The organism is Pseudomonas maumuensis (genome assembly GCF_019139675.1).
In the GTDB taxonomy this organism is placed as follows: domain Bacteria; phylum Pseudomonadota; class Gammaproteobacteria; order Pseudomonadales; family Pseudomonadaceae; genus Aquipseudomonas; species Aquipseudomonas maumuensis.
Window position 1 is genome coordinate 4,034,096 of record NZ_CP077077.1, and the last position, 57,671, is coordinate 4,091,766.

At 65.9% G+C, this 57,671-nt stretch carries 48 protein-coding genes and 4 tRNA genes (1 of these 52 cut by a window edge); 16 read left to right on the top strand and 36 right to left on the bottom strand.

All coding sequences use genetic code 11. From position 1 onward, the window contains the following. Positions 1-10 precede the first annotated feature (10 nt). The 12 genes from KSS90_RS17965 (at position 11) to KSS90_RS18020 (ending at position 16,573) form a co-directional block, all read left to right on the top strand. Positions 11-721, top strand: a complete 711-nt coding sequence (locus KSS90_RS17965; RefSeq protein ID WP_217866663.1) for a FadR/GntR family transcriptional regulator — start codon at positions 11-13, stop codon at positions 719-721. 102 nt (positions 722-823) lie between these two features. Further along, entirely contained in the window at positions 824-2,017 is a 1,194-nt protein-coding gene (gene lhgO / locus KSS90_RS17970; RefSeq protein ID WP_217866664.1) for an L-2-hydroxyglutarate oxidase, read from the top strand. A 46-nt stretch (positions 2,018-2,063) separates the two neighbouring features. Further along, on the top strand, positions 2,064-3,392 hold the full coding sequence (locus KSS90_RS17975; RefSeq protein ID WP_217866665.1) for an MFS transporter: 1,329 nt from the start codon (positions 2,064-2,066) through the stop codon (positions 3,390-3,392). A 501-nt stretch (positions 3,393-3,893) separates the two neighbouring features. Beyond that, positions 3,894-4,853 carry an AAA family ATPase gene (locus tag KSS90_RS17980; protein WP_011532987.1) on the top strand — a complete coding sequence of 320 codons (960 nt, stop codon included), beginning with the start codon at positions 3,894-3,896 and terminating at the stop codon, positions 4,851-4,853. A gap of 4 nt (positions 4,854-4,857) precedes the next feature. Beyond that, the gene (locus KSS90_RS17985; RefSeq protein ID WP_217866666.1) at positions 4,858-5,802 is read left to right on the top strand and encodes a DUF58 domain-containing protein; all 945 of its coding nucleotides are present in this window, start codon (positions 4,858-4,860) and stop codon (positions 5,800-5,802) included. Next, a complete protein-coding gene (locus tag KSS90_RS17990) occupies positions 5,799-6,293 on the top strand; it encodes a DUF4381 domain-containing protein (RefSeq protein WP_046854739.1) in 495 nt (164 codons plus the stop codon). Before KSS90_RS17985 ends, KSS90_RS17990 begins: the two co-directional genes overlap by 4 nt. Next, entirely contained in the window at positions 6,286-7,362 is a 1,077-nt protein-coding gene (locus KSS90_RS17995) for a vWA domain-containing protein (protein ID WP_217866667.1), read from the top strand. Before KSS90_RS17990 ends, KSS90_RS17995 begins: the two co-directional genes overlap by 8 nt. Then, positions 7,359-9,077, top strand: a complete 1,719-nt coding sequence (locus tag KSS90_RS18000; protein ID WP_217866668.1) for a vWA domain-containing protein — start codon at positions 7,359-7,361, stop codon at positions 9,075-9,077. The genes KSS90_RS17995 and KSS90_RS18000 overlap by 4 nt, the downstream gene beginning before the upstream one ends. Further along, complete coding sequence (locus KSS90_RS18005) at positions 9,074-10,699, top strand: BatD family protein (protein ID WP_217866669.1); 1,626 nt, start codon at positions 9,074-9,076, stop codon at positions 10,697-10,699. The genes KSS90_RS18000 and KSS90_RS18005 overlap by 4 nt, the downstream gene beginning before the upstream one ends. A gap of 404 nt (positions 10,700-11,103) precedes the next feature. Then, the gene (locus KSS90_RS18010) at positions 11,104-12,342 is read left to right on the top strand and encodes an exonuclease SbcCD subunit D C-terminal domain-containing protein (RefSeq protein ID WP_217866670.1); all 1,239 of its coding nucleotides are present in this window, start codon (positions 11,104-11,106) and stop codon (positions 12,340-12,342) included. Then, the gene (locus KSS90_RS18015) at positions 12,339-15,983 is read left to right on the top strand and encodes an AAA family ATPase (RefSeq protein WP_217866671.1); all 3,645 of its coding nucleotides are present in this window, start codon (positions 12,339-12,341) and stop codon (positions 15,981-15,983) included. Before KSS90_RS18010 ends, KSS90_RS18015 begins: the two co-directional genes overlap by 4 nt. Beyond that, positions 15,980-16,573 carry a glutathione S-transferase gene (locus KSS90_RS18020; protein ID WP_217866672.1) on the top strand — a complete coding sequence of 198 codons (594 nt, stop codon included), beginning with the start codon at positions 15,980-15,982 and terminating at the stop codon, positions 16,571-16,573. Before KSS90_RS18015 ends, KSS90_RS18020 begins: the two co-directional genes overlap by 4 nt. A gap of 157 nt (positions 16,574-16,730) precedes the next feature. Here the strand turns inward: KSS90_RS18020 and KSS90_RS18025 are convergent, their stop codons facing one another. The 11 genes from KSS90_RS18025 to KSS90_RS18075 all read right to left on the bottom strand — a co-directional run bounded on the left by KSS90_RS18025 (position 16,731) and on the right by KSS90_RS18075 (position 28,780). Further along, complete coding sequence (locus KSS90_RS18025; protein ID WP_217866673.1) at positions 16,731-16,907, bottom strand: hypothetical protein; 177 nt, start codon at positions 16,905-16,907, stop codon at positions 16,731-16,733. A gap of 194 nt (positions 16,908-17,101) precedes the next feature. Continuing rightward, entirely contained in the window at positions 17,102-18,232 is a 1,131-nt protein-coding gene (locus tag KSS90_RS18030) for a lactonase family protein (RefSeq protein ID WP_217866674.1), read from the bottom strand. Next, a complete protein-coding gene (locus KSS90_RS18035; protein ID WP_217866675.1) occupies positions 18,198-18,485 on the bottom strand; it encodes a DUF5629 family protein in 288 nt (95 codons plus the stop codon). The genes KSS90_RS18030 and KSS90_RS18035 overlap by 35 nt, the downstream gene beginning before the upstream one ends. A gap of 181 nt (positions 18,486-18,666) precedes the next feature. Then, positions 18,667-21,060 (bottom strand): efflux RND transporter permease subunit, encoded by a 2,394-nt coding sequence (locus tag KSS90_RS18040; protein ID WP_217866676.1) that lies wholly within the window; start codon positions 21,058-21,060, stop codon positions 18,667-18,669. After that, a complete protein-coding gene (locus tag KSS90_RS18045; protein WP_217866677.1) occupies positions 21,057-22,073 on the bottom strand; it encodes a WD40/YVTN/BNR-like repeat-containing protein in 1,017 nt (338 codons plus the stop codon). The genes KSS90_RS18040 and KSS90_RS18045 overlap by 4 nt, the downstream gene beginning before the upstream one ends. 192 nt (positions 22,074-22,265) lie before the next feature. Further along, entirely contained in the window at positions 22,266-24,923 is a 2,658-nt protein-coding gene (gene pepN / locus KSS90_RS18050) for an aminopeptidase N (RefSeq protein ID WP_217866678.1), read from the bottom strand. 13 nt (positions 24,924-24,936) lie between these two features. Further along, positions 24,937-25,767 (bottom strand): DUF2797 domain-containing protein, encoded by an 831-nt coding sequence (locus KSS90_RS18055; RefSeq protein ID WP_217866679.1) that lies wholly within the window; start codon positions 25,765-25,767, stop codon positions 24,937-24,939. Next, positions 25,764-26,024, bottom strand: coding sequence for a YeaC family protein (locus KSS90_RS18060; RefSeq protein WP_023630887.1), 261 nt, complete (start codon positions 26,022-26,024; stop codon positions 25,764-25,766). The genes KSS90_RS18055 and KSS90_RS18060 overlap by 4 nt, the downstream gene beginning before the upstream one ends. A gap of 13 nt (positions 26,025-26,037) precedes the next feature. Further along, complete coding sequence (locus KSS90_RS18065; protein WP_217866680.1) at positions 26,038-26,922, bottom strand: rhomboid family intramembrane serine protease; 885 nt, start codon at positions 26,920-26,922, stop codon at positions 26,038-26,040. Beyond that, the gene (locus KSS90_RS18070; protein ID WP_217866681.1) at positions 26,919-27,890 is read right to left on the bottom strand and encodes a metallophosphoesterase; all 972 of its coding nucleotides are present in this window, start codon (positions 27,888-27,890) and stop codon (positions 26,919-26,921) included. The genes KSS90_RS18065 and KSS90_RS18070 overlap by 4 nt, the downstream gene beginning before the upstream one ends. Further along, the gene (locus KSS90_RS18075; protein ID WP_011532967.1) at positions 27,890-28,780 is read right to left on the bottom strand and encodes an NAD(+) kinase; all 891 of its coding nucleotides are present in this window, start codon (positions 28,778-28,780) and stop codon (positions 27,890-27,892) included. Before KSS90_RS18075 ends, KSS90_RS18070 begins: the two co-directional genes overlap by 1 nt. A gap of 44 nt (positions 28,781-28,824) precedes the next feature. Between KSS90_RS18075 and KSS90_RS18080 the strand changes: the two genes are divergently transcribed. Both KSS90_RS18080 and KSS90_RS18085 read left to right on the top strand, forming a co-directional pair. Continuing rightward, entirely contained in the window at positions 28,825-29,817 is a 993-nt protein-coding gene (locus tag KSS90_RS18080; protein WP_217866682.1) for a DUF1853 family protein, read from the top strand. Between the two features lie 128 nt (positions 29,818-29,945). Beyond that, positions 29,946-30,491 carry a cytochrome b gene (locus KSS90_RS18085; RefSeq protein WP_217866683.1) on the top strand — a complete coding sequence of 182 codons (546 nt, stop codon included), beginning with the start codon at positions 29,946-29,948 and terminating at the stop codon, positions 30,489-30,491. Here the strand turns inward: KSS90_RS18085 and KSS90_RS18090 are convergent. Together KSS90_RS18090 and KSS90_RS18095 are read right to left on the bottom strand one after the other, a co-directional pair. Continuing rightward, positions 30,482-31,375 (bottom strand): 1-aminocyclopropane-1-carboxylate deaminase/D-cysteine desulfhydrase, encoded by an 894-nt coding sequence (locus KSS90_RS18090; RefSeq protein ID WP_217866684.1) that lies wholly within the window; start codon positions 31,373-31,375, stop codon positions 30,482-30,484. The genes KSS90_RS18085 and KSS90_RS18090 overlap by 10 nt on opposite strands. A 550-nt stretch (positions 31,376-31,925) precedes the next feature. Next, positions 31,926-33,962: an NADPH-dependent 2,4-dienoyl-CoA reductase gene (locus tag KSS90_RS18095; protein WP_217866685.1), complete on the bottom strand. Its 2,037-nt coding sequence runs from the start codon at positions 33,960-33,962 to the stop codon at positions 31,926-31,928. Positions 33,963-34,166: 204 nt separating this feature from the next. Here KSS90_RS18095 and KSS90_RS18100 point away from each other — a divergent pair, with 204 nt between their 5' ends. Both KSS90_RS18100 and KSS90_RS18105 read left to right on the top strand, forming a co-directional pair. Next, positions 34,167-35,285: a carbon-nitrogen hydrolase family protein gene (locus tag KSS90_RS18100; RefSeq protein ID WP_046857860.1), complete on the top strand. Its 1,119-nt coding sequence runs from the start codon at positions 34,167-34,169 to the stop codon at positions 35,283-35,285. A gap of 4 nt (positions 35,286-35,289) precedes the next feature. Beyond that, positions 35,290-36,330, top strand: coding sequence for an AraC family transcriptional regulator (locus KSS90_RS18105; RefSeq protein ID WP_217866686.1), 1,041 nt, complete (start codon positions 35,290-35,292; stop codon positions 36,328-36,330). 203 nt (positions 36,331-36,533) lie between these two features. Here KSS90_RS18105 and KSS90_RS18110 read toward each other — a convergent pair whose 3' ends face one another. The 23 genes from KSS90_RS18110 to KSS90_RS18220 form a co-directional block, all read right to left on the bottom strand. Continuing rightward, positions 36,534-37,421 (bottom strand): DUF2242 domain-containing protein, encoded by an 888-nt coding sequence (locus KSS90_RS18110; protein WP_217866687.1) that lies wholly within the window; start codon positions 37,419-37,421, stop codon positions 36,534-36,536. A gap of 197 nt (positions 37,422-37,618) precedes the next feature. Further along, positions 37,619-37,695, bottom strand: a tRNA-Asp gene (locus tag KSS90_RS18115). Positions 37,696-37,834: 139 nt separating this feature from the next. Then, a tRNA-Asp gene (locus KSS90_RS18120) sits at positions 37,835-37,911 on the bottom strand. Between the two features lie 83 nt (positions 37,912-37,994). Next, positions 37,995-38,071: transfer RNA gene (locus KSS90_RS18125), tRNA-Asp, on the bottom strand. 81 nt (positions 38,072-38,152) lie between these two features. Then, positions 38,153-38,228 (bottom strand) — tRNA-Val (locus KSS90_RS18130). Between the two features lie 210 nt (positions 38,229-38,438). Continuing rightward, entirely contained in the window at positions 38,439-39,212 is a 774-nt protein-coding gene (locus KSS90_RS18135) for an SDR family oxidoreductase (RefSeq protein ID WP_217866688.1), read from the bottom strand. Then, entirely contained in the window at positions 39,209-40,420 is a 1,212-nt protein-coding gene (locus KSS90_RS18140; protein WP_217866689.1) for an O-succinylhomoserine sulfhydrylase, read from the bottom strand. The genes KSS90_RS18135 and KSS90_RS18140 overlap by 4 nt, the downstream gene beginning before the upstream one ends. A gap of 15 nt (positions 40,421-40,435) precedes the next feature. Beyond that, positions 40,436-41,941, bottom strand: a complete 1,506-nt coding sequence (gene purF / locus KSS90_RS18145) for an amidophosphoribosyltransferase (RefSeq protein ID WP_023631895.1) — start codon at positions 41,939-41,941, stop codon at positions 40,436-40,438. Between the two features lie 42 nt (positions 41,942-41,983). Continuing rightward, complete coding sequence (locus KSS90_RS18150) at positions 41,984-42,538, bottom strand: CvpA family protein (RefSeq protein WP_038706536.1); 555 nt, start codon at positions 42,536-42,538, stop codon at positions 41,984-41,986. Between the two features lie 186 nt (positions 42,539-42,724). Next, positions 42,725-43,402, bottom strand: a complete 678-nt coding sequence (locus KSS90_RS18155) for an SPOR domain-containing protein (protein WP_217866690.1) — start codon at positions 43,400-43,402, stop codon at positions 42,725-42,727. Continuing rightward, positions 43,386-44,693 (bottom strand): bifunctional tetrahydrofolate synthase/dihydrofolate synthase, encoded by a 1,308-nt coding sequence (gene folC, locus KSS90_RS18160; RefSeq protein ID WP_217866691.1) that lies wholly within the window; start codon positions 44,691-44,693, stop codon positions 43,386-43,388. The genes KSS90_RS18155 and folC overlap by 17 nt, the downstream gene beginning before the upstream one ends. Next, positions 44,693-45,586, bottom strand: a complete 894-nt coding sequence (gene accD / locus KSS90_RS18165) for an acetyl-CoA carboxylase, carboxyltransferase subunit beta (RefSeq protein WP_028690439.1) — start codon at positions 45,584-45,586, stop codon at positions 44,693-44,695. Before accD ends, folC begins: the two co-directional genes overlap by 1 nt. 208 nt (positions 45,587-45,794) lie before the next feature. Continuing rightward, on the bottom strand, positions 45,795-46,415 hold the full coding sequence (locus KSS90_RS18170; protein ID WP_217866692.1) for a phosphoribosylanthranilate isomerase: 621 nt from the start codon (positions 46,413-46,415) through the stop codon (positions 45,795-45,797). Positions 46,416-46,474: 59 nt separating this feature from the next. After that, a complete protein-coding gene (truA, locus tag KSS90_RS18175; RefSeq protein WP_110739883.1) occupies positions 46,475-47,329 on the bottom strand; it encodes a tRNA pseudouridine(38-40) synthase TruA in 855 nt (284 codons plus the stop codon). A 135-nt stretch (positions 47,330-47,464) separates the two neighbouring features. Beyond that, positions 47,465-50,101 carry a FimV/HubP family polar landmark protein gene (locus tag KSS90_RS18180; RefSeq protein ID WP_217866693.1) on the bottom strand — a complete coding sequence of 879 codons (2,637 nt, stop codon included), beginning with the start codon at positions 50,099-50,101 and terminating at the stop codon, positions 47,465-47,467. Between the two features lie 71 nt (positions 50,102-50,172). Then, on the bottom strand, positions 50,173-51,180 hold the full coding sequence (locus KSS90_RS18185) for an aspartate-semialdehyde dehydrogenase (protein WP_217866694.1): 1,008 nt from the start codon (positions 51,178-51,180) through the stop codon (positions 50,173-50,175). 87 nt (positions 51,181-51,267) lie between these two features. Beyond that, on the bottom strand, positions 51,268-52,056 hold the full coding sequence (locus KSS90_RS18190; RefSeq protein ID WP_217866695.1) for a PhzF family phenazine biosynthesis protein: 789 nt from the start codon (positions 52,054-52,056) through the stop codon (positions 51,268-51,270). Between the two features lie 49 nt (positions 52,057-52,105). Next, positions 52,106-53,044, bottom strand: coding sequence for a 2-hydroxyacid dehydrogenase (locus KSS90_RS18195; RefSeq protein ID WP_217866696.1), 939 nt, complete (start codon positions 53,042-53,044; stop codon positions 52,106-52,108). Positions 53,045-53,097: 53 nt separating this feature from the next. Next, complete coding sequence (locus tag KSS90_RS18200) at positions 53,098-53,523, bottom strand: hypothetical protein (RefSeq protein ID WP_217866697.1); 426 nt, start codon at positions 53,521-53,523, stop codon at positions 53,098-53,100. Between the two features lie 13 nt (positions 53,524-53,536). Next, positions 53,537-54,724, bottom strand: coding sequence for a c-type cytochrome biogenesis protein CcmI (gene ccmI / locus KSS90_RS18205; protein WP_217866698.1), 1,188 nt, complete (start codon positions 54,722-54,724; stop codon positions 53,537-53,539). After that, positions 54,717-55,193 carry a cytochrome c-type biogenesis protein gene (locus tag KSS90_RS18210; RefSeq protein ID WP_217866699.1) on the bottom strand — a complete coding sequence of 159 codons (477 nt, stop codon included), beginning with the start codon at positions 55,191-55,193 and terminating at the stop codon, positions 54,717-54,719. The genes ccmI and KSS90_RS18210 overlap by 8 nt, the downstream gene beginning before the upstream one ends. Continuing rightward, positions 55,190-55,726 (bottom strand): DsbE family thiol:disulfide interchange protein, encoded by a 537-nt coding sequence (locus tag KSS90_RS18215; protein WP_217866700.1) that lies wholly within the window; start codon positions 55,724-55,726, stop codon positions 55,190-55,192. Before KSS90_RS18215 ends, KSS90_RS18210 begins: the two co-directional genes overlap by 4 nt. Then, on the bottom strand, positions 55,723-57,671 hold the 3' portion of the coding sequence (locus tag KSS90_RS18220) for a heme lyase CcmF/NrfE family subunit (protein WP_217869825.1). 25 nt of this gene lie beyond the right edge of the window; only the last 1,949 of its 1,974 coding nucleotides appear in the window; its start codon lies beyond the right edge, outside the window; it ends in the stop codon at positions 55,723-55,725. The genes KSS90_RS18215 and KSS90_RS18220 overlap by 4 nt, the downstream gene beginning before the upstream one ends.

The window sequence follows — 57,671 nt, forward strand, 5'->3', positions numbered from 1 at the left end:
CCGCACGTCCATGCTAGAGCTCCAGCGCCCCGACACCCTCGTTGAACGCGTCGTCAGCGCCATCCGCGCCGAGATCGATGCCGGCCGCCTGGCCGCCGAGTCGCGCCTGCCCACCGAACAGCAACTGGCCGAACAGCTCAATGTCAGTCGCTCGGTGGTGCGCGAGGCGGTGGCGCAGCTCAAGGCCGACGGCGTGCTGATCGCTCGCCGCGGGCTCGGTTCCTATATCTCGCAGACCCCCAACGGCACGGTGTTCCGCTTCCCCGGCAGCAACGGGCGCAAGCCGGACCTGGTGCAGATGTTCGAGATGCGCCTGTGGATCGAGACCCAGGCCGCCGCCATCGCCGCCCGCCGCCGCGACGGCGATGACCTGAATCGCATGGCTTTCGCCCTGGGCACCATGGAGAACCCGCGCAGCGACTTCGCCACCGCCGCTGCCGCCGACGTGGCCTTCCACCGAGCTATCGCCGAAGCCAGTAAGAACGACTATTTCGTCGCCTTCCACGATTTCCTCGGTGGCCAGCTGGCCGCCGCGCGCCGCACCGCCTGGGAAAACTCCGCCACCCCGGCGGTGGGCGGCTCGGCCGACGCCCTGCGCGAACATCGGGCGCTGTACCAGGCTATCTTCGACGGTGATCGCCATGCGGCCGCCGCTTGCGCCGAAGCCCACCTGCGCGCCTCGGCCAAGCGCCTTAAACTCGACCTCCCCGACCTCGACTGACCCCGGAGAACCCTATCGCGACCTGGCGAGGTTTTTACGCGCATTACTTAGTCTGACAACCTGATAAGCAGATTCACCGACAAGAATTCCAAGGTACCCTGCATGACCTACGACTACTGCATCATCGGCGGCGGCATCGTCGGCCTCGCCACTGCGATGGCCCTGCTCACCCGCCGCCCCGGCGCCTCATTGCTGATCCTGGAAAAGGAGGCCAGCCTCGGTCGCCACCAGACCGGCCACAACAGCGGCGTGATCCATGCCGGCATCTATTACGCTCCCGGCAGCCTCAAGGCCGACCTGTGCAAGCGCGGCGCCCAGGCCACCAAGGACTTCTGCACCGAGCACGGCATCGCCTTCGAGGTCTGCGGCAAGCTGCTGGTGGCCTCCAACGACCTCGAGGTGCAGCGCATGCAGGCGCTGTACGAGCGTTCGCAACAGAACGGACTGAAGGTCGAGCGCCTGGACGCAAGCGCCCTGCGTGAGCGGGAGCCGAACATCGTCGGCAAGGGCGCGCTGTTCCTCGATGCCACCGGTATCGTCGACTACCAGCAGGTATGCGACGCCATGGCCAAGGTGATTCGCCAGGCCGGTGGCGAGGTGCGCCTGTCCACCGCCGTGCGCGCCATCCAAGAGCATGCCGACCACGTCGCGGTCAGCGCCGACGGCAACACCTGGCGAGCACGCCAGCTGGTGGCCTGCGCCGGCCTGCAGTCCGACCGCCTGGCGCGCCTGGCCGGGGTAAGGATCGACCACCAGATCATCCCCTTCCGCGGCGAGTACTACCGCCTGCCGGCGAGCAAGAACCAGATCGTCAACCACCTGATCTACCCGATCCCCGATCCGGAGCTGCCATTCCTTGGCGTGCACCTGACGCGGATGATCGACGGCAGCGTCACTGTCGGTCCCAACGCGGTACTTGGTTTCGGTCGGGAGAACTACCGCAAGTTCTCGGTGAACTGGCGCGATGTCGCCGAGTACGCACGCTTCCCCGGCTTCTGGAAAACCGTCTGGACCAACCTCGGCTCCGGCACCGCCGAGATGAAGAACTCGCTGTTCAAGCGCGGCTACCTGGAGCAGTGCCGCAAGTATTGTCCGTCCCTCGAAGTCGAGGACCTGCTGCCCTATGAGGCCGGCATCCGCGCCCAGGCGGTGATGCGCGACGGCACCCTGGTGCATGACTTCCTGTTCGCCGAGACGCCGCGCATGGTGCATGTGTGCAACGCACCGTCGCCGGCCGCCACCTCGGCCATCCCCATCGGCCAGATGATCGCCGAAAAGATCCTCGAGGCCCGCTGAAACACCTGCTGCATCCACAACTACAAAGACAACAAGGAAACCTCAGATGTCGGTATACGAGGCGGCCTCGGCCGCGCCCGAAACCCCCGAACAGCAACGCAAGCGCCTGCGCAAGGTGGCGGCGGCGACCATCTTCGGCTCGATGTTGGAGTGGTATGACTTCTACCTGTACGCGACCATGGCGGCGATCGTCTTCTCGAAGATCTTCTTCGACCCGAGCAACCCAGCGGTGGCCTCGCTGCTGGCATTTTCCACCTTCGCCATCGGCTTCATCGCCCGCCCGTTCGGCGGCGTGCTGTTCGGCTACCTGGGCGACCGTTTCGGGCGCAAGCATGTGCTGGTGATCACCTTTTGCATGATGGGCTTATGCACCATGCTGATCGGCCTGATTCCCGGCTATGCCACGATCGGCATCTGGGCGCCGATCCTGCTGGTGATCATCCGCATCATCCAAGGCTTGGGCGCCGGTGCCGAGCTGTCCGGCGCGGCAGTGACCTCCTACGAGCACGCCAGCGAAGGCAAGCGCGGCAGCCAGGGTGCCTGGCCGGCGCTGGGGTTGAACCTGGGCCTGCTGCTGTCGTCGCTGACCGTGTACCTGCTGACCATGAACGGCAACGAGTTCCTGTTGGCCGGCGGCTGGCGCATCCCGTTCATCGCCAGTATCGCCCTGGTGGCGGTGGGCCTGTGGGTGCGCAAGAGCATCCCCGAGACCCCGGACTTCAAGGAGCTGGACAAGGCCGACGACAAGCCGCAGGTGTCGCCGCTGAAGCTGCTGTTCAGGAACGACCTCAAGGGCCTGGCCGTGGTGTTCTTCGTGGCGGTGGGCTACAACGCCCTGAGCTACATCTTCAAGACCTTCTCGCTGGCCTACCTGACCCAGTTCAAAGGCGTCGAGGCGCATGTCACCTCGCTGTCGGTGACCCTTGCCAGCCTGGTGGCGATCTTCGCCGTGCCGTTCTTTGGCTGGCTGTGCGACAAGTGGAGCAGCAAGACCGTGCTGATGCTCGGTGGCGTGCTGTCGGCGCTGTTCGCCTACCCGTTCCTGCAGTTGCTTTCCACTGGCGAGCCGATGCTGATCTACGTGGCCATCGCCATCGGCACCGGCATTCTGGCGCCGATGATGTTTGCCCCGCAGGGGTCGTTCCTCAGCCGGCAGTTCCCCACGCAGACGCGCTCGTCCGGGTTCGGCACCGGGCGAGAGGTCGGTACCGCGGTGGCCGGTGGCCTGGCGCCGCTGGGCGGGCTGGCGCTGGTGGCAGGTTCCGCGACTCATTCCACCGATGGCGTGGCGATGATTCTGGCGGTGGCTGGGGTGCTGGTGGTGTTGTTTGCGTTCTTTGACCAAGGGTGGCGGCATTCGAAGGCGAAGAACTAAACAAAGCCACGATCCGATCTTGATCTTGATCTTGATCTTGATCTTGATCGCAAGATTAACTGCGTAGTCCCTAGCGACAGCTGCGTTAGTTCAGGCGCCGCCCGTAACTTCGCGACTTCAGGAGGCCGAACGGAGGTCTTGCGGAGGGAGGTGACGGGCATGGATGCCCGTCAAGCGCTGCGCCCCAGGATGGGGCGTTCAGCGCGGTCCTCCCGGGAGCAAGGCCGGAGTGAGGGGACCCGGAGCGAAGCGGAGGGCCGAATGAAGTCGCAATTTGTGTCGCCTGAACTATCGCGCGCTTAGAAGCAAGAGCAAGGCAACGGCAAGAGCGGGATCGGGATCGGGATCGGGATCGGGACAGTCTTCCTCCAACCAACCCATCCTTTACACGTTTTTTGCAAACCCCCATTGGTCCCCGCCCCCCCGGATGGATTAAAGTATCCCCCCTCGCCCGGCATCCGCTCCCAGCGCGCCAGGGCCCATCCCCAGGAACCGTCAACGATGGAACACCGTGAGGCGCTGATCGCGCTGCGCACCTTTCTCTCTTCCCAGATCCTCGGCCAGGAAAAGTTGGTCGAGCGCCTGCTGATCGTGCTCCTGGCCGACGGCCACATGCTGGTCGAAGGCGCCCCAGGCCTGGCCAAGACCAAGGCCATCAAGGAGCTCGCCGAGGGTATCGAGGCCCAGTTCCATCGTATCCAGTTCACCCCCGACCTGCTGCCCGCCGACATCACCGGCACCGAGATCTACCGCCCGGAAACCGGCAGCTTCGTGTTCCAGCAAGGCCCGATCTTCCACAACCTGGTGCTGGCTGACGAAATCAACCGCGCCCCCGCCAAGGTGCAGTCGGCCCTGCTCGAGGCCATGGCCGAGCGCCAGGTCAGCGTCGGGCGCAGTACCTACGAACTGTCGCCGCTGTTCCTGGTGATGGCCACGCAGAACCCGATCGAGCAGGAAGGCACCTACCCGCTGCCCGAGGCCCAGCTCGACCGTTTCCTGATGCACGTGAAGATCGGTTTCCCCGATGCCGCCGTCGAGCGGCGCATCCTCCTGCAAGCGCGGGGCGAGGCCCTGGGCGGCGAGGTGAAGCCCGAGCGGCGGGTCAGCCAGCAGGCGATCTTCGCCGCGCGCAAGGAAATCCTCGGCCTGTACATGGCCGATGCCGTGGAGGAGTACCTGGTGCAACTGGTGATGGCCACCCGCACCCCGGCCAAGTTCGACAGCGAACTGGCCGACTGGATCGCCTACGGCGCCAGCCCCCGTGGCTCGATCGCCCTCGACCGCTGCGCCCGCGCCCACGCCTGGCTGGCCGGGCGCGACTTCGTCAGCCCCGAGGATATCCAGGCGGTGCTGTTCGACGTGCTGCGCCACCGCATCATCCTGTCGTTCGAGGCCGAGGCGGCGGGGGTCGACCAGGACCGCGTGGTCCAGCGCATCCTCGACGTCGTCGCCGTCGCCTGACCCCATGCCCACCACGCAGCTGGCCGAACCCGGCATCCGCATCGGCCTGGCCGACCTGATCGACATGCGCCATCGTGTGCGCGAGATCCAGCTGTTCTCCCGGCCCGGCCAGCGCAGCCCATTGGTGGGCCTGCACCACTCGAAACTGCGTGGCCGCGGGGTGGACTTCGACCAGGTGCGGGTCTACCAGGCCGGCGACGATGTGCGCAACATCGACTGGCGTGTCACCGCCCGTACCCAGGAGCCGCACACCAAGCTGTTCCATGAAGAGCGCGAACGGCCGATCTTCATCATGGTCGAGCAGAGCCAGCGGCTGTTCTTCGGCTCCGGGCTGATGTTCAAGTCGGTCCTGGCCGCCCAGGCCGCCGCTCTGTTCGGCTGGGCCGCGCTGGGCCACAACGACCGTATCGGCGGGCTGGTGTTCGGCGACAACGAGCACCATGAGGTCAAGCCCAGGCGCAGCAAGCAGAGCCTGCTGCAACTGCTCAACCGCCTGGCCAAGATCAACCAGGCCCTGCACACCGAAGCCCAACCCCAGGCCGACAGCCTCGGCCTTGCCCTGCGCCGGGCACGGGAGGTATTGCGCCCGGGCAGCCTGGCCATCGTCATCTGCGACGAACGCGCCCTCAGCGCCAGCGTCGAGCAGCACCTGGCCATGCTCTCGCGGCACTGCGACGTACTGTTGATGCCGGTCAGCGACCCGCTCGATCACGCCCTGCCCGCCGCCGGCCTGTTGCGCTTCGCCCAACGCGGCGCGCAACTGGAACTCGACACCCTCGATGCCAACCTGCGCCAGGCCTACCGCCAGCAAGCCGAGGCACGCATCGAGCGCTGGGAGCTGCTGGCGCAGAAACTGCGCGTGGTGCTGATGCCGCTGAGCACCCAGAGCGAGATGATCGAGCAGTTGCGTGAATACTTGAATGCACAGCGCCCTGGAGGCGTGAAATGAACCCGCTGGACCAGCTGCAGCCGCTGATCGCGCCCCCCGCCATCGGCCTGTGGCCGCCCGCGCCCGGCTGGTGGCTGCTGCTGGCCATGCTGCCCCTGCTCGGCTGGGGCGCCTGGCGCCTGCGCCACTGGCGCCCGGGCAAACGCAAGGTGGTGCGCGCCGAACTGCCGCTGGACCCGATCCGCGTCGAGGCCCTGGCCGAACTTGCGCGCCTGCCGCGTCCCTATGACGGCGCGCCCGCCGGGGCCTGGCTGCAGCAGATCAACGCCCTGCTCAAACGCCTGTGCCGTAATCACTACCCAGGGGCCAACAGCCATACCCTCAATGGCCGCCAGTGGCTGGCGTTTCTCGACAACCGCTGCCCGGCCGCCGGCCTGACCCGCTGGATGGTGCTGGTCGAAGGCGCCTACAAGCCCGAGTGCAAGCTCGATGACAAGGCCATCGCCGGGCTCGCCCAGGCGGTCGAAACCTGGATCCGCAAGCATGTTTGAACTGGCCTGGCCGTGGATCTTCCTGCTGCTGCCGCTGCCCTGGCTGGCGCGCCTGCTGCTGCCGGCCGCCGACAGCGGCGAACCGGTGCTCAAGGTCGGCTTCCTTGACGAACTCGAGGGCCTGGCCGGGCGCCGTGCCCGCCTGAACCTGCCGACCTGGCGCCAGCAGGCACCGTTCATCCTGATCTGGCTACTGCTGTTGCTGGCCGCCGCCCGCCCGCAGTGGCTGGGCGATCCGCTGCCGGTCTCGGCAAGTGGCCGCGACCTGCTGGTGGCGGTGGACGTATCGGGCTCCATGGACTTCCCCGACATGCAGTGGAAGGACGACGAGATCAGCCGCCTGGACCTGGTCAAGGCACTGATGGGCGACTTCCTCCAGGACCGCCAGGGCGACCGCGTCGGCCTGATCCTGTTCGGCAGCCAGGCCTACCTGCAGGCGCCGCTGACCTTCGACCGGCGCACCGTGCGCACCTTCCTCGACGAGGCGCAGATCGGCATCGCCGGCAAGAACACCGCCATCGGCGACGCCATTGGCCTGGCCGTCAAACGCCTGCGCCAGCGCCCGGCGCAGAGCCGGGTGCTGATCCTGATCACCGACGGCGCCAACAACGGCGGGCAGATCCACCCGCTGACCGCCGCGCGCCTGGCCGCCCAGGAAGGCGTGCGCATCTACACCATCGGCATCGGCGCCAACCCCGAGGCCAGCGGCACGCCGGGGCTGCTGGGCCTGAATCCGAGCCTGGACCTGGACGAGGCCGCGCTCAAGGAGATCGCCGAAATCACCCATGGCAGCTACTTCCGCGCCCACGACGGCGCCGAACTGGACGCCATCGGCGACACCCTCGACCAACTGGAACCGGTGGCCCAGCAGCCGACCCAGGCGCGCACCGCCCATGCGCTGTACGCCTGGCCACTGGCACTGGCGCTGCTGCTCAGCGTGCTGCTGGTGGTGGCCGTGCAGTGGCCGGACAACCTGCTGCAACGCCTGCTGCGCAAACCGCGCTTCCTGCAGCCCCACCCGGAATGGCGCCAGCGCCTCAAGCGCCTGCGCCTGAGGAGGCGGCGATGATCGAACTCTGGCCGCAATGGCTGCGCCCGCTCTGGCTGCTGGTACTGCCGCTGCTTGGCTGGCTGCTGTTCAAGCTCTGGCACCGGCGCAAGCGCGCCGGACGCTGGCAGTTGATCCTGCCGCAGCCGTTCCATGCGGTACTGCTCGGCGGCGGCAGCGGCAGCACCAGCAAGTTGCCGTGGATTGCCCTGGGCCTGGCCTGGATGCTGATCGTCCTGGCACTGCTCGGCCCCAGCTGGCAACGCCTCGAGGAAACCCGCCAGCGCCCGGCCGACCCGCTGGTGATCCTGCTCGAGCTGACGCCGCAGATGCTCGCCGAGGACAGCGCACCGAACCGCCTGGAGCAGGCCCGACGCAAGGTGCTCGACCTGCTCGAGCATCGTCGCGACAGCCAGACCGCACTGATCGTCTATGCCGGCAGCGCCCACACCCTGGTGCCGTTGTCGGATGACCTGGGCACCACGCGCAACCTGCTCGAGGCCGTCGATCCATCGATCATGCCGCAGCCCGGCCAGCGCGCCGACCTGGCCGTGCGCAAGGGCCTGGCGCTGCTGGCGCAGAGCGGCCTGGGCCAGGGTCGCCTGCTGTTGATCGGTTCGTCGCTGAGCGAGCTTGAACGCGAAGGCATACGCCAGGCCCTGGGCCGTCAGGGCCCGAGCCTGCTGATGCTGGGTGTCGGCAGCGCCGAGGGCGCGCCGGTGCGCCAGGCCAATGGCGAGTACCTCAAGGACGACCAGGGTGGCATCCTCCTGCCACGCCTGGACAGCGCCTCGCTGAAGACCTTCATCGGCTCGACCGGCGGCCGCTATCGCCATGCCCGCATCGACGACCTCGACCTGCGTGGCCTGGGCCTGTTCGACAACCCGCGCCTGCTGCACAACGATGGCCAGACCCTGCAACTGGACAGCTGGGCCGACCAGGGCTATTGGCTGCTGCTGCCCCTGCTGCTGCTCGCCGCCTGCGCCGGCCGGCGTGGCTGGCTGTTCTGCCTGCCCCTGCTGCTGGCCCTGCCGCAGCCGAGCCAGGCCTTCGAGTTCAACGACCTGTGGCTGCGCCCCGACCAGCAGGGCCAGCGCCTGCTGGAACGGCAACGCCCCGCCGAGGCCGCCCGGCACTTCGCCGACAGCCAGTGGCGCGGCATGGCCCTGTACCAGGCCGGCGACTTCGAAGGCGCCGCCGCCGCGTTCGCCCAGGCCGGCACGGCTGCCGCCCACTACAATCGTGGTAACGCCCTGGCCCGCGCCGGCGAACTGGAAGCGGCGCTGGACGCCTACGAACAGGCACTGGAGCGCCAACCCGACCTGAAAGCCGCACTGGACAACCAGGCCCTGGTCCAGCAGCTGTTGCAACAGCGCCAGGCCAAGGCCGAGGAACAGCCGAACAACGCCGATGCCCAGGACACGCCCGGCAACGACAACGAAGGCAACAGCAGCTCGACCAGCAGCCAGGCCCAGGGCACGCCGGACAGCGACAACCCGGCACAAGGCCAGCAGAACGGTGACAGCCAGGGCAACTCCCAGGCCCCGTCCGGCACTGCCGGAGGCGATGACGACAGCATCACCCAGCCGCCCCAGCGGCCACTCTCCACCAACCTCGACGCCGAGCAGCGCCAGGCCCTGGAACAGTGGCTGCGGGAGATCCCCGACAATCCGGCGGAACTGCTGCGGCGCAAATTCTGGTATGAACAGCAATTGCATCAGGAAACCCCACGATGAGTCGCCTCGGCGTCTTTCTCCTAGGCCTGCTGTGGAGCCTCGCGGCCCAGGCCGAACCGACCCTGCAGGCCAGCGTCGACCGCACGCGCCTCGAGGCTGGCGAAACCCTGGAGCTCACCCTCGAGAGCCAGGACGTGACCCAGTTCGGCAAGCCCGACCTGCGCACCCTCGAGCCCGACTTCGAGGTCCGCGGCACGCGCCAGCTCAACAGCCTGCACACCCTCGACGGCGAGACCCGCGCCAGCACCCGCTGGATCATCACCCTGCTGCCGCGGCGCAGCGGCAGCTTGCGCATCCCCGAGCTGCAACTGGGCCAGTCGCGCAGCCAGGCCATCGAGCTGCAGGTGCAGCAGGCCGACAGCCAGCGTCCGGACGCAGCCTCGCAAGTGTTCGTCGAGGCTACCCTGGACAGCAGCGCAGTCTATGTCCAGGCCCAGGCCGTGCTGACCCTGCGCATCTACCATTCGGTGGCGCTGTATGACGACAGCAACCTCAGCCCGCTGCAACTGGAGAACGCCAAGGTCGACCCGCTGGGCGAGTCGCGCACCTACGAGAAAGAAATCAACGGCGTGCGCCATGGGGTGATCGAGACCCGCTACGCGATCTATCCGCAGCAAAGCGGTAGCCTTGAAGTGCCACCGCTGCGCTTTACCGCTACCGCCGCCGACAATGGCGAACAACCCGCCGGCACGCCACGGGTCGGCCGCCAGGTGCAAGTCAGTTCGTTGCCCCTGCGCCTGACCGTCAAGCCGATCCCGGCCGGCTACCCCGCCGACCGCCCCTGGCTGCCGGCACGTAGCCTGACCCTGGAAGAGCACTGGAACCCCGACCCGGACAGCCAGCAGACACAGATCGGCGACTCGCTGACGCGCAACATCAGCGTGCGCGCCGAGGGCCTTTCGAGCACCCAGCTGCCGCCGCTGCCGGCCACCGAGGCCGTCGGCTTGCGCCGTTACCCCGACCAGCCGTTGCTGCGCAACGAGATCGGCGAGCGCGGCATGGTCGCCAACCGTGAGGAGCGCGAGGCGCTGGTGCCGACCCACGCCGGCGAGCTGGCCCTGCCGGCGCTGGAGGTGACCTGGTGGAACACCCGCGAGGACCACCTCGAGCACAGCAGCCTGCCGGCACGCACCCTGAACGTGCAGGACAATCCGGCGCTCAGCGCCGACACCCCGGTCGGCGACAGCAACATGGCCCCCAGCCTGCTCTGGCCCTGGCAGCTGGCTACGCTGGTGCTGGCGCTGACCACCCTGCTCGGTTTCACCCTGTGGTGGCGGGCCCGTTCGCAACCGGCGGTACTGCGCGCGGCACAGACTGGCCCGAGCCCGCGCACGCTACTCGACGACCTCAAGCGCGCCTGCCAGGCCAACGATCCGCAGGCCACCCGCCAGGCGCTGGACGCCTGGGCGCGGCAGCAGCCGGAAACCCTGGCCGAGATGGCGGCGCGCTTCGTGCCGTTGTCCGATGCGCTGGATGGGTTGAACGGCGCGTTGTACAGCGAGAGCGGCCAATACTGGCATGGCGACGAGCTGTGGCGGGCGATCGGCGCCATACCGCCGGCCGAGCAAGTGCTGGCGCCGACGGGCGAGGCCAGTAGCCTGCCACCGCTGTATCCCAAGTAGTCAAGCATGCCTTGAGCCTTGAAGCGTTTTCGAGATCGAGCGCCGCCCGCGCGGCGCATCGCGGATGAATCCGCTCCTACATCTGTTGCAACGTGGCCAAGCCTGATAGGCCATGGTTGTAAACCTTGTGCGCTCGACGCGATTTTTCGATGGGCATTGCCGGCGCCCCACCTGTCTTGCGCCCTGCGCCAAGGCTGGCAACCATGGCCTGACAGGTTCGGTACGTTGCAACGAATGTAGGAGCGGATTCATCCGCGATGCGCCGCGCGGGCGGCGCTCGATCTCACAGGCGCTGCAACTCTTTCGCCAGACCCAGGTGGGACGACACTCGGTGCTTACCTCGCGATGAGTTACCATACCGCCCAAATCCAAACGCCCCCTGCCGCTCACCCTACGGATCTTCCATGCGTCTGTTTCACACCTCCGACTGGCACCTGGGCCAGAGCCTGCATGGCCAGGAACGCGACTTCGAACACGCCTGCTTCCTCGACTGGCTGCTCGGCCAACTGCGCCTGCGCCAGCCCGATGCGCTGCTGATCGCCGGCGACATCTTCGACACCGTCAATCCGCCGGTCAAAGCCCAGGAGCGCCTCTACGACTTCATCGTCCAGGCCCACGAGCAACAGCCCAAGCTGGACATCGTGATGATCGCCGGCAACCACGACTCCGGCTCGCGCATCGAGCTGCCGGCGCCATTGATGCGCCGCCTGCGCACCCACGCCCTGGGCCGCGTACATTGGCTCGACGAGGGCCAGCTGGACGCCGAACGCCTGCTGATCCCGCTGACCAACACCCGCGGCAAGGTCGCCGCCTGGTGCCTGGCGCTGCCCTTCCTGCGTCCCGCCGAAGTCACCGGGCCGGCGCTGGGTGACGACTACCTGCAGGGCATCACCCAGGTCCACGAGCAGTTGATCGCGGCGGCACAGAAGAAACGCAAGAAGGACCAGGCGCTGGTCGCCATCAGCCATGCGCACATGGCCGGCGGCAGCATCTCGGAAGACTCCGAACGCAGCCTGATCATCGGCAATGCCGAGGCGCTGCCGGCGCGGCTGTTCGACAAGGCCATCGGCTATGTCGCCCTGGGCCATCTGCACAAGCCGCAGAAGGTCAACCGCGAGGATCGCATCCGCTACAGCGGCGCGCCGATCCCGCTGTCCTTCGCTGAAATCAACTACCCGCACCAGGTGCTGGAAGTGGAGCTGGAGGGCGCCGAACTGGTCAGCGTCGAGCCGCGCCCGGTGCCGCGTGCCGTGGCCCTGCAGCGGGTCGGCCCGGCACCGCTGGGCGAGTTGCTCGAACAACTGGGCCAGTTGCCGGTGATCGACCTGCTCGAAGACCCCAACCGCCAACCCTGGCTGGAGGTGCGGGTGCGCCTGGACGAGCCGCAGCCCGACCTGCGCCAGCAGATCGAGACCGCCCTGCAAGGCAAGGCTGTGCGCCTGGTGCGCATCAGCGCCGAGTATGCCGGCGCCGGGCGCCAGGAGGAGGATGAACAAGCCTTTGTCGAACTGGCGCAACTGACCCCGCAGGACCTGTTCGGCCGTGCCTGGCAGCAACAGTACGGCAACCCCGCCGACGAACAGGCCCTGGCCGACTTTGCCGAGCTGCTGCAGGACGTGCTGCAAGAAGAGGAACGACCATGAAGATTCTCGCCATCCGCCTGAAGAACCTGGCCTCCCTTGCCGGCCCCATCGACATCGACTTCACCGCCGAGCCCCTGGCCAGCGCCGGCCTGTTCGCCATCACCGGGCCGACCGGGGCCGGCAAGAGCACGCTGCTCGACGCCTTGTGCCTGGCCCTGTTCGGCAGCGTGCCACGCCTGAACGATATCGCCCGGGAAGCCAAGGTGCCGGATGCCGACGGCGAGATCCCCACCTCCGACCCACGCAACCTACTGCGCCGTGGCACTGGCAGTGGTTTCGCCGAAGTGGACTTCGTCGGCATCGACGGCTGCCGCTACCGTGCCCGCTGGGAAGCCAACCGCGCCCGCGAAAAAGCCACCGGTAAGCTGCAGAACAGCCGCCAGAGTCTCTACGACCTGGACAGCGAACAACTGCTCGGCAGCGGCAAGAACGAGTACAAGCAACTGGTCGAGGCCCGCCTCGGCCTGAACTTCGAGCAGTTCACCCGCGCGGTGATGCTGGCCCAGAGCGAGTTCGGCGCCTTCCTCAAGGCCGACGACCGTGAGCGCAGCGAGTTGCTGGAAAAGCTCACCAACACGGCGATCTACACCCGCCTCGGCCAGCGTGCGTTCAGCAAGGCTCGGGAAACCGGCGAGGCTCACAACGACCTGAAGAAACAGGCCGAGCACCTGCTACCGATGGACGCCGAAACCCGCGCCGCCCTCGACCAGGAACTGGAACTGGCCCAGCAACAGCTCAAGGCCGACCAGTCGCGCCAGCGCCTGCTCGAACAACAGCACACCTGGTTCGAAGAACAGCAGCGCCTGCAGGCCCAGCACCATGAGGCCGGCGCTGCCCTGCAAGCTGCCGAGCAGGCGTGGCAGCAACTGGCCGAGCAGCGCGTCGACCTGCAACGCCTGGAGCGCCTGGCGCCCCAGCGCCACCAATTCCATCGCCAACAGCACCTGGCCGCGCAACTGGCCCCGGTGCAGGCGGATATCGACCAGCAACAACGCCAACAAAGCGATCTGCAGCAACATATCGATGCCCTGCAGCAGTCCCTCGAGGCCGCCCGCCAGCATCTGGGCCAGCAGCAGGCCCTGCAAGGCGAAAACGCTCCACGCCTGCGCCAGGCCTTCGCCGCTCAAGGCGACATCGCACGCCTGGACAAGGACCTGGCCGAACAACGCGAAGCCTGTAACCAGGCCGAGCAGGAGGCCAGCGCGAGCCAGCAGCAGCTGCAACAGCTGGAAGACCATCAACAACGCAGCCAACAGCAGCTGTCGCAGATCGATGCCGCTCTGGCCGAAAGCCAGCACCTGGGCGGCCTCGCCGACGCCTGGCAGGCCTATCTGCCACAACTCAAGCAGGTCATGCTGATCGGCGGCCGCCTGGCCAAGGGCCGCGAAGAGCTGCCCGGGCTGCAGGCCCAGGCCAGCCAGGCCAACGCCCAACTGCAAGGGCAACGCGAGCATTTCGAGCTGCTGTTCCGCGAGGCCGGTGCCGAACCCCATGCGTTGGCCGAGCAGGTCGATCTGCTCGGCGCCATGCTTCAGGACAACCGCAAGCAACAGCGCGCCGTCGAAGAGCTGAGCCGCCTGCATGGTCGCGAGCAGGAACTGCGCCAGGCCCTCGCCGCCCTGCGAGAACGCCAGCAGCAAGCCATGCAGCGGCGCCAGCAACTGATCGGCGAAGGCACCGCGGCCAAGGCCGAGCTGGAAAGCGCCGAGCAAGCGCTGACCCTCACCCGTCAATTGCTCGAGCGCCAGCGCCTGGCGCGCAACACCAGCGTCGAGGAGCTGCGCGCGCAACTGCGCGACGGCGAGCCTTGCCCGGTCTGCGGTAGCGCCGAACACCCGTTCCACCAGCCCGAAGCGTTGCTGCACAGCCTTGGTCGGCACGACCAGGCCGAGGAAGCGGCGGCGCACAAGCAAGTCGAACAGCTCAATGGCAAGCTGGTGGAACTGCGCACCGAACTGGGCGTGGTCAATGCCCAGCTCAAGGATTACCAGCAACAACAGCAGCAGCTCGGCGAGCAGTTGCAGCCTGTGACCGAACAGCTCCAGGCCCATGCCCTGTGGCCGGCGCTTGCCCCGCAGGACGACGCGGCCCGCGGCAAGTGGCTCGACGGCCAGTTACGCCGCCTCGGCGAGGAGATCGACCGCGACGAGAAGCGCCAAAGCGCCCTGCTCACCCTACAGAAGGATGCCGCTCGCCTTACCCAGCAATTGCAGGCCGCGGGCGAAGCCCAGCAACAGGCGCAGCGTCACCTCGAGCAGCAGCACCAGGCCCTGGCCGCCGACGCCCAGCAACTGCAGCAAAGCCTCGACGACCTGGGCAGCGTGCTGCCCCAGGACATTCTCCAGGCCCTGCGCGACGACCCGGCCAACGCCTTCCTCGGCCTCGACCAGCAGATCGCCCAGCGCCGCCAACAACTCGACCTGCGCAAGGACGAGCAGGAAGAGCAACAGGCCCGCCAAGTCCAGCTCGACAAGCTGCGCGACCAGCAACAGACACGCCTGCAAGGGCAGCAGCAACTGCAACAGAAACTCGCCGCGCTCGACGAGCAACACCAGCAGGCCCGCGCCACCCTGAGCGAGCTGCTCGGTGAACAGCCCAGCGCCGAAGCCTGGCAACAGCACATGGACACCCAGCTGGAACAGGCGCGTAGCGCCGAAGCCGACTGCGTCCAGAAGCTGCAAGCGCTGCACACCCAAAGCGTGCAGCTGGCCGCCGACCTCAAGGCCAACCAGCAGCGCCAACAGGCCCTGGAACAGGAGCATCAGCAGTTGCAGGGCGAGATCGCCCACTGGCGCAGCGCGCACCCTGAGCTGGACGATGCCGGCCTTGACCGACTGCTGGCCGTCGATGATGCCCAGCTCGGTGAATTGCGTCAGCGCCTGCAAAGCGCGGAGAAGGCCATCGAACAGGGCCGCGTGCTGCTTCAGGAACGTGAACAACGCCTGCAGCAACATGCCAGCCAGGCCCACGGCGAATTGCCGGCGGAAGAACTGGAACAAGCACTCAGCGAGCTCCAGCAGCAGCTGGCCGCTCAAGAACAAGGCTGCGCCGAACTACGCGCGCGCCAGGCCGACGACCAGCGCCGTCAGCAGGCCAGCCAGGCCCTGGCCGAGCAGATCGAGCAGGCCTACCAGCAATGGCAGCGCTGGGCGCGCCTGAATGCGCTGATCGGCTCGGCCTCGGGCGATGTGTTCCGCAAGATCGCCCAGGGCTACAACCTCGACCTGCTGCTGCACCACGCCAACAGCCAGTTGCGCCAGTTGGCCAAACGCTACCGCCTCAAGCGTGGCGGCAGCGCGCTGGGCCTGCTGGTGCTGGACACCGAGATGGGCGACGAGCTGCGCTCGGTGCACTCGCTGTCGGGCGGCGAAACCTTCCTGGTCTCCCTGGCACTGGCCCTGGGCCTGGCGTCGATGGCCTCCAGCACCCTGCGCATCGAGTCGCTGTTCATCGACGAAGGCTTCGGCAGCCTCGACCCCGAGTCGCTGCAACTGGCCATGGACGCCCTCGACGGCCTGCAGGCCCAGGGCCGCAAGGTGGCGGTGATCTCCCACGTGCAGGAGATGCACGAACGCATCCCGGTGCAGATCCAGGTGCGCCGCCAGGGCAATGGCCTGAGCGATGTCGAGGTGTGCGGGTGATCCTCTACTCGTTCCGCCGCTGCCCCTGGGCCATGCGCGCACGCCTGGCGCTGCGCTACGCCGGGTGCGAGGTGCGAGTGGTCGAGGTGAAGATGAAGGAGAAACCGGCCGAGCTGCTGGCACTGTCGCCCAAGGGCACGGTGCCGGTGCTGGATACCGGGAATGGCGTGCTGGAGGAAAGCCTCGACATCATGCGCTGGGCGCTCGACCGGCACGACCCCGAGGACTGGCGCCTGCTGGCCGACCCGGCGGCGGCGCGCCAGGCCGCCGCGCTGATAGCCCGCAACGACAGCACATTCAAGGCGCAGGTGAATCTGTACAAGTATGCCGAGCGCTATCCGGAGCATTCCCGGGCCCACTACCGCGCCCAGGCCGAGCCCTGGCTGGCCGAACTGGAAAGCCTGCTCGAAGGCCGGCCTTGGCTATTGGCCGACCACCCGAGTCTGGCCGACGCCGCCGTGCTGCCCTTGATGCGCCAGTTTGCCGGGGTCGAACCCGAATGGTTCGCCGAGGCGGCTTATCCGCGGCTGCGGAGCTGGTTGCAGGGCTGGCTGGAATCGGCGCTGTTCAAGGCCGTGATGGCCAAGTGAGACAGCGTGTCGCTCAGAGCGCCAGAATCGGCGCGGACATCAACAACAGCACTACCGCCGTGATACGCCACATCATGCTCTGCCCCTTTGGCGAGTCAAAAATTTAGCGTCAAATTAAATCACATGGCTTTGTGCTATTACCAATGCCTTTACACACTCAATTGGAGTGCTTGCTCAAGGCGGCATGAAAATGCGCGCTCTGTTGCAGGTATTTCTGGGTGTAGCTGTGGGTGCTCGACGGCTTGGCGCCCTGCTCTGCCTGGGCGTGGGCGGGCAGTACGACGGAGGCGGAGATGGCGGAGGCGGCGATGAGTGGGAAGAGATTGAAATTCATGCTGGCAGACCTCGACTTCGGTGGTTGACGTTGGCCCGTCGGGGGCCTTGGGTCAAAACTTACGCCGTTGGGTCCGCCTGTAAAAATTCATTGCGGCAGTAGCGATTATCACGGCCATCGATAATCGAGGCGTGAGGACAGCAACGCGGGAGCGGACAAGTCCGCTCCCGCGCCTGAGGCTTCAGCCACTGGCATCATTCGAGGAACTTAAGGTCCGACGGCGCTGGCTGCTCGTGTTTCTGCACCGTGTCGCCCAATGTTCCCTTACGCGGATCGCGGCGCATGACCACGATCTGGTTGCTCTTCTGGTTCGCCACCAGCAGGTAGTTGCCACTGGGGTCGAGGGCGAACTCGCGGGGATGGTCGCCCTCTACCGAGCGGCGCTGCAGCAGTTTCAGCTGGCCGTCATCCTTGCCGACCGCATACACCACGATCTCGTTGGCGGTACCGCGATTGCTGACATAGAGGAAGCGGCCATCGGCCGACAGGTGCAGCCCGCCCGCGGCCTTGGCCGCCGCGTCCTTGCTGTCGGTCAGCGGCAAGCGCTGGCGCTCGGTCAGGCCAGCGTCTTGCACATCGAACACCACCACCTCGGCGCTCATCTCCAGCGTCAGGTAGGCATGCCGGCCCTTGGCGTCGAACAGCAGGTGGCGTGGTCCGCTACCCGGCGGCAACGCCACCGACGGCGGGATCGCCGGGCTCAACGGATGCTCGGGGCTGGCGCCGTCGTAGCGGTAGATGAACACCTTGTCCGCGCCCAGGTCGCTGGCATACAGGTGGCGGCCATCGGGCGACAGCACCAGCGAATGCACATGGGCACCGGCCTGGCGCTCGGGGTTGACCTTGCTTGGCGTGTGCCGGGCCTGCTGTACCACCGGCTTGAGCTTGCCGTCCCGGGCTACTGGGATCACCACCAGGCTGCCACCGGGATCGGGAGCGACGGCGTAGTTGGCGACGAACAGGTAGCGCTGGTCATGGCTCAGGCTGGCGTGGGTCGGCTCGTCGCCCTGGCTGGACACCTGGTTCAGCAGCTTGATCTCGCCCTTGCTGCTCAGCGAGAAGCTGCTGACATTGCCCTTGGGCGTTTCATTGACCGCGAACAGCTGGCGCTGGTCGGCAGACAGCACCAGCCACGAAGGGCTGACGCTCTTGACCACTTGCCGGGGTTTGGCGTCGATCTGACCAGTGCGAGCGTTGAACTCGTAGCGGTAGATCCCTTCGCTGCCGTTGTCGGTGTAGCTGCCCACCAGCAACGTGGCGGCCTGGGCGTGAACTGACACAGCCATGAGGCTAGCGGTTAGCAGGTGTGTCCATTTCCTGTTCATCGTCTTCTTCATCCGGGGCACGAAAAGCACTCATACAGACTAGACGATGCTCGCCTTCATCAGTGTTCAGGCTCCAGTCGTCGCCCGCGCCGGTGGCGGCAGCGATCTGCTCGGGGGTGAAGGACCAGCGGCGCAGTTGGCGGCCGTCCATGCATTCGATGGTGAGGCCGGATTCGTCGAGGGTGAAGTCGAAGGCGTGCAGGCCGTCGATCAGGAGCATGTCGCAGGCTGCGAGGGCGGTGGCGAGGGTCATGGGGACATCCGGAAAATTGGGTGGCCATTATAGCCATGGGGCTGCTCCGCAGCCCAATCGCCGGCAAGCCGGCTCCCACAGGTATGCGCTGGCCTTGAAGCTGGCGCGATCTCTGTGGGAGCCGCGGTTCGCCGCTGCGACTTGCCGGCGATTGGGCCGCGCAGCGGCCCCTTGCTGAGGATCAATGGGCGAAGATCGAGCCGCCCTCCTTGCCCGCCAATTTCTCTGGCTTGATCAGAAAGCGCGCCAGTGCCGGCAGCAGCCACAGGGCGCCGAACATGTTCCACAGCAGCATGAAGGTCAGCATCAGGCCCATGTCGGCCTGGAACTTGATCGCCGAGAAGATCCAGGTGCATACGCCGATGGCCAGGCACAGGCCGGTGAACAGCACCGCCTTGCCGGTGGAGCGCAGGGTCTCGTAGTAGGCCTCCTGCAACGGCAGGCCGGCGCGCAGGAAGCTTTCCAGGCGGCTGTAGATGTAGATGCCGTAATCCACGCCAATACCCACGCCCAGCGCCACCACCGGCAGCGTAGCGACCTTGACGCCGATACCCATGAAAGCCATCAGCGCGTTGCCCAGTACCGAGGTCAGCACCAGCGGTAGGACGATGCACAGGGTCGCGGCGAAGGAGCGGAAGGTGATCATGCACATCACCGCCACGCAGATGTAGACCAGGATGAGGATGGTCAGCTCCGCCGACTTGATCACCTCGTTGGTGGCCGCCTCGATGCCGGCATTACCCGCCGCCAGGAGGAACTGCAGGCCTTCCTTGTTGTGGCTGTCGGCGAAGGCTTTAGCCGCGGCGGTGACCCGCTCCAGCGTCTCGGCCTTGTGGTCGTTGAGGAACACCAGCACCGGAGCCAGCGAACAGTCGGCGTTGTACAGGCCGTCGGCACGGGCGATGGAGTTGTTGAGGATGTCCGGGTTGCGCGACAGCGTCTCCCACTTCAGGCTGCCCTCGTTCATGCCCTTGATGACCTGCTTGGACACGGTCACCAGGGAGATGGTCGACTGCACCCCGGGGGTGTTGTCCATGGTCCACATCAGCTCGTCGATCGGCGCCATGGTCGAGTGGATCGAGCAGCTCTCGGCCGGAGTCTTGACCATGATCACCAGCACATCGGAACTGGTCGAGTAATTGCTGATGATGAAGCTGTTGTCCTGGTTGTAGCGCGAGTCCGGGCGCAGCTCCGGCGCGCCCTGGTCGAGGTCGCCGATCTTCAGGTTCTGGCTGTACCAGAGGCCGCCGCCGAAGGCCAGCAGCGCCAGCACCACCGATACCGGCGCCACCTTGGGGCTGGCGAAGTTGGACAGCAGGCGCCAGAACGGATGCTCGCGGGTCGCATCCTTCTTGCTGCGGGCGATGGCCTTCTGGCTGATGCCGACGTAGCTGATCGCCACCGGCAGCAGGATCAAGTTGGTGAACACGATCACCGCCACACCGATCGAGGCGCCGATGGCCAGCTCGCGGATTACGCCGATGTCGATGATCAGCAGGGTGATGAAGCCCACGGCATCGGCGAGGATGGCGATCATCCCCGGCAGGAACAGCTGGCGGAAGGTGCGCCGGGCCGCGGTCAGGGCGTTGTCGGCGTCACTGGATTGCAGGGCGATGCCGTTGATCTTCTGCACCCCGTGGGAAATGCCGATGGCGAAGATCAGGAACGGCACCAGCATCGAGTACGGGTCCAGGCCGAAGCCCACCGCATGCATCAGCCCGAGCTGCCAAACCACCGCCACCAGCGTGGTGATGAGCACGGCGATGGTGCTACGGATGCACCAGGTGAACCAGTACAGCAGCGCCCAGGTGATCACCAGCGCCACGCCGAAGAACATCGCCACCATCACCAGGCCATCGATCAGATCACCGACCTTCTTGGCGAAGCCGACGATGTGGATCTTCACGTTGGGGTTCTGCGCCTGGAACTTGTCGCGGATCTTCTCCTCCAGCTGGTGGGAGAACTGCTGGTAGTCGAGCTTGACCTGGCGCCCCGGATCCTGCGGGTCGGGATGGTTCTCCAGCAACGGGATGTCGATGATGCTGGACTTGAAGTTGTTGGCCACCAGGCGCCCCACCTGGCCTGACTTGAGCACGTTGTCGCGCAGGGTGTCGAGGCTGTCCTGGGAGCCATTGTAGGTATTGGGGATCACTTCGCCGCCGGAGAAGCCCTCTTCGGTGACCTCGCTCCAGCGCACGCTCGGGCTCCACAGCGATTTCAGCCCGGCGCGGTCGACGCCGGGGATGTAGAACACCTCGTCATGGATCTGACGCAGCGTCTCCATGTAGTCCTTGTCGAAGATGTCGCCGTTGACCGCCTCCACCGAGACGCGCACGGTGTTGCCGAGGTTGGCCAGGTCGTTGCGGTGCTCCATCATCTGCTCGATGAACGGATGCTGCAGCGGGATCATCTTTTCGAAACTGGTGGATGGGCGGATCTGCGTGGCTTGCCAGAACAGGAACACGCTCACCAGCAGGCAGATGGCGATGACCATGGGGCGGTTGTTGAAGATCAGGCGTTCCAGCAGGGTAGCCTTGTCCTTGTGCTGCATGTCGAAGCTCTCCCGACTGGTCATGGACGCACCTCCTGGGTACCGTCGGCCGAGGCCAGATGCACGCCCCCTTGCCCGACCAGCAACAGGCCGCCACCGCCCAGGCCGCTGACACCCGACAGGGCGATGCGGTCGGCACGGTTGCGCACGCTGAAGGTCTGCCCGTCGTCATGGCTGCGCAGCACGCTGCCGCCATTGCCAACCAGCACCAGGCTGCCGTCCTCGAGAAGCGTAGCGCTTGCCAGGCCGAATTCGAGCGGGCCACGTTCGGCCTTGAGCTCGATGGGCTGCCAGCTGTCGCCGAAATCGGTGGAGCGGAACAGGTTGCCGCGCAGGCCGTAGGCCAGCAGGGTATTGGGCTGGGCGGTGCCGATCACACCGAACAGCGAGCCCTCGTAGGGGCCCTGCACCGTCGTCCAGCTCTGGCCGGCATCGCTGGAGCGGAACATGCTGCCCTGCTCGCCGACGATGAACAGGCCGGCGTCCTTCACCTGGGTGATGGCGTTGAGGTGGAGCTGGTCGGGGTTGTCCAGGCGCTCGGCGACGTCCTGCCAGTGCTGGCCGCCATCGGTGGTCTCCAGCAGCGCGCCATAGGCGCCGACGGCAAAGCCATGTTGAGCATCGACGAAACGCACGTCGAGCAAAGGAGCTTCGCGGGACAGGTCTTCGAACTGCTTGCTCCAGGTCGCGCCGCCGTCGTTGCTGGCGAGGATCTGGGCGTCATGGCCGACCGCCCAGCCGCGCTTGTCGTCGAGGAAGAACACCGCGGTAAGCAGTTGCCGGGTGGGCACCCGGGCCTGGGTCCAGGTCTTGCCCTGGTCGTCGGAGAACAGGATATGGCCGCGATCGCCGACCACCACCAGACGCTGGCCGGCGTGGGTAGCGCCGATCAACAGGCTCTGGCTGGCCTTGGCCGACTCCACCGAGTATTCCTCGGCGGCCACCGCCGCCTCGGCATTGCCGGCGCCGATGCCCAGCACCAGTGCCAGCATCGCGCCTGCCGCCAGCCTGCGGCGTGGCGTAATCCGCTCTCTCATGACTGCCCCCTGTTGTGTTCTTGTGGTGGGTCAATCTATTGCCAGGTGCCGAGAAACCCTGTTCCAGAGCCCTGGAATAGCTTTGGGCAATCCTATCGGGGTCATCCGACAGAAAACAACGAGCGGGACGTTATGTTTTGTTAACCACTGAAAATGACTGGGGCCGCTTTGCGGCCCCAAACTTCGCCCGACTTACGCCAGGCTCTTGCTCACCACCTCGTACACATCGCTGGACAGCGCCCCAGACGCAAGAATCCGCTCCAGCTCGCCCTTCATCAGCGCCTGACGCTGGTCGTCATACTTGCGCCAGCGGGTCAGAGGCGCCAATTGGCGCGAGGCGATCTGCGGGTTCAGCGCATTGAGCTCGATCACCAGGTCCGCCAGGAAGCGATACCCCGAACCGTCAGCGGCATGGAAGTTGACCAGGTTCTGCCCGGCGAAACCACCGATCAGCGCACGCACCTTGTTCGGGTTCTTCAGGGTGAAGGCCGGGTGCTGCATCAATGCCTTGACCCGCGCCAGGCCGCCCGGCAGGGTGCTGGCCGCCTGCACGCTGAACCACTGGTCCATGACCAGCGGGTTGTCCTTGAAGTGCTCGGCGAAGGCTTCCAGGGCCTTGGCGCGCTCGGCCTCGAACGGCGAGTTGACCAGCACTGCCAGGGCGGTGAGACGCTCGGTCATGTTGTCGCAGTGCTCGTACTGCTCCAGGGTCGCCTCGAGCACCTGCGGCTTGCCGCTGAGCATCAGGTACGACAAGGCGATGTTCTGCAGGCCCCGGCGGGCGAAGTGCTCGGCCGAGGCCACGTAGGCGGTCTTGCGCGAGACCTCGCGGTTGGCCTGGTAACGCGCCCACAGGGCATCGAACAGCTGCTCGGCGATCTGCCGGCGGGCGAACTCGCGGGCGGCGTGGATAGCGTCCACATCGGCCACCTGGCTGATCTCGGTGAGGTAGGCCTCACCCGGCAGCGAGAGCATCTCGGCGACCATGGCCGGGTCCAGCGACTCATTGCCAACCACAGTGCCCAGTGCGGTGATCAGCCGCTGGTCGAGGGACAGTGCTTCGCCATGCTGGTGCTGGCCGATCAGCTCCTGGAGCACCTGCACGGCCAACTGCTGCCCCGCTTCCCAGCGGTTGAAGCCGTCGCTGTCGTGCTGCATGAGGAACATCAGTTGGTCGCGGTCGTAGGGGAAGCTCAGCTTGACCGGTGCGCTGAAGCCGCGCAGCAGCGACGGCAGGGGCTGGCTGGCAATACCTTCGAAGGTGAAGGTCTGCTCGGCTTCGGTCACCGACAGCACGCGGCTGGTGCCAGCGGCGGCGCTTTCGCCGGCCAGGCGCAACGGCAGGTCGTTGCCTTGGGCGTCCAGCAGGCCCAGCGCCACCGGGATCACGAACGGCAGTTTCTCAACCTGCCCCGGTGTCGGCGGGCAGCTCTGGCGGAAGGTCAGGCTGTAGCGCTGCGCGGCAGCGTCATAGGCCTCGCTGACCTCCAGGCGCGGGGTGCCGGCCTGGCTGTACCAGCGCTTGAACTGGGTCAGGTCGACGCCGTTGGCGTCTTCCATGGCCTTGATGAAGTCGTCGGTGGTAACCGCCTGGCCATCATGGCGCTCGAAGTACAGGTCGCTACCCTTGCGGAAGCCCTCCGCCCCGAGCAGGGTGTGGACCATGCCGACCACCTCGGCACCCTTCTCGTATACCGTCAGGGTGTAGAAGTTGGAGATCTCGATGAAGCTGTCCGGGCGGATCGGGTGGGCCATGGGGCCGGCGTCTTCGGCGAACTGGTGGGTACGCAGGTAGGCGACATCCTCGATGCGCTTGACCGTGCGCGAGTTCATGTCGGCGCTGAACTCGGCATCGCGGAACACCGTGAAGCCTTCCTTGAGCGACAGCTGGAACCAGTCGCGGCAGGTCACGCGGTTGCCCGACCAGTTGTGGAAGTACTCGTGGGCCACCACGCCCTCGACCCGCTGGTGGGCGGCGTCGGTGGCGGTCTCGGCGCGGGCCAGCACGCAGCTCGAGTTGAAGATGTTCAGGCCCTTGTTTTCCATGGCGCCCATGTTGAAGTCGTTGACCGCGACGATCATGAAGATGTCCAGGTCATATTCACGACCGTAGACTTCCTCGTCCCAGCGCATGGACTTCTTCAGGCTGACCATGGCGTGGTCGCACTTGTCGAGGTTTTCTTCCTCGACATAGATACGCAGGGTCACGTCGCGGCCGGACTGGCGGGTGAACTCGCTCTCGACGCACCACAGGTCACCGGCTACCAGGGCAAACAGGTAGGCCGGCTTCTTGAACGGGTCTTCCCAGGTCGCCCAGTGCCGGCCATCATCCGCCGGGCCGCTGCCCGTGGGGTTGCCGTTGGACAGCAGCACCGGATAGCGGTGCTGCTCGGCGATCACCGTGGTGGTGAACGTGCTCATCACGTCCGGGCGGTCGAGGTAGTAGGTGATCTTGCGGAAGCCCTCGGCCTCGCACTGGGTGCAGAACATCTTGCCGGACTTGTACAGGCCTTCCAGCGCGGTGTTGCTTTCCGGGTGGATCTTCACGCTGGTATCCAGGGTGAAGCGTTCGGCCTTGGGATGCACGGTGAGGCTGTCGTCATCGAGCTGGTAGTCGCCGGCGGCCAGCGCCTGGTCGTCCAGTTGCACGCTGAGCAGCTCCAGGTGCTGGCCATCGAGCACCAGCGGCGGCAGGCCGGCGCCGCGCTCGGGGTTGCGGCGCATGACCAGCTGCGCATGGACCAGGCTGTGGTCCTCGAACAGTTCGAAGGTCAGGTGGGTCTCGTCGATCAGGTACTCGGGGGCCTGATAGTCCTTGAGGTAGATCACTTGCGGTTGTTCGGTACGCATGGTGACGATCCTTTTACTGGAGCACGGCCAGCTGGTAGGCCGTGTACTTGCGAATGTTGATCACGCCGGTGTCGAAGATCAGGTACTGGCCCTTGATGCCCAGCAGCGTGCCTTCCACGACGGGATCCTTGTCGAGGTTGAAGCTGACGATCTTTTTCGGATAGGCCTCGACCGGGTAGCGCATCTGCACCACCTCGGCGTCGGGCAACGGCTGGATGGCCTGCAGGCCGAAGCGCTCCTGCAAGGCGCGGATGCCGTCGGCGCAGGCGTCGAAGATCTGTTCGCGGATGGCCGGCAGGTCGAGCACCTCGGCGTCGCCCTTGAGCAGCGCGCGCCAGTTGGTGCGGTCCGGTACCTGGCTGCGCAGCACGTCTTCGACCAGCCCGGATTGCTGGCGGGTGGCCACGCGCATGATCGGCAGCGCCTGGCTGGCGCCCTGGTCGAGCCAGCGGGTGGGCAGCTGGGTGGCGCGGGTGATGCCGACCTTGATGCCCGACGAGTTGGCCAGGTACACCACGTGGTCGGTCATGCAGAACTGCTCGCCCCACGACGGCTCGCGGCAGGTACCGGCGTCGTAGTGGCAGCGTTCCGGGGCCATGATGCACACATCGCACTGGGCCAGCTTGGTCATGCACGGGTAGCAGTAACCCTGGCTGAAGCTGGTCTTGGTGCGTTTGCCGCAATGGCTGCAGTGGATCGCGCCGAGGTACTCGAGGCGGATCGACTGGCCGATCAGCGGGTTTACCGGCACCTCGGCGTCATCCAGGCGGAAACTGTATTGAACGACCGGTGCGTCCAGGCGCACCGCCATCTTGCTCAGAGAGCCACGAGCGAGTTCGATCAATGTACCGAGTCCGACTTGAACAGAATGTTGGCGATCGGCGCCGACTTCGAGGCGCATTCCTGCGGCCCCATGTAGCCGGTGCGCTGCTCTTCGGGGAGGTTCTTGATCTCCCAGGCGATCACCGCCTGCAGCGACAGCTCCTTCTGTTCGGCGGTCAGCTTGCGGCCGTCGGACCATTTGCCGATTTCAACGGCCGTCTTCAGGCTCTCGTAGATCTCGGGGGTGATATTTTCGATCATTTGCGCGAATGTGGACATGCTGTCTCCTCAGTCAGGCCGTCAGTTTACGCCTCGCCAGCGCGCCACCCAAGAGCCCCGTCAGGCATCCGATGAGCAACCCACCGACATGGGCGGCGTTGGCGATCTGGCCGAAGCCGAGCTGGCCGACCACGCCGCTCAGGCAGATCACCAGCCAGATCAGCATCATCACCAACACGCCCTTGGGCAGGTTGAACTGCGGGTTCGGCGCCAGCCACTGGTAAAGCCAGACATGCCCGAGCAAGCCGTAGAGCACGCCGGACAGCCCGCCGAACAGGCTCGGGCCGCTGGTGAAATGCTGGGCCAGGTTGGACACCAGGCTGAACAACAGCGTCAGCCCCAGCAACATCCACGGGCCCTGGCGCAGCTCGATGCGCTTGCCCAGCTCCCAATACCACAGGCCGTTCATGGCCAGGTGCAATACGCCGAAGTGCAGCAGCATCGGCGAAACCAGCCGCCACCACTGGCCTTCGGCGAGGCCCTGGAGCAAGGGGGTGAAGTACAGGTAGTCGCCCTGCACCTTGAACGACAGGAAGGTGAACCAGCCGATGGTCGAGAGATTGTCACCCAGGCCGGTCACCCCGGCGACCACCAGGCTCAGGAGCAGTACCGCGGCGGTGACCTTGCAGGCCCTGGCCTGCTCCTTCAGCGAAGGCGCCGCCGGGGCGGTCGGCATGCCAGCGTCCACAGGTTCGGGCATCGCTTCAAGGTCGGCATTGCCCTCAGGGAAGCGCCGATAGAGTTCCAGTACTTCGTGGGCCATGGCCGGCGGCGCCCAGAGCACCTGTTCCTCGCCCTCCTCCACCACCCGGTGCGGCACCTGCAGACGGCGCAGCAGGGCGACGAAACCGCTGAGATCGACCGCCAGCGGCAGGCGCAGCACCTCGATCACGTTCATTGGCTGGCCTGCGGGCGGTCGACATCGACCCAGACGAACTTGTGCGGGTCGATGCGGGTCTCGTCGTCCAGGCGGTAGGCCGCGAGCTTGCCATAGAGCACGGCGCTGTAGTCCAGACAGGCCAGGTTGTCGCGGATCGGTGCCGGCCGGCCACTGCGCCAGTAATGGCCGACGAACAGCAACGGTTCGTCCTCGGCATAGCGCAGCAGGGCGTTCTTCTGGCTGTGACTGAGCGGCGTGCGGGCCACTTCGTCGGGCAGCGCGTCGGGCTGGAAGACGATGTCGCCGTAGGTCTGCGGATCCTCCTCCCAGAACTTGGTGCGGAAGAAGGCGCGGGTCAGGCCGTCGCCGCCGGTCAGGGTCAGACCGTCCGGCAGGCGCATGTCGGTGCCGCGCAGCAGGCGGTTGCACACTGTCGAGGCGAAGCTGCCAGACACTGCCGAGGCCTGCACGAAGTGCTCGTCGATGCAGCCCGTGGGGTATTGCTGGCGCAACGGCTCGATCAGCCGTGGGTCCCAGCAGGCATGCACCAGGCGGAAGCGCCTGGCGTCGATGAACAACGGCAGCTGGTAGAACCACTGGATGAAATCGTGCCAGTCGCCGGGGTGCTGGGCGAACTGGGTGAGGGTCTCGTCGATCAGCCGGGCATGGCGTGGGGTGTGCTCGCGCACATGGGCCTTGCCACTGCCCGGCAACGCCGGGGTGACCCAGCCCAGGGCGTTGTATTCATGGTTGCCCATGATGCAGAACGCCTGGCCGGCCTCGACCATGTCATGAACGATGTGCAGCGCCTCGCGGATGCGCGGGCCGCGGTCGACGATGTCGCCCAGGAACAACGCCTGGCGCCGCGGATGCCGCCACACCCCGCCGATGCGCTTGTAGCCGAGGGCGTCGAGCAAGCGTTCGAGGGTGAGCGCGCAACCATGCACGTCACCGATGATGTCGAAACTGCGCGCCGGATCGAGCATCAGTCGTCCCTGCCGCCCAGGCGGCTGCCCCAGCCGAGCTTGGTGCGGCAGACCTCGTAGTAGTTATGATCCAGCGGATGGATCAGGCGCAGTTTCTGCGGCTTCTTGCTCACCGTGATGGTGTCGCCTGGGGCGCAGGTGAAATGGTTCTGGCCGTCGCAGGAGACCTGCGGGTAGATCTGCAGGTCCTTGGATACGACGATCTTCAGCTCGCTGTTGCCGTCTACCACGATCGGCCGGCCGGACAAGGTATGCGGGTACATCGGCACGATGACGATGGCGTCCAGCTTGGGATGCATGATCGGGCCGCCAGCGGACAGCGCGTAGGCGGTGGAGCCGGTCGGGGTGGCGACGATCAGGCCGTCGGCCTTCTGGCTGCAGACGAACTGGCCGTCGATGTAGATCTCGAACTCGATCATCCGCGTCGACTTGCCCGGGTGCAGCACCACGTCGTTGAGCGCATCGCCCTGGCCGATAGCCTCGTTGTGACGGCGCACCTCGGCCTGCAGCAGGAAGCGGTTCTCCACCAGGTAATGGCCGTCGAGCACCTCGGCGACCTTCTCCTCCAGCTCGTCAGGGCGGATATCGGTGAGGAAACCCAGGTTGCCGCGGTTGATCCCCAGCACCGGGATGTTGTGCCGGGCCAGGGCGCGGGCGGCGCCGAGCAGGCTGCCGTCGCCACCGACCACTATGACCAGGTCGCAGACCTCGCCCAGCAGTTTGCGTGTCGAGGTCTGCAGGCCGTGGCCCGGCAGGACTTCGGCGATGGTGTCCTCGAGGATCACGTGCAGGTGGCGCTCGAGGAGGAATTTTTTCAGTCGGCGAATGGTGTCGAGCACCTGGGAGCTGCCAAGGCGTCCGATGATACCGATATTGCGAAATTGCTCCATGGTGCTCCTGCAAGGCTCTGCGGCGGGGTGACAATGCCGGGATTATGGGCGAAAGGACCGGCCAGCGGCAAACCGGCTATGCTCGCAGGATGATGCCCTTCGCCGAACTCGAGCACCTGCCCCGCCAGCTGCGTCACCCCGCCGTGCGCGACCTGGCCTGGGCGCTGCTGTCACCGCCGCTGCTGGCCCAGGCCGGCTGCCCTCAGCGTCATCCGCTGCAGGGTAGCGCCTGGGTCGATGACCCACAGCGCCTGGGCCACTGGCTGGCAACGCTCGACCAGGCGCCCGCGCCGCTATCGAGCTGGCTGGCACGCCTGAACAGCCGACGGCTGGGCCTGTACTACGAAAGCCTGTGGCAGTTCGCCCTGCACCAGGCACCGGGCGTCGAGCTACTGGCGGCCAACCTGGCGATCCGCGACGGCGGACGCACTCTGGGCGAGCTGGACATCCTGCTGCGCGACCGCGAAGGCGATCATCACCTGGAGCTGGCGATCAAACTCTACCTCGGCCCGCCTGCCGGCAACGGGCAGGATCCGGCGCAATGGCTCGGCCCCGGCTGCCATGACCGCCTCGGGACCAAGTTGGCGCACCTGGCCGGACATCAGCTGACCATCTCCGGCCAGCCCCATAGCCGCGTTGCGCTGGCCGGCCTGGGAATCGCCGAAGTCGAGGCACAGCTATGGCTCGGCGGATATCTGTTCTACCCATGGCCCGGGCATGCCGAAGCGCCTGCCGGCGCCCATCCGGCGCATTTACGCGGGCACTGGCTGCATCGACGGGACTGGGTGGATTACCTCGAGCACTGCCCACCCGGGCGCTGGCAGCCGCTGCCCCGGCATGGGTGGCTGGCCCCGGCGCGGGTCCAAGCAGGCGGTAGCTGGACGGTTGAACAGTTCGACAGCTGGTTGCAAGCACTGGATGAGGTTGCCCCGGCGCAGTTGCTGGTCAGGCTTGAAGAGGATGAGGACGGCGCCTGGCAGGAAGCCGAGCGGGTGTTTCTGGTGGCAGACAGCTGGCCGCAGCTTCCGGGGGGATGACGGAGCAGACCAGCCTGCACGGGACGTTCTTGCCTGCCCATATCAACACAATTTTTACAGCGCACCCTTACGATCACAGCCAGGCGCCAGCAAGAGCGCCCTTTCCGACCTGATGACGAGGATCCACCATGGTTTCATCCACTCCCGCGGCCCACTATGCGCGGCTGTCGATCGCCCTGCACTGGCTGATGCTGGTACTGCTGGCCGCCGTCTACGCCTGCATCGAACTGCGCGGCATGTTCCCCAAGGGCAGCGCCGAGCGTGACCTGATGAAAGACCTGCACTTCATGCTCGGGCTGACGGTGTTCGTGCTGGTCTGGCTGCGCCTGGCCATGCGCCTGTCGCGCCCCACTCCGCCGATCGTCCCCAGGCCACCGGCCTGGCAGACGGGCCTGGCACACCTGGTACACCTGCTGCTGTACCTGATGATGATCGGCCTACCGCTGGCCGGCTGGGCGATCCTCAGCGCCGCCGACAAGCCGATCCCGTTCTATGGCCTGGAGCTGCCGGCCATCGTCGCCCCCGACCCGGACCTGAGCAAGTTCATCAAGGGCTGGCATGAACGTATCGGCAGCTGGGGGTACTGGCTGATCGGCCTGCACGCGCTGGCCGGGCTTTATCACCACTATGTGCGGCGCGACAACACGCTGTTGCGCATGCTGCCCTACAAGTAACCGCGTCGTCCCTGCAGGCCTCCGGTGTGCAGGAATACCAGCCGGGTGCCGGGGGCAAAACACCCGGCCTCGACCTGGTCGCGCAGGGCCAGCAGGGCCTTACCGGTGTAGAGCGCCTCCAGCGGCATGCCGGTTTGCCGTTCGGTGTCGGCGATAAACGCCAGCAGTGTGTCGTCGATACGGGCAAAGCCGCCACGGCTGGCGTCGTGCAGCTGATAGCCGTGCGCACCCGCCAGCGCCGTGACGGTTTCCGGTACACCGTGGTCGAGGGGCACGGCCAGGGCGCCATGGACCACATGCCTGCCCGCCTCCTCTAGCACCATTCCGGCCAAGGTCGTGCCGGTGCCTGCCGCCAGCCACCAGGCGTCGTAGTCCGTCCAGCCGAGCGTTGCCAATTGCGCTCGGCATTGCGCGACGATCAAACCGCAGCCCTGCGCGCCAGCATGGCCGCCACCGCCTTCAGGGATGCAGTGCCAACCTGGGTAGCGGGCCTGCCAGGGCTCCCAGAAGCCGGGCTCATGGCGGTTGCGGTAGCCGCCGAAACCGAGCCAGTGCAGGTCCATGCCCAGGGCTCGCAGATCCTGTACCGTCGGTGTTTCCTGGGGGTGGCCACGCAATAGCCCGGCGGTAGCAAAGCCGAAGCGCTTGCCGGCGGCGGCCAGGGCGTGGAGATGGTTGGAATGGTTGCCGCCTAGGCTGATCAGGCCCGGGGCATCGGCCTTGCGGGCCTGGAGCAGGTGATGGCGCAGCTTGAACCATTTGTTGCCGCTGATCAGCGGGTCGATCAGGTCCAGGCGCAGGACCGCAGCTTCGATTCCCGCGTGGCGTAACCAAGATAGGTCGAGGCGTTGCAGGGGGGCTTGGGGAAGAGAAAAATCAGACATGGAGGCAGTTTATCTGATTGCCCAGATGCGGATGTGTTGCTCGTTGCCGTGACAGATTCAAGAGTCTAGTGCCATACCCAGCTAGCGATAGCTGCGTCAGCCCAGGCGCCGCCCGTAACTTCAGGACTTCAGGAGGCTGGAGAACGGAGCGCATGTAAGTGAGGCGTACCACCATCCCTTTCAAGATCTTTGGGTGGGAGGCCATTGACCGAGTGAAGGCCTCCAGGTGTCCACCGCTCCACTTGCAGCGCCTATCAGATCGAGCGCCGCCCGCGCGGCGCATCGCGGATGAATCCGCTCCTACAATCTGTTGCAACGTGGCCATGCCTGATAGGCCATGGTTGTAAGCCTCGTCCGCTCGACGCGATGTTTCGACGGGCATTGCCGCCGTCTCACCTGTCTTGAGCCCTGCGCCAGGGCTGGCAACCATGGCCTGACAGGTTCGGTACGTTGCAACAAATGTAGGAGCGGATTCATCCGCGATGCGCCGCGCGGGCGGCGCTCGATCCCACGGGCACTGCAACTCTAAAGTCAAACGCGCTTCAAACAATCACAGCTCCGCCGCCAATCTCGACCCTTGGTTAATCGCCCGCTTGGCATCAAGCTCAGCCGCCACGTCAGCGCCACCGATCAAATGCACCGATTGCCCGGCAGCTACCAGGCCGTCATGCAACTCGCGCAGCGGCTCCTGCCCCGCGCAGACAACGATGTTGTCCACCGCCAGCACCTGCGGCTCGCCCTCGCCGATACGCACATGCAGGCCGGCATCGTCCACGCCGAGGTACTCGACGCTGTTGAGCATCTGCACCTGCTTGTTCTTCAGCCCCGTGCGATGAATCCAGCCGGTGGTCTTGCCCAGGCCGTCGCCAACCTTGGTCTTCTTGCGCTGCAGCAGGTACACCTGGCGCGCCGGCGCATGAGGCTCTGCCTTGACCCCGGCCACACCACCACGGGCCTCCAGCTGCGTATCGATGCCCCACTCCTTCCAGAACGCCTCACGGTCCTGGCTGGTGGCCACGCCCTTATGCACCAGGTACTCGGACACATCGAAACCGATACCACCGGCACCGATCACCGCCACCCGCTCGCCCACCGGCTTGCGCTCGAGCAGTACGTCCAGGTAGTTCAGCACCTTGGCATTGTCGATGCCGGGAATGGCCGGCGTACGCGGCGCGATACCGGTGGCCAGGATGACTTCGTCGTATTCGCCGGCCACCAGTGCGGCTACGTCGACACGGGTATTCAGACGCAGTTCGACCCCCGTGGACTTCACCTTGTTACGGAAGTAGCGCAGGGTCTCGTAGAACTCCTCCTTGCCCGGCACCCGCTTGGCCACATTGAATTGCCCGCCGATCTCGCCGGCAGCATCGAACAGCGTCACTGCATGGCCGCGCTCGGCAGCCACGGTGGCGGCCGCCAGGCCCGCCGGTCCGGCGCCGACCACGGCGATGCGCTTGACCGCCTGCACAGGCAGGTAGTTGAGCTCCGTCTCGTGGCAGGCACGCGGGTTGACCAGGCAACTGGTCAGCTTGCCGCCGAAAGTGTGATCCAGGCATGCCTGGTTGCAGCCGATACAGGTGTTGATCTCGTCGCCACGGCCTTCGGCGGCCTTGTTGACGAAATCGGGGTCGGCCAGGAACGGCCGGGCCATGGAGACCATGTCGGCATCGCCCTCGGCCAGCACCGCCTCGGCCACTTCCGGGGTATTGATGCGGTTGGTGGTGATCAACGGGATCTTCACCACGCCACGCAGCTTGGCGGTAACCTTGCTGAACGCCGCGCGCGGCACCTTGGTGGCGATGGTCGGGATGCGCGCCTCGTGCCAACCGATACCAGTGTTGATCAGCGTGGCGCCGGCCTGCTCGATGGCCTTGGCCAGCAGCTCGATCTCGTCCCAAGTGCTGCCGCCCTCGACCAGGTCGAGCATCGACAGGCGGAAGATGATGATGAAGTTCGGCCCCACCGCCTCGCGCACCCGCTGCACGATTTCCACGGCCAGGCGCATGCGGTTCTCATAGCTGCCACCCCAGCGGTCGGTGCGGTGGTTGGTGTGGGCGGCGAGGAACTGGTTGATGAAGTAGCCTTCCGAACCCATGATCTCGACGCCGTCATAGCCGGCGCACTGGGCCAGGCTTGCGCAGGTGACGAAGTCGCGGATCTGCTTCTCGATGCCTTCCTCGTCCAACTCCTTGGGCTTGAACGGGTTGATCGGTGCCTGGATGGCGCTGGGCGCCACTTGCTTCGGGCTGTAGGCATAGCGCCCGGCGTGGAGGATCTGCAGGCAGATCTTGCCACCGGCGGCATGCACCGCCTCGGTGACGACCCGGTGCTTGGCGGCCTCTTCCTCGGTGCTGAGCTTGGCCGCGCCGGAGTACACGCCGCCTTCGTCGTTGGGCGCGATGCCACCGGTGACCATCAGGCCGACGCCACCACGGGCACGCTCGGCGAAGTATGCGGCCATGCGTTCGAAGCCGCCGGGGCGCTCTTCGAGGCCTGTGTGCATCGAACCCATCAGGGTGCGGTTGCGCAAGGTGGTGAAGCCCAGGTCGAGGGGGGCCAGCAGGTGCGGGTAACGGTCGGTAGCCATGGATGGACTCCACAGTTGGCATGATCACGGAATGCGGGCGCCTCTGCCGCTGGCTACACCAGCTCGCGGGGCCCGTCGGTTATCTGAGGCCGACATTAAACAGGCGTTTGAACACGCTCAATGATCGAAACTGACAACTTATTGATCCTGCTGCACAGCAGGTCTACCCTAAGGCACCTCTACCGCACAACGCTGGACCGTTCCATGCGCAAATTGCTAGCCGGCGCCCTGGCGCTGGTCACTCTCGCCGCCCTCTGTGGCTACGGCTTCTGGACCCTGCAGCGTCCGGAAGGCCATTACCTGTCCGACCTGCGCATCGAGCTGGCCCTCAACCAGGGCGTGCCAGGCGAGCACGGCAACCTGCTGGGGGTCGAGCCGCTGTTGTATCCGGGCGACTACCAGAACCTGACGCGCCTGCACCGCAAGCTCTCGGCCTACCTGGAGCAGGCCCGTGCCCAGGGGTTGGTCAACTCGCGCACCGTGGTGGTACTGCCCGAGCATATCGGCACCTGGCTGTGGGCCCGTGGCGAAAAGCGCGAGCTGTACCAGGTGACCCAGCGCAGCGAGGCCTGGCAGTGGCTGGAGTTGAGCAACCCGCTGCGCTACGGCTTGGCGATGCTCGCTGCCAGCGGCGACGACCGCCGCTCGGACGCCCACCTGCGCATGAAGGCCGCACAGATGGCCGCCGACTACCAGCAGCTGTTCGGCAACCTGGCCCGCGAGTTCGGCGTCACCCTGGTCGCGGGCTCCATCGTCCTGCCCGCGCCCTACGTCGAGAACGGCGTACTGCGCACCGGCAACGGCCCGCTTTACAACAGCAGCCTGGTGTTCGCCAGCGACGGCTCGGTGCTCGGCCAGCCTCAGCACCAGCAGTACCCCGACAGCGAAAGCCGGCGCTACATCCAGGGCGGCCAGCAACACCCCCTGCAAGTGCTGGAGACCCCCGCCGGGCGCCTGGGCGTACTGATCGGCAGCGACAGCTGGTACCCGGCCAACCACCGGCAACTGGCCGCGCAGTCGGTGCAGCTGATTGCCAACCCGGTGTTCCTCAGCGGCAAACAGAGCTGGCAGGCGCCCTGGCGCGGCAACCGCCATCAGGCACAGGCCGCCGACCTGCCGCTGCAACGCGGCGAGGTCAGTGAGCAGCGTGCCTGGCAGCAACTACCCTTGGCCGCCAATGACAGCACCCCGAGCATAAGCGTGTTCATGCGTGGCCAGTTCTGGGAGCTGGGCAGCGACGGCCAGGGCTTTGCCAGCCAAAGCGGCACACTGTGGGTCGGCAACGACAGCCACGGTGCGCGCCTGCTCAACCTTTGGCTGTGACGCCATGCCCCGCCCCCGCGTGCGCCTGGGTGATCTGTCGGTAGGTTTCGTCCAGCCCCTGGCCGAAGCACTGAGCATGCTCGGCCACGATCCGCATCCGCTGCTGCTGCGCTACGGCCTCGACGCCAGGCGCCTGGCCGAACCAGGCGCGCGTCTGTCGATTCCGCGCTACATGCACCTGGGCCATGCGGCGATTGCCTTGTCCGCCGAACCGGCCCTGGGCCTGCACATGGGGCGCCTGAGCCGCCTGGCACAGGCCGGGCTGGCCGGGGTGACTGCTGCCCAGGCACCCACTCTCGGCGAAGCTGCCCGCACCCTGCTGCGCTTCGAACCGTTGTATGCCGCCAACTACCGGGGCCGGTCGAGTTTCCACGAAGACACCCAGGGCGCTTGGTTGAGGTTCTATTCCATCAGCCCCTACAACAGCTACAACCATTTCGTGGTCGACTCGATGCTCGCGGGCTGGCTGGCGCAGCTCGGCGCCCTCAGCGCCAGGCCGGTACATGCCGAACGTATCGAGATCGAATTCGACACTCCCGCTTACGCTGCGCAATACCAAGGCCTGTGTACGGGCACCGTGCATTTCGCTGCTGCGGCCAACCAGCTGCGCCTGAGCCGGGCCACCCTGGACCTGCCGAACCTGCAGCACTGCCCCAGTACCTGGCAGCACCTGCTGCAGCTATGCGAAGCGGAACTGGCCCAGCGCACCCGTGTACGCAGCCTGGGCGAGCGCATCACCCACCTGCTGGGCCCACTGCTCAATGGCGGGCACGAACCGGACCTGGAGGAAGTGGCGCGGCACCTGCAACTGCCGACCTGGACGTTGCGCCGCAAGCTGGCCGAGGAAGGCACGCGGTTTCGCAACCTGCTCAACGACACACGGCGCGACCTGGCCGAGACCTATATCCGTGATACGGAACTGGCCTTCGGCGAGATCGCCTATCTGCTGGGATTCGCCTCGGCAGAGGCGTTCCAGCGCGCGTTCAAGCGCTGGACGGGGCTGACCCCGGGGGAATTTCGCCGCCATCAGCGGCAAGTCGGTTAGAGCTCGGTGGCGTCGTCGGCCGGCTCCGGCAGGTCCAGTTCATAGGCCTGGAACTCGAGCAGTTCTTCCTGGTAATCGTCCATCTTCACGCCCCTCATTCGTCGTTCTTCTGTCATTGCGCCAACCTAAGCCAGCGTAATGACAGAATGATTACAGCCCTATGAACGATAAACGTAGCAGGCGCCCAGGAAGTTATCGACGAGTCAGAGTGGCGCAGGCGCCTGCTCGGCCGCCGGGGCTTCCTGCTGGACCTGGATCGGCGCTGGCTCCACAGGCGGCGCGATGGGTTGCGAGCCCTTGCTGTCATCCACCACCGGCGCGGCTGGGGCCTCGCTGGACGGCACGGGAGGCGCTGGAGTGGCAACGGGCGCAGGCGCTGCGGCAGGGGCGGCAGCAACCGGTGTCGATAGCGGGGCCGGTGTCTCTGCCACGCTTTCGGCTACCGGCATGGCCGGCTGCGGTACGGGCGCTAGGGCTGCGGGCGCAGGCTCCGGCAGGCCCAGGTCGGCGGCAGGTTTTTCCACCTTCGGCTCGGCGGCAGGCTCGGACTTCTCCGGCTTCTTCGGTTTCGGCAGGTAGCTTTCCACCAGGGCGAAGTAACGATCGTAGAACTGCGCAGCGGTGACCGTCTCGCTGGCCACCTTGACCATGGAGTCGTCGGTGGAGCCGATCGGCATCGACACCGAGCCCAGCACGCCCACGCCGAGGCTGGCGGAAGTGTTGGACTTTTTCAGGGCATAGCGGTCCTGCAGGGCGTTGGCGAACATGGTCGAGCGATGCTTGTCGCTCATGTCCGAAACGCAGGTGATGTTGAAGCTGATCTGCAGGTGGTTCTCGGCGTTCTGCTGGAAGCTCTTGTTGCCGGCGACCTGGTTGGCATCGCTGCTGGTGATGATGTAGCCCTGGCTGAGCAGCGCACGACGCGCCGCCTCGCAGGAGCCCGCCTCGCTGGTGGCGAAGGTGCGGGAAAAGGTGCCCGAGTCATCGAAGTTCTCATGCTCGTAGACGGCGGCCTTTTTCGAGGAACAGCCGGACACGCCCGCCAGCACGAGGGCCAGCCCGAGCGCGCCATAGACGGTTGATCTAGACATTGCCAATTCCGGGAAGAAACGAATGGGGCGTATTGTGCATCACATCGATCAGCGGCTGAAACCTTTGATCGGTGAAGAGTCTGTCAGCATTGTTGGAAATCCTTGCCCATGGCCGGGCAAGTTGCTGAAACGAAAAAAGCGACCCTAAGGTCGCTTTTCCGTTGCCTCGAGGTGTTCAAAGGGCCTCGAGGCGAAGATGGCGCAGCGGACGGGACTCGAACCCGCGACCCCCGGCGTGACAGGCCGGTATTCTAACCGACTGAACTACCGCTGCGTATCGTTCGGGCTTGCACCCGATTGAAACTGGGATCTGAGCTTTCAAGCGCTACAGCGCGAAAGCCAGGAACAAAAAAGGCGACTTATAATCGCCTTTTCTGCTTGCCTTGAGCGTTCATGGGGCTCTTGGCGAAAGATGGCGCAGCGGACGGGACTCGAACCCGCGACCCCCGGCGTGACAGGCCGGTATTCTAACCGACTGAACTACCGCTGCGTATCGTTCAGGCTTGCGCCTGATTGAAACTGGGATCTGGCCTTTCGGCCTCAGACCGGTGCAAGCACCCATCTGGAATAAAATGGCGCGGCGGACGGGACTCGAACCCGCGACCCCCGGCGTGACAGGCCGGTATTCTAACCGACTGAACTACCGCCGCGCAGTGCTGGACTTGCGTCCTGTTTCTCTCTGCCAGAGCGCTTCTTGCAAAGCACCTTGGACCAGAAACGTTCTCAGGAAGTGGTGGGTGATGACGGGATCGAACCGCCGACCCTCTGCTTGTAAGGCAGATGCTCTCCCGGCTGAGCTAATCACCCCCGCGATGTTGCTTGTTGCGTTTGCTTCGCTGAGGCCGCGAAATTTACGCAGGTACCGATGCTAAGTCAATACCCCCATTGAAGTTTTTTTCAAAAAGGGGAAAAAGAAGCTGCAAGCTTGAAGCTGCCCTCACTACTGTATTCGACCCAGATAACGACAAAGGGGACCTCACGGTCCCCTCTTGCAGCTTGAGGCTGATAGCTTGCCGCTCAGGTGTAGATCATCTTGCGGGTCATCCCGCCATCGACCACGAATTCCTGGCCGGTGACGAACCCCGCCTGACGCGACAGCAGCCACGCGACCAGTGCGGCCACATCCTCCACCGTCCCTACCCTGCCCGTCGGATGCTGGGCATGATCAGCCTCGGACAAGGGCTCGGCACGCCGCTGTGAAGGGTCGCGGGCATCGATCCAGCCCGGGCTGACCGCATTGACGCGGATCTCCGGCCCCAGGCTCATGGCCAGGGCGTGGGTCAAGGCGACCAGCCCGCCCTTGCTGGCGGCATAGGCCTCGGTATCCGGCTCGGACTGCCGGGCGCGGGTCGAGGTAAGGTTGACGATCGCACCACCATGGGCGCGCAGGTAAGGTGCGCAGTGCTTGGCCAGCAGCATCGGGCCATTGAGGTTGACCGCCAGCACCCGGTTCCACTGCGACAGGGACAAACTCTCCAACGTCTGGTTGTGCGGATTGGCGATCGCCGCGTTGCATACCAGCGCGTCCAGCCGGCCAAACTGCCCGAGCACCTCGGAGACCCCGGCACTGACCTGGGCCTCGTCGGCGACATCCATGGTGATGAACAAGGCATTGTCGCCCAGGGCCTTGGCGACCTTGGCGCCACGCGCGCGGTCCAGGTCGCCGAGCACCACCTGCCAGCCCTCGCAGATCAACCAGGCGGCGATGCCCAGGCCGATGCCGCGGGCGGCACCGGTCACCAGGGCCACCCGACCATTATGGCCAGGCTCGCCACCCTTCCAGTCGATCACAGCGCCGCCAGGCCGCGGGCCAGGTCGGCTTGCAGGTCGGCCACGTCTTCCAGACCGACCGCCACGCGCACCAGGCTGTCGCGGATACCCGCCGCTTCACGCTCCTGCGGCGTCAGACGGCCGTGGGAGGTGGTCGCCGGGTGTGCGATGGTGGTCTTGCTGTCACCGAGGTTGGTAGTGATCGAGATCACCCGGGTGGCGTCGATGAAGCGCCAGGCGCCTTCCTTGCCGCCCTTCACCTCGAAGCTCACCACCGCGCCGAAGCCGCTCATCTGGCGCTTGGCCAGTTCATGCTGCGGATGGCTCGACAGGCCGGCGTAGTGGACCTTCTCGATACCTTCCTGCTGCTCGAGCCACTCGGCCAGCGCCTGGGCGCTCTCGCAGTGGGCGCGCATGCGCAGCTTGAGGGTCTCCAGGCCCTTGGTGAAGACCCAGGCGTTGAACGGGCTGAGGGTCGGGCCGGCAGTGCGCAGGAAGCCCACGACTTCCTTCATCTGCTCGCTACGACCGGCCACCACGCCGCCCATGCAACGGCCCTGGCCGTCGATGAACTTGGTCGCCGAATGGAACACGATGTCGGCGCCGAGCTTGAGCGGTTGCTGCAAGGCCGGGGTGCTGAAGCAGTTATCCACCACCAGCAGCGCGCCACGGGCGTGGGCGATTTCGGCCAGGGCGCTGATATCGACCAGCTCGGCCAGCGGGTTGGAAGGCGACTCGACGACCAGCAGCTTGGTGTTGGCCTTGATGGCCTTTTCCCAGCCGCCCAGGTCGACCAGTGGCACGTAGTCCACCTGCACGCCGAACCGCTTGAAATACTTCTCGAACAGGCTGATGGTCGAGCCGAACACGCTCTGCGACACCAGCACATGGTCGCCGGCACTGCACAGCGACATGACCACGGCGAGGATCGCCGCCATGCCGGTGGAGGTGGCCACGGCCTGCTCGGCGCCTTCCATGGCCGCCAGGCGCTCCTCGAAGGCGCGCACGGTGGGGTTGGTGTAGCGCGAATAGACGTTGCCCGGCGTTTCGCCGGCAAAGCGCGCGGCAGCGTCGGCGGCCGTGCGGAAGACATAGCTGGAGGTCAGGAACAGCGCTTCGCTGTGCTCGGCCTCCGGTGTACGGTTCTGACCGGCGCGCACCGCCAGGGTGTCGAAACCGACACCCTCGAGGTCACTGTCCAGTCGACCGGCATCCCATTGTTCGGTCATGCCGTCGCTCCCAAATCAGTTGTTGTACAGGTCGATGATCGCGCTGACAGCCTGGGTCTTCACCTTGGCCAGGTCATTACGGGCCTGCTCGATGCGGTCGAGGTAGGCTTCGTCGATATCGCCGGTGACATACTCACCGTTGAACACCGCGCAATCGAAATGCTCGATCTTGATCTTGCCGCCACCGACCGATTCGATCAGGTCCGGCAGGTCCTGATAGATCAGCCAGTCGGCGCCGATCAACTCGGCCACCTGTTCGGTGGTACGGTTGTGGGCGATCAGTTCGTGAGCGCTCGGCATGTCGATGCCGTAGACGTTGGGGTAGCGTACCGCAGGGGCCGCAGAGCAGAAGTAGACGTTCTTGGCGCCGGCTTCGCGGGCCATCTGGATGATCTGCTTGCAGGTGGTGCCGCGCACGATCGAGTCGTCCACCAGCATCACGTTCTTGCCGCGGAATTCCAGCTCGATGGCGTTGAGCTTCTGGCGCACCGACTTCTTGCGCGCGGCCTGGCCGGGCATGATGAAGGTACGGCCGATGTAGCGGTTCTTGACGAAGCCTTCGCGGAACTTGACGCCCAGGTGGTTGGCCAGTTCCAGCGCCGCGGTGCGGCTGGTGTCGGGGATCGGGATGACCACGTCGATGTCGTGGTCCGGGCGCTCGCGCTGGATCTTCTCGGCCAGCTTCTCGCCCATGCGCAGGCGCGCCTTGTACACCGAGACACCGTCGATGATCGAGTCCGGACGGGCCAGGTAGACGTGCTCGAAGATGCATGGCTGGAGTTTCGGGTTTTCGGCACACTGCTTGGTGAACATCTGGCCGCCTTCGGTGATGTACACCGCCTCGCCCGGCGCCAGGTCGCGGATCAGGGTGAAGCCGAGCACATCCAGGGCCACGCTTTCCGAGGCGATCATGTATTCGACGCCTTCGTCGGTGTGGCGCTGGCCGAACACCACCGGGCGGATGCCGTTGGGGTCGCGGAAACCGACGATACCGTAGCCGGTGATCATCGCCACCACCGCGTAGCCACCGACGCAGCGGCTGTGCACGTGGGAAACGGCGGCGAACACGTCTTCCTCGGTCGGCTGCAGCTTGCCGCGCACGGCCAGCTCGTGGGCGAACACGTTCAGCAGCACTTCGGAGTCGGAGTTGGTGTTGACGTGGCGCAGGTCGGACTCGTAGATCTCCTTGGCCAACTGCTCGACGTTGGTCAGGTTGCCGTTGTGCGCCAGGGTGATGCCGTACGGCGAGTTGACGTAGAACGGCTGGGCCTCGGCCGAGGTAGAGCTGCCGGCGGTCGGGTAACGCACGTGGCCGATGCCGATGCTGCCCACCAGGCGCTGCATGTGGCGCTGCTGGAAGACGTCGCGCACCAGGCCGTTATCCTTGCGCAGGAACAACCGGCCGTCGTGGCTGGTCACGATACCGGCAGCGTCCTGGCCGCGGTGCTGAAGCACGGTTAGCGCATCATACAGCGCCTGATTGACGTTCGACTTACCGACGATACCGACGATGCCACACATGCGACGCAACCCCTACTTTGATGAAACTTGAGTGAAGCGCGCTCAGGGCTTGGTCGGCCCGAGCAACTGCTCCTTGAACGGAAGGTCAACGGGTGCGCTGACCCCACTGGACATCCACTGGCCGCTGAACCCGAGTATGAGGTTCTTCGACCAATCGGCTACCAATAGAAATTGTGGTATCAGGCGCGATTCCTGCCACCACGGATCCTGTTGCACCGGCCCCAGGCTCAACAGCCCGACCGCTACCACTACCAGCAGCCCCCCGCGCGCGGCGCCGAAGGCCATGCCGAGGAAACGATCGGTGCCGGACAGCCCGGTCACGCGAATCAGCTCGCCGATGAGGAAATTGAGCATCGCCCCGACCAGCAGCGTGGCGACGAAAAGAATGGCGCAGCCGGCAATGACCCGTGCGGACGGCATCTGGATATAGCTTTCAAGATACTGCGCAAGCGAGCCGCCGAACATCCAGGCCACCGCACCGGCGACAATCCAGATGAGCAGGGACAAGGCTTCCTTGACGAAGCCGCGCTTGAGACTGATCAGTGAGGAAATGGCGATGATCGCGATGATCGCCCAATCAACCCAGGTAAATGCCACGGTGTTGCCTGCCGACGTTTGAGGCGGCGCATTTTACCAGAGCAAGGGGGCTTGAGGTAAGCGGAATGTCAGGTGTTTGAAGGGCTGCAGGCTGACTCTGGGGACAGCTTTACAGGCTTGAAACCATCGCGGTGCAAGCCCACGCCCACGCGGCAGGCGGGAGCCGGTTTGCCCCCGCAATGGATGTCAACCACGCTCCGGCTGGAAACGCACGACGATACCTTTCAGGTTCTGCTGACGATTGATCACGTCACGCAGGCGCTCGGCTTCTGCCCGCTCGATCAACGGCCCGACGAATACCCGGTTCAGGCCGTCCGCCGAACGGATATAGGCGTTGTAGCCCTGACTGCGCAGAGTCTTCTGCAGATTTTCGGCACCGGCCCGATTGGACAAGCTGGCCAACTGGATCGACCAGCTCACCGGCAGACCGTTGACGTCGATCTTCGAAGGCGCAGCGGGCTTGGCCGCAGCAGCGGCAGGCGCCACGCTCGGTGCAGGCGCCGGACGGGGATCGACCTTGGCAACCGGCGGAGCAGGCACAGGGGTTTGCGGTTTGGGCTGAGGCTGCGCCGCAGGTGCCGGGGTGATCGGCTGGCTCGGCGTAGCCACCGGTGCCGTGGACTCGTCGACCACCACTACAGGCTGGTCGTTCTGCTCCGGCAACGGTTGTGGCTCCGGCACCTGCACAGGCTCCACCTGCACCTGAGGCAGATTGGGCATGGCTGGCGCTTCCGGCGCCTCGACACGCACCTGGCGCATCTCGTCCTCGCGGGTGAACAGCATCGGCAGGAAGATCACCGCCAGCGCCACCAGCACCAGCGCACCGACCATGCGCTGCTTCATCCCTTTATCCAGCACTGCCATCTACTCCATCCTCGGAAACCTGCCGTTCAAGCCAGGCCAGGGCCTCGCCGACGCAGAAAAACGAACCGAACAGCAGGATCTGGTCATCCGCCGTCACCCGGGCGCACTGCCCTTCGAGGGCAGCCGCAACACTGGCGTAAGACTTCACCGTCGCACCGAGGTTCGTCAAGGCATCCGCCAGCTCCGCGGCCGGGCGGCTGCGCGGTGTGTCCAGGGGCGCCACCGCCCAGTCGTCGACCAGCGCCCGCAACGGGGCAATAACACCATCGAGGTCCTTGTCGGCGAGCAAGCCGAATATCGCCAGGCGCCGGCCTTTCACCGGGCGAGCCAACAGGCGGCGGGCCAGGTATTCGGCAGCGTGTGGATTGTGGCCGACATCCAGCAACAGCTCCACACGCTTGCCCTGGAATGACAGCCCACGCCGGTCGAGACGACCGGTGATACGCGTGTCCAGCAAGGCCTGACGAACCGTGCCGGCATCCCACGGCAGACCCATCAGCAGGAAGGCCTGCAACGCCAGCGCGGCGTTTTCCATGGGCAGGTCGAGCAACGGCAGGCCACCAAGCTCAACGGATGAACCGTCAAGTTGGCGACCGCGCCAGTGCCAATGTTCGGCGCCGCTCGTAAGGTCGAAATCACGCCCGCGCAGGAAGAACGGGCAATCCAGCTCGCGCACCTTGTCCAGCAAAGGCTGCGGCGGATCCAGGTCACCGCACAGCGCCGGCTTGCCTCGACGGAAGATCCCCGCCTTCTCATAGGCCACCGACTCGCGGCTATCGCCCAGGTAGTCGACGTGGTCGACACCGATACTGGTGACCAGCGCAATGTCGGCATCCACCAGGTTGACCGCGTCCAGCCGGCCACCCAGGCCGACCTCGAGCACCACCGCGTCCAGCGCGGACTGCTTGAACAGCCAGAACGCCGCCAGGGTGCCCATTTCGAAATAGGTCAGCGAGATCTCGCCGCGCGCTGCTTCCACGGCGGCAAACGCCTCGCACAGGCGCTCATCGCTGGCCTCGCAACCTTCGATCAGCACCCGCTCGTTGTAGCGCAGCAGATGCGGCGAACTGTACACCCCGACCTTGAGCCCCTGGGCGCGCAGCAATGCGGCCACGAAGGCGCAGGTCGAGCCTTTGCCGTTGGTGCCGGTCACCGTGACCACACGGGGCGCCAGCGTGCCCAGCCCCAGGCGCGTCAGCACCTGTTGCGAGCGCTCCAGGCCCATGTCGATGGCCGAAGGGTGCAACTGTTCGAGGTAGGCGAGCCAGTCGCCCAGGCTGCGCTGGTTCATCACGCGACCGCGGCGACCTCTTTGGCCGCTTCCGGGGTCGGCTGGCCAGTCATCTGCGCCAGCAGACGGGCCAGGCGCGGACGCAGCTCGTCGCGGGAGATGATCAGGTCGATGGCGCCGTGCTCCAGCAGGAACTCGCTGCGCTGGAAGCCTTCCGGCAATTTCTCGCGCACGGTCTGCTCGATCACCCGCGGACCGGCAAAGCCGATCAGCGCCTTCGGTTCGCCGACAATCACGTCGCCAAGCATCGCCAGGCTGGCGGAAACGCCGCCGTAGACCGGGTCGGTCAGCACCGAGATGAACGGAATGCCTTCTTCGCGCAGGCGCGCCAGCACGGCGGAGGTCTTGGCCATCTGCATCAGCGAGATCAGCGCTTCCTGCATGCGTGCGCCGCCGGAAGCGGAGAAGCAGACCATCGGGCAGCGATTTTCCAGGGCGTAGTTGGCGGCGCGCACGAAGCGCTCGCCGACGATGGCGCCCATCGAGCCACCCATGAAGGAGAACTCGAAGGCGCTGACCACGATCGGCATGCCCATCAGGGTGCCGCTCATGGAGATCAGCGCATCCTTCTCGCCGGTCTGCTTCTGCGCGGCGGTCAGGCGGTCCTTGTACTTCTTGCCGTCACGGAACTTCAGGCGGTCGACCGGTTCCAGGTCGGCACCCAGTTCGGCACGACCTTCTGGATCGAGGAAGATATCGATGCGCGCGCGGGCGCCAATACGCATGTGGTGGTTGCACTTAGGGCAGACGTCGAGGGTCTTTTCCAGCTCCGGGCGATACAGCACGGCTTCGCAGGACGGGCACTTGTGCCACAGCCCTTCCGGTACCGAGCTCTTCTTCACCTCGGAACGCATGATCGAAGGGATCAGTTTGTCTACCAACCAGTTGCTCATGCTTGCTTTCTCCAGTATTGGCCGGGGAGACCTTTGCGGCCCCGCCCTGCCCTTGAGCTCAAATTCTTTTGTAAAGCGACGATGGACCGACCTCGGGCCGCCCCACCTCCAATTCTTCCCCGGCATGCCCCGCGCTCTGGCGCGGCCTGGCAGCACCGGGCTGCGAAAGCTATGGACGATGGCGCGCGGCCAGCCGTCACATCCGCGTTCACGCGTGCTTGACCGCCTGCATGAAGGCTTCGATCTTTGCCCCATCCTTGATGCCCTTGGCCTGCTCCACTCCGCCGCTGACATCCACCGCATACGGGCGCACCTGGCGAATGGCCTCGGCAACGTTGTCGGCCGACAGGCCACCGGCAAGGATGATCGGCTTGCTCAGGCGTTGCGGAATCAGTGACCAGTCGAACGCTTCGCCGGTTCCTCCCGGCACGCCTGGTACATAGGCATCCAGCAGGATGCCGCGAGCGCCAGCGTAGTGCCGGCAGGCAGCCTCCAGGTCATCCCCCGGGCGCACCCGCAGGGCCTTGATCCAGGGGCGGTGGTAGCCCTCGCAATCGGCTGGGGTTTCATCGCCGTGGAACTGTAGCAGGTCCAGGGAAACCACTTCGAGGATCTCGTTGAGCTCGCAGCGCGAAGCGTTGACGAACAGCCCCACGGTGGTGACGAACGGCGGCAGCGCGTCGATGATCGCCCGCGCCTGGCGCACGTCCACCGCCCGCGGGCTTTTCGCATAAAAGACGAAACCGAGGGCGTCGGCGCCGGCCTCGACCGCAGCCAGGGCATCCTCGATGCGGGTAATCCCGCAGATCTTGCTGCGAACATTGCTCATGGACAGCGAACCTTGAGTGATCGGGAAAGCGCCGATGGTAGCAAATGACCTGTGCCCCGTCAGTCCGCCAGCGCCTCGTAACCGCTGAGAAAGTGTGGGCCGATGTAACGCTGCGGCAACGCGTACTCTTGCGGGTATTCCACCTGTACCAGGTACAGGCCGTACGGGTGCGCAGTCACCCCGCCCTCGCGGCGATTGCGCCCTTCCAGCACTTCGCGGGCCCACTCCACCGGACGCTCGCCGGCACCGATGGTCATCAGCACGCCGGCAATGTTGCGCACCATGTGGTGCAGGAACGCGGTGGCACGCACATCCAGCACGATCATCCGGCCATGCCGGGTCACACGCAGGTGGTGGATATGCTTGATCGGCGACTTGGCCTGACACTGGCTTGCGCGGAAGGCACTGAAGTCATGGGTGCCCAGCAGGTACTGCGCGGCCTCGGCCATGCGCTCGACGTCCAGCGGGCGGTGGTTCCAGGTGACCTCCTCGGCCAGGTGCGCCGGGCGGATCGGATCGTTGTAGATCACATAGCGATAGCGCCGCGCGGTGGCCTTGAAGCGGGCATGGAAATGCGCCGGCATGGGCGCCGACCAGACCACGCTGATGTCGTGGGGCAGGTTGAAGTTGGTGCCCAGGGTCCAGGCGCGCTCGTCGCGCACGGCGCGGGTGTCGAAATGCACGATCTGCCCGCAGCCATGGACGCCGGCATCGGTGCGCCCGGCGCAGATCACCGAGATAGGTTCGTTGGCCACCGTCGACAGCGCCTGTTCCAGAGCCTGCTGGACACTCGGCACGCCGCTGGCCTGGCGTTGCCAGCCGCGATAGCGCGAGCCTTTGTATTCAACGCCCAGAGCGATGCGGGTGTAGCCTTCGGCAGCCGATTCGGCGGCGGCGGTGTCGATGATGTCCAAGAGCGGCAAACCTGATGATGAAACGAAAGGCGGGAGTATACCGGCAAACCGTGCAGGGGCCGAAATGATCGCGGGGCAAGCCCGCCCCCACGGCTTGCGTGAAGGCAGGCTTGCCCCGCGATGTACAGCTTTGCCTCAGACCAGGCGCGAGAGCATCTCGTTGGCTTCCTGGCGCTGGCTGTCGTCGCCGTCCTTGACCACTTCGTCGAGGATGTCACGGGCGCCCTGATGGTCGCCCATGTCGATGTAGGCGCGGGCCAGGTCGAGCTTGGTGGCCACCTCGTCGGCACCGGAGAAGAAGTCGAAATCCAGATCGTCCAGTGGCTCAGGTTCCAGCGCCGCGTCCTCGGCGGTGAACTGCGGCTCGGGTTGTGCTGCCGGGACATCGAGGTTCTGCGACAGTTTGTCGAGCTCGGCGTTGACGTCGTCCAGCTCCGAGGCGAAGTTCTTCGCCGCCGGTGAATCGTCGTCCAGCGACAGCGACAGGTCGAAGTCCTCGGGCAGTTCCAGCTCGGAAATCGGATCGAACTCCGGAATGGCCTCGAAGGCCGCCAGTTCGGCCGCCACGTCCACCGGGGCTTCCTCGCTGCCAGTCGGAGCCACCGGCTCTTCGGCAACATCCAGGTCGAATTCGGCCAAGTCGTCGACATTTTGCGGTGTCGCCTGCGCCTGGGCGAGCAATGCCTCGAAGTCGTCGTCGGCATCGGTTTCGGCAACGGCGGGCGCAGCTTCGGCCTCGGGCGCCTCGACAACCAGGTCCTCGAGACCGGCCAGGTCGAGGTGGTCATCTACCGGCAGGTCATCGCCCAGACTCAGGTCGAAGGCGCTGTCCAGGTCGGCCTCTTCGACCACAGGCTCAGGCTCCGGCTCGGTCGCCACGACCGGCTCCACGACGAGCTCCGGCGCGCTTTCGCCCAGTTCCAGCTCCTTGTCCTGCAGCAGGTCCTGGACATACTGCTCATCCAGCTCGGCGGCCAGGGCCGCGGCCCCGGCAGCGCCTGCCGCCACCGCCGCGACACCCAGCATGGCCGGGAAGCGCTCCTTGAGCGCGGCGACCTCGGCCTGGTTCGCGTCGTTGACCGCCAGCTTGCGCTCCTGGCCAGCGAACGCGTCCTGGTCGCCCTGACGTGCGTAGACTTCCATCAGTTTCAAGCGCAGATCGCTGCGCTGCGGCTCGGAAGCCACCGCCGCTTCGAGCAGGTCGGCGGCATGGTTGAGGCGACCACGGGCCAGGCTTTCATCCACCTCGGCCAGCAACGCCGCGCGCGGATCAGCCGCTGGGGCGACGACCTCGGCGGGTGCCGCAGGCTTTTCCGCCGCAACGGCCGCAGCGGCCGAAGCCGCCACTACCGCAGGCGACAGAGTGACGCTTGGCGCCGACACATCCAGGCCTTCAAAACTGCTCGGCGGCAGGTCCAGGTCCGGGCCACGCTCACCATCCTCGGCCAAGGCACGGGCCATGCGCAGGTGTTTTTCAGCTTCCTGCTGAGCCTTGCGCTTGCGGGCCAGAAGCAGCAGCAACAGCAGCAGCACCAGGAACGCGGACCCGGCAATCAAACCGAGCAACAACGGGTTGCCTAGCAGTTGGTCGAACATGCCGGGCTCTTCGCTGGCCGGCGCCTCGGCTGCCGCGTCCTGTGGTGCGGTGTCGGCCGCGGCAGGCGCCGGGGTGACCACCGGCTCGGCAGGGGTCAGCTGCGCGTTCACGGCAGGTTGCGCCGGCGCCGGCTCGCCCGGCAGCGCCGCTGCCGGTGGCTGCGGCACCGCAGCGCCCTGGGCCTCCAGACGCGCCAATTGGTCGTTCTTCAGTTCGATCAGGCGCTGCAGCTTGTCCAGCTGGCTCTGCAGGTCGACCATCCGGCTCTTGAGTTCTTCGTTGTCGCGGCGGCTGGTGTCGAGGCTTTCCTGGGCCACGGCCAGCTTGTCGCCCAATGCCTTGGCCTCACCGGCCGCGCCCTTGGCGCCCGGCGTCACCAGACGCAGATTGTCGCCCTGGGCGATGCGCGCGGGTGCCGCGCCAGCTTCGCCACGGCGGGTGGCATCCAGCTGCCGCGCCCGCGGCCCAAGGCGACGGCCTTCACGCCAGGCGGCGTATTGCTCGGCGACTTCACGGTTGGCCTGGGCCTGGGGAATGCTCTGCACCTGCTGCTGATCGGGCAGGCGCAGCACCTGGCCGGTCTTGAGCTGGTTGATGTTGTTGCCGATGAAGGCATCCGGGTTCAGTGCCTGGATGGCCAGCATGGTCTGCTGGATCGAACCGCCGTTGGTGTTGCGCGCGGCGATCTGCCAAAGGGTGTCGCGGCGCTTGGTGGTGTAGCTGCCCGCACTGACCGCCGGGTTGATACCAGCCTGAGTCGGCTGGCTGCCCTGGGCCTGAGCCTGGTCGAGCAGCACACTGTAGTCGCGCAGCAGACGGCCCTGGGGCCACATGACCTGCACCAGGAACTTGACCACCGGCTCCGGCAGCGCCTTGCTGGAGGTAACCCGCAGCACGCTCTTGCCGTTGGGGTTGATCACCGGCGTGAAGGTGAGGTCTTCGAGATAAGACGGGAAGGCCACCCCGGCCTTGGCGAACTCTTCCGGCGACGCCAGGCTTGGCGCCATTTCCGCCGCGGTGAGGTCGCGCACGTCGAGCAGTTCGATCTCGGCATCCAGCGGCTGGTTCTGCGCCGACTTGAGGGTCAGCTCGCCCAACCCCAGTGCGTTCGCCACGCCGGACGACAGCGCCGAGGCTGCCGCGATGGCCAGAACCAGTTTGCGAATTCGAAGCATGAACTCTTCCCTTGTATGAAACGTCCCGAAAACCCTGGTGTGGTGCAGGACAAAATAGCTCGCAGTATCTTTTACGCCATGTGTTTTATCAACAATTGTGCCGCCTGCACGGCGTTCAGCGCCGCGCCCTTGCGCACATTGTCGGTGGTCAGCCACAGATTGAGCTGCTGGTCTTCATCGACACCATGGCGTACACGTCCAACATAGACCACGTCCTGACCCACCGCGTCACCCACGGGCGTCGGATAGTCACCCGGCTCGACCAGCTCGATGCCGTCTGCGGCCTCCAGCGCGGCGTTGATGGCCGCCAGGTCGACCGAGCGACGGCTCTGCACCGCCACACTGAAGCTATCGCCGAAAAACACCGGGACTTGAATGCAGGTCACGGAAATCTTCAATTGCGGCAGGTCCAGCACCTGGCGCAGTTCGCTGACCAGACGGCGCTCCACACTCGTGTGACCCTGCTCATCGGGCATACCGACCTGGGGCAACAGGTTGAAGGCTACCTGACGATCGAAGAAACGCGGCTCCAGCGGACGTGCGTTAAGCAGTTCGGCGGTCTGCCGGGCGAGCTCGCTGACCGCCTCCCTGCCTTGTTCCGAAACCGCCAGGCAGGCGTTGACCTGTACGCGCTCGATATCGAGCAGCCCCCTGAGTGGCGCCAGCGCCACGGCCAGTGCCACCGCGCCGGCGCTCGGGCTGGTGATCAGCGCGGGTTGCGCCAGCTCGCCGATGCGCTCGCCATTGGCTTCCGGAACCAGCGCGGTGGCACCGTCCAGGGCGCCAGACAGGTCGATCACTGTGCAACCGGCAGCAGTCGCCTTGGGCGCGAAGCTGAGACTGACGGCCGGGCTGGCGGCGAAGAACACCAGCTGGACCTGGGTGAAGTCGAAACTGTCCACTTCGCGGACTTTCAGCTTCTTGCCCGCGAACATGACGCTGCTGCCAGCGGATTCCATGCTGGCCAGCAGATGCAGGGTGGAGACCGGGAAGGCCACTTCCTCGAGAATCTGGACGAGGGATTCACCGACGGTGCCGGTGGCGCCAACTACGGCAATGTCTAGGGCGGTGGTGGTCATGAGATCGGTTCCTTCTGCGGGGGTACGGCGAGGGAGCGGCACTTTACTTGGATTGCCAAGAGGGAGATAGCTTCAGGCTCGGTGCAATCAAACAAAAATCGTCCCTCGCAAGTAAAGCGCCCCCCGCCCGCTGATGATCACCCGCCCATTCCCGGGCAAATCGCACTGCAACTGCCCCTTGCGCGCCCCACCCTGCTCACAGCGCAAACTGCGCTTGCCCAGGCGCTGCGCCCAATAAGGCACCAACGAGGTATGCGCCGACCCGGTTACCGGGTCTTCATTCACGCCAACCCTGGGTCCGAACCACCGCGTGACGAAATCGAACCCGCGCCCAGCCGCGGTCACGGCAATCCCACGCACATCGAACGCCGACAACGCCACGAAGTCCGGCTTGAGCCCTTCAATCAGCGAGGCATCGTCGATGACCAACACGTAATCGTCCGTCCGGTACAACGCCCGGGCTTCGCGCAACCCGAGCGCCTCGAGCAACCCTTGCGGAATTTCGACGGCAACCGGTTGCTTGGCCGGGAAATCCATTGCCAGAAGACCATCGGCATTGCGCCAAACCCGAAGTTCCCCGCTGCGGGTATTGAAGCGCAGAACCTCGGCCTGTTCGCCCAGTTGCTCGAACAGCACCCAGGCCGCGGCCAATGTCGCATGCCCACACAGGTCGACCTCCACCGCCGGGGTGAACCAGCGCAAGTCGAACGCTTCGCCGTTACGCACGAAGTACGCTGTTTCGGACAGGTTGTTCTCTTCGGCGATGCGCTGCAGAACGTCGTCGGGCAGCCACTTCTGCAGGGGAATCACCGCCGCAGGATTGCCGCCGAACGGCACGGACGAAAAGGCATCGACCTGGAAGATCTCTAGTTGCATGCAAAGGCTCCTCAAGCCCGGCGCAGTGCCGGGTGGACTCGAAAAAGATTCAACCACGAACCGGGGTCAGCACCGGCTCGCCGGCAAAGAACGCCTGCAGGTTGCGCAACACCAGGCTCACGGTGTCGCGCGCCGCTTCCGGCGACTGCCCGGCTACATGCGGGGTCAGCACCGTGTTGCCCAGCGCCTTCAGCGCAGCGGGCACGGCCGGTTCGTCATCGAACACGTCCAGCGCCGCCCCCGCGATCACGCCCTGCTCCAGTGCCGCGACCAACGCCGTGGTGTCCACGACGCTGGCCCGAGCGATATTGACCAGGTAGCCCTCGGCACCCAGTGCCTCCAGCACCGGGGCATCGACCAGATGCCGGGTAGCAGCGCCGCCGGGCGTGGCGACCACCAGGATGTCCACGGCATCGGCCAGATGCAACGGGCTGTCGTACCAGGTGTACGCTTGGTCCCGGCGAGGTGTGCGGCTGTGGTAACTGACATTCATGTCGAAGCCCTGGCTAGCACGACGGGCGATGGCCTGGCCGACCGCACCCAGGCCGATGATGCCCAGACGCTTACCGCTGATCGAGGGGCTGATCACCCGGTTCCATTCGCCGCGCCGGGTACTGGCATCGGCACGCGGGATATCGCGCAACAGCGCCAGCAGCAACGCCATGGCGTGGTCGGCGACGGGACCGGCGTTTGCCCCAGCGCCATTGGTAACGGTAATACCGCGCGCTGCGGCAGCCTCGAGGTCGACCTGCTCGTAGCCGGCGCCGATCACGCAGATGATCTGGAGTTGGGTCAAAGTGGCAATTTCGTCGGCCGTGAGGCCCAGCGGACCGCGGGTGAGCACGGCGTCGATCTCGCCGGCATGCCGGACAATGGCGTCGGCGCGCATTTGTGGCGAAGGTGCGCGGATCAGCCGGTAGCCGGCTTGCTCCAGCAGCGGTAGGTAGTCATCGACGGTTTCCACCAGCACCAGGACTGTCTTGCTCATGCCACCCTCCGGTTGTATGCGAAGGGGGATTATGCCAGCCCGCCAGACAATCGCTACTGCGCGAACGCCCGACCCAAGCCGCCTGGCACGCCACTGCTGTCGGTGTCCTGCCAGGGCCCGTTAGGGCTCAGCGACCAGCTCCAGCCGTTGTTCCAGCGGTAATAGGTACGCTGGCGATAGAAGGTATTGGGTTGCTTTTCCAGCACATAGACCCCCAGCTTCGGGTCCCAGTGGCTGGCGCCACCGGGCGGCGGCGCGAAGCTGGCGGAGGTGCGTGGCATGGGCTTGGGAATCGCCGCCGGCTTGCTCGGCTGGGTACCGGGCTGGCCACCCGGCAGTGGCTTGACCACCGGCCCCTGGTGCGGCGGCGGCGTGGTCTCGATCGGCGGCAGCGGTTCACGCTCGCCCGGCTGGTGCACCGTACACGCGGAAAGACCCAGGGCCAGGGTGATCAGGGTCAAGCGGACGGTGCAGTTCATGACGGTTGCTCTCTTACGAATCGGGGCTGTCGATGGTCAGGTGCTGGGTGGCCTGGGTGGTGGTGGCCAGTGGCGCACTCTGGCCCTTCCACTCGCCACGGGTCGGCACGCCGGCGCGCGAGACGCGGGCAACCAGTTGGACTTCGGTGAAGTCCGACAGTTTCATCTGCGGCATCATCGCATCGGCATCGGACAGCTCCACTTCGATCGGCAATTGCGCCACCGTCACCCGCTTGGCTGCCAGCGGCATGGGCGGGCCGTTGCTGGCACGGGCGAAGATGAACACGGTGTCGTCCGGGCGCACCTTGTCCTTGAGCGCCGCGGCCAGCTCGACCCGTACTTTCAGGCGAGCGGCCTCGGCGACCTTGCCGCCGCCGGCCTTGAGCTTGTCGGCGGCACGATCGATACCACCCTGCAGCGCGGCACGGGAGGCATCGCCCTGCGGCAGTTGCGCCAACAGGCGCTGCCAGTAGTCGATGGCTTCCTGGAAGCGCTCGCCCTCGAATGCAGCGATGCCACGCAGGCCCAGGCTGGTGACTTCCCGTGGGTCGGCCTTCAGCGCTTCATCGGTGAGCGCCTGCAGTTGCGCCGACCATTGTTTGTCGGCGGCGAAATACAGCGCCTGAGCCCATTGCCCAAGTAGCTCGGGCTGGCGTCCGGCCAAGGCCACGGCACGCTCGAAAGCCTTGGCCGCATCCACCGGCCGCTGCTCGGCCATGTAGGCCCGACCGAGGAAGTAAAGGCCTTCGGCCGAGTCCGGCTGGGCCTGCACCGCGCGCTCCAGGCGCGTGGTCATTTCGCTCATCGACTGCGGCGCGCTGGCGAACTCCTGGGTCAACTCGACCTTGTCGGCTGCGCCGAAGTGCAGGTAGAGCCCCAGGGCCATCACCGGCACCAGCACCGCCGCCAGCAGCGGGATGGCCTTGCCCAGGCGGCCCTGGCGCGCTGCCTCGTCGCGTTCGGTGTCGGCCAGCAGCTCGCGAGCGGCTTCGTCACGCCCCGTGGCCAATTGCCGGTCGTCGAGCACGCCGGCCGCCTGCTGGGCGGACAGTTCGGCGACGCGCTCCTCGTAGAGCGCCACATTGAGTGCGGTACGGTCTTGTTCGGCCTGCTGGCGGCGGTGGCCACGCAGGATCGGCAGCAGCAGAAAAGCCAGGGCGGCGAGCAGTAGCAGGCCCGCGCTAAGCCAGAATTCAGTCATGGGTACGTTCTTTATCCAGCAGTTTGGCCAGACGCTCGCGTTCGTCGGCGGACAGTTCGGTGTTGCCGGCCAGGGCCTGGCCGCGGCGGCGGCGGACGATCACCGCCAACACCACGAAACCACCGGCCAGGAGGATCCCCGGGCCGAACCAGAGCAGCCAGGTGCGCCCGCTGAGCGCAGGCTTGTAGCGCACGAAGTCGCCGTAGCGATCGACCATGAAATCAACGATCTGCTGGTTGTTCTTGCCTTCACCCAGCATGCGGAAGATCTCGCGGCGCAGGTCGGCGGCGATCGGTGCGTTGGAATCAGCGATGTCCTGGTTCTGGCACTTGGGGCAGCGCAGTTCCTTGGTCAGTTGCTGGTAGCGCTCGCGCTCGGCTTCGTCGCGGAACTGGTAGGTGTCGATGGCGGCCTTGGCCACCCCGGCCAGGCTCAGGCCGAGCACGGCAGCGGTAAGCCAGCGCCTCATGGCCTGGCCTCGTCGACCAGGCCCTGGTACAGCGGCGCCAGTTGCTCGCGCCACACCGTGGCATCGACCACACCGACATGCTTGTAGCGGATGATGCCCTTGGCGTCGATCAGGAAGGTTTCCGGCGCGCCATACACGCCCAGGTCCAGGCCCAGTGTGCCTTGCTGGTCGGCGATGTTCAGCTGGTAAGGGTTGTGGAACTCGGCCAGCCACTTCAGCGCGGCGGCGTTGTCGTCCTTGTAGTTGACCCCGTGGATCACCACGCCCTGCTCGGCCAGCTGGTTCAGGTACGGGTGCTCGACCTTGCACGACGGGCACCAGGTGCCCCACACGTTGACCAGCGCCGGGCGCCCGGCCAGGTCGGCCTGGGTAAGCGTACGATCGCCCTGCACCGCCGCCAGCGAGAACGCCGGGAAGGGCTTGCCGATCATCGCCGAAGGCAGTTCGTCGGGCTTGAGGAACAACCCCTTGTAGAGAAAGACCGCCACCAGCAGGAACACCGCCAGGGGCACCACCATGATCCAACGCTTCATGCAGTTGCTCCAGACACGCCCAGGGCCTCACGCACCCGGGTCTTGACCTTGACACGGTAGCGTCGGTCGAGGGCCGCCAGCAAGCCGCCCAGGCCGGTCAGCAGACCGCCCAGCCAGATCCAGCGGACATAAGGTTTGATATGTACCCGCACCGCCCAGGCGCCGTTTTCCAGCGGTTCGCCCAAGGCAACGTACAGATCGCGGGTGAAACCGGCATCGATGCCGGCCTCGGTCATCATCGACTGCTGCACGGTGTACAGGCGTTTTTCCGGGTGCAGCACGGACACTTCGCGGCCATCGCGCGAAACGCGGATAGTGCCCTTGTCGGAGATGAAGTTCGGGCCCTCAAAGTGTTTGGCGCCCTCGAACAGGAAGTGGTAACCGCCCAGCTCGACGGTCTCGCCCGGCGCCATGCGCAGGTCGCGCTCAGCACTGTTGTTGCTCGACAGCACCACGCCCAGGGCACAGACCACCAGGCCAAGGTGCGCCAGGTGCATGCCCCAATAGCTGCGGTTGAGCCCAGCCAGGCCTTTGACCAGGCCCTTGTGACGAGTCTTGTCGAGGATGTCGCGCACGCCAGCGAGCACCACCCAGGCAGCCAGGGCGAACACGCTGAGGGCCGGCCAATCGAAATCGTCGACGATCAGCCCGGCGACCGGTGCCAGCACCGCGCTACCGACCAGCACCGGGGTCAGCATGCCGGCCAGCCACTTGCCGGGGGTGTCCTTCCAACGCACCACCACACCGATACCCAGCACCACCATCAGCAGCGCCATCAGCGGCAGGAACAAGGCGTCGAAATACGGCGGGCCGACCGACAGCTTGGCCCCGGTCAGGGCGTCTAGCACCAGCGGATAGAGGGTGCCGAGCAGGATCATCGAGGCCGCCACCACCAGCACCAGGTTGTTGGCCAGAAGCAAGGTTTCACGGGACCACAGGGCAAAGCCCACCTGGCTCTTGACCACCGGGGCGCGCAGGGCGAACAGGGTCAGCGAGCCGCCGACCACGAACAGCAGGAAGAACAGGATGAAGATGCCGCGCGAAGGATCGGCGGCGAACGCGTGCACCGAGGTCAGTACACCGGAACGCACCAGGAATGTACCCAGCAGGCTCAGGGAGAACGCGGCGATGGCCAGCAGCACGGTCCAGCTCTTGAACACCCCGCGCTTTTCGGTGACCGCCAGCGAGTGGATCAGCGCCGTACCGACCAGCCAGGGCATGAACGAGGCGTTTTCGACCGGATCCCAGAACCACCAGCCGCCCCAGCCCAGTTCGTAGTAGGCCCACCACGAGCCGAGGGTGATGCCGACGCCGAGGAAGGCCCAGGCGACGATGGTCCAGGGCCGCGACCAGCGCGCCCAGGCCGCGTCCAGGCGCCCGCCGAGCAAGGCGGCGATGGCGAAGGCGAAAGCCACCGAGAAGCCCACGTAGCCCATGTACAGCATCGGTGGGTGGACGATCAGGCCGAAGTCCTGCAGCAGCGGGTTGAGGTCGCGTCCGTCGCCCGGCACCTGCGGCAGCAGGCGCTGGAACGGATTGGAAGTGATGATCAGGAAACTCAGGAAACCCACGCTGATCATGCCCATCACCGCCAGCACCCGGGCCAGCATCACCTGGGGCAACTGCCGCGAGAAGACCGACACGGCGAAGGTCCAGCCGCCGAGGATCAACGCCCACAGCAGCAGCGAGCCTTCGTGCGCGCCCCAGACGGCACTGAACTTGTAGTACCAGGGCAAGGCGCTGTTGGAGTTGCTGGCCACATAGGCGACCGAGAAGTTGTCGGTCATGAAGGCGTGGGTAAGGCAGGCAAAGGCGAAGGCCAGGAAGGCGAACTGCCCCCAGGCCGCCGGCCGCGCCAGGCCCATCCACAGGCTGTCGCCGCGCCAAGCGCCGAGCAGCGGCACGCTGGCCTGCACGGCGGCGAAGCAGATGGCCAGGATCATCG

Bases quoted from the DNA above. Each gene is read 5' to 3' on its own strand.
- KSS90_RS17965 (WP_217866663.1), top strand. From the start codon at position 11: ATGCTAGAGCTCCAGCGCCCCGACACCCTCGTTGAACGCGTCGTCAGC.
- lhgO (WP_217866664.1), top strand. From the start codon at position 824: ATGACCTACGACTACTGCATCATCGGCGGCGGCATCGTCGGCCTCGCC.
- KSS90_RS17975 (WP_217866665.1), top strand. From the start codon at position 2,064: ATGTCGGTATACGAGGCGGCCTCGGCCGCGCCCGAAACCCCCGAACAG.
- KSS90_RS17980 (WP_011532987.1), top strand. From the start codon at position 3,894: ATGGAACACCGTGAGGCGCTGATCGCGCTGCGCACCTTTCTCTCTTCC.
- KSS90_RS17985 (WP_217866666.1), top strand. From the start codon at position 4,858: ATGCCCACCACGCAGCTGGCCGAACCCGGCATCCGCATCGGCCTGGCC.
- KSS90_RS17990 (WP_046854739.1), top strand. From the start codon at position 5,799: ATGAACCCGCTGGACCAGCTGCAGCCGCTGATCGCGCCCCCCGCCATC.
- KSS90_RS17995 (WP_217866667.1), top strand. From the start codon at position 6,286: ATGTTTGAACTGGCCTGGCCGTGGATCTTCCTGCTGCTGCCGCTGCCC.
- KSS90_RS18000 (WP_217866668.1), top strand. From the start codon at position 7,359: ATGATCGAACTCTGGCCGCAATGGCTGCGCCCGCTCTGGCTGCTGGTA.
- KSS90_RS18005 (WP_217866669.1), top strand. From the start codon at position 9,074: ATGAGTCGCCTCGGCGTCTTTCTCCTAGGCCTGCTGTGGAGCCTCGCG.
- KSS90_RS18010 (WP_217866670.1), top strand. From the start codon at position 11,104: ATGCGTCTGTTTCACACCTCCGACTGGCACCTGGGCCAGAGCCTGCAT.
- KSS90_RS18015 (WP_217866671.1), top strand. From the start codon at position 12,339: ATGAAGATTCTCGCCATCCGCCTGAAGAACCTGGCCTCCCTTGCCGGC.
- KSS90_RS18025 (WP_217866673.1), bottom strand. From the start codon at position 16,907: ATGAATTTCAATCTCTTCCCACTCATCGCCGCCTCCGCCATCTCCGCC.
- KSS90_RS18030 (WP_217866674.1), bottom strand. From the start codon at position 18,232: ATGAACAGGAAATGGACACACCTGCTAACCGCTAGCCTCATGGCTGTG.
- KSS90_RS18035 (WP_217866675.1), bottom strand. From the start codon at position 18,485: ATGACCCTCGCCACCGCCCTCGCAGCCTGCGACATGCTCCTGATCGAC.
- KSS90_RS18040 (WP_217866676.1), bottom strand. From the start codon at position 21,060: ATGACCAGTCGGGAGAGCTTCGACATGCAGCACAAGGACAAGGCTACC.
- KSS90_RS18045 (WP_217866677.1), bottom strand. From the start codon at position 22,073: ATGAGAGAGCGGATTACGCCACGCCGCAGGCTGGCGGCAGGCGCGATG.
- pepN (WP_217866678.1), bottom strand. From the start codon at position 24,923: ATGCGTACCGAACAACCGCAAGTGATCTACCTCAAGGACTATCAGGCC.
- KSS90_RS18060 (WP_023630887.1), bottom strand. From the start codon at position 26,024: ATGTCCACATTCGCGCAAATGATCGAAAATATCACCCCCGAGATCTAC.
- KSS90_RS18065 (WP_217866680.1), bottom strand. From the start codon at position 26,922: ATGAACGTGATCGAGGTGCTGCGCCTGCCGCTGGCGGTCGATCTCAGC.
- KSS90_RS18070 (WP_217866681.1), bottom strand. From the start codon at position 27,890: ATGCTCGATCCGGCGCGCAGTTTCGACATCATCGGTGACGTGCATGGT.
- KSS90_RS18075 (WP_011532967.1), bottom strand. From the start codon at position 28,780: ATGGAGCAATTTCGCAATATCGGTATCATCGGACGCCTTGGCAGCTCC.
- KSS90_RS18080 (WP_217866682.1), top strand. From the start codon at position 28,825: ATGGGCGAAAGGACCGGCCAGCGGCAAACCGGCTATGCTCGCAGGATG.
- KSS90_RS18085 (WP_217866683.1), top strand. From the start codon at position 29,946: ATGGTTTCATCCACTCCCGCGGCCCACTATGCGCGGCTGTCGATCGCC.
- KSS90_RS18090 (WP_217866684.1), bottom strand. From the start codon at position 31,375: ATGTCTGATTTTTCTCTTCCCCAAGCCCCCCTGCAACGCCTCGACCTA.
- KSS90_RS18095 (WP_217866685.1), bottom strand. From the start codon at position 33,962: ATGGCTACCGACCGTTACCCGCACCTGCTGGCCCCCCTCGACCTGGGC.
- KSS90_RS18100 (WP_046857860.1), top strand. From the start codon at position 34,167: ATGCGCAAATTGCTAGCCGGCGCCCTGGCGCTGGTCACTCTCGCCGCC.
- KSS90_RS18105 (WP_217866686.1), top strand. From the start codon at position 35,290: ATGCCCCGCCCCCGCGTGCGCCTGGGTGATCTGTCGGTAGGTTTCGTC.
- KSS90_RS18110 (WP_217866687.1), bottom strand. From the start codon at position 37,421: ATGTCTAGATCAACCGTCTATGGCGCGCTCGGGCTGGCCCTCGTGCTG.
- KSS90_RS18140 (WP_217866689.1), bottom strand. From the start codon at position 40,420: ATGACCGAACAATGGGATGCCGGTCGACTGGACAGTGACCTCGAGGGT.
- purF (WP_023631895.1), bottom strand. From the start codon at position 41,941: ATGTGTGGCATCGTCGGTATCGTCGGTAAGTCGAACGTCAATCAGGCG.
- KSS90_RS18155 (WP_217866690.1), bottom strand. From the start codon at position 43,402: ATGGCAGTGCTGGATAAAGGGATGAAGCAGCGCATGGTCGGTGCGCTG.
- folC (WP_217866691.1), bottom strand. From the start codon at position 44,693: ATGAACCAGCGCAGCCTGGGCGACTGGCTCGCCTACCTCGAACAGTTG.
- accD (WP_028690439.1), bottom strand. From the start codon at position 45,586: ATGAGCAACTGGTTGGTAGACAAACTGATCCCTTCGATCATGCGTTCC.
- KSS90_RS18170 (WP_217866692.1), bottom strand. From the start codon at position 46,415: ATGAGCAATGTTCGCAGCAAGATCTGCGGGATTACCCGCATCGAGGAT.
- KSS90_RS18180 (WP_217866693.1), bottom strand. From the start codon at position 50,101: ATGCTTCGAATTCGCAAACTGGTTCTGGCCATCGCGGCAGCCTCGGCG.
- KSS90_RS18185 (WP_217866694.1), bottom strand. From the start codon at position 51,180: ATGACCACCACCGCCCTAGACATTGCCGTAGTTGGCGCCACCGGCACC.
- KSS90_RS18190 (WP_217866695.1), bottom strand. From the start codon at position 52,056: ATGCAACTAGAGATCTTCCAGGTCGATGCCTTTTCGTCCGTGCCGTTC.
- KSS90_RS18195 (WP_217866696.1), bottom strand. From the start codon at position 53,044: ATGAGCAAGACAGTCCTGGTGCTGGTGGAAACCGTCGATGACTACCTA.
- KSS90_RS18200 (WP_217866697.1), bottom strand. From the start codon at position 53,523: ATGAACTGCACCGTCCGCTTGACCCTGATCACCCTGGCCCTGGGTCTT.
- ccmI (WP_217866698.1), bottom strand. From the start codon at position 54,724: ATGACTGAATTCTGGCTTAGCGCGGGCCTGCTACTGCTCGCCGCCCTG.
- KSS90_RS18210 (WP_217866699.1), bottom strand. From the start codon at position 55,193: ATGAGGCGCTGGCTTACCGCTGCCGTGCTCGGCCTGAGCCTGGCCGGG.
- KSS90_RS18215 (WP_217866700.1), bottom strand. From the start codon at position 55,726: ATGAAGCGTTGGATCATGGTGGTGCCCCTGGCGGTGTTCCTGCTGGTG.